This is a genomic window from Synechococcus sp. PH41509 (assembly GCF_020514285.1).
Taxonomy (GTDB): Bacteria; Cyanobacteriota; Cyanobacteriia; order PCC-6307; family Cyanobiaceae; genus Parasynechococcus.
Map to the genome: position 1 here is coordinate 1 of NZ_VTLD01000012.1, position 45,334 is coordinate 45,334.

Annotated in this window: 45 protein-coding genes and 2 tRNA genes; 34 read left to right on the forward strand and 13 right to left on the reverse strand. The window is 60.0% G+C overall.

The window, feature by feature from the left end; translation table 11 throughout:
- Positions 1 to 73 precede the first annotated feature (73 nt).
- The 13 genes from rplO (at position 74) to prfA (ending at position 8,256) form a co-directional block, all read left to right on the forward strand.
- Positions 74 to 529, forward strand: coding sequence for a 50S ribosomal protein L15 (rplO, locus tag FZZ88_RS04960; protein ID WP_166017532.1), 456 nt, complete (start codon positions 74 to 76; stop codon positions 527 to 529).
- A gap of 104 nt (positions 530 to 633) precedes the next feature.
- Complete coding sequence (gene secY / locus FZZ88_RS04965) at positions 634 to 1,953, forward strand: preprotein translocase subunit SecY (protein ID WP_166017531.1); 1,320 nt, start codon at positions 634 to 636, stop codon at positions 1,951 to 1,953.
- A gap of 52 nt (positions 1,954 to 2,005) precedes the next feature.
- Positions 2,006 to 2,557: an adenylate kinase gene (locus FZZ88_RS04970; RefSeq protein ID WP_166017530.1), complete on the forward strand. Its 552-nt coding sequence runs from the start codon at positions 2,006 to 2,008 to the stop codon at positions 2,555 to 2,557.
- Between the two features lie 46 nt (positions 2,558 to 2,603).
- Positions 2,604 to 2,717, forward strand: coding sequence for a 50S ribosomal protein L36 (rpmJ, locus tag FZZ88_RS04975; protein WP_006850859.1), 114 nt, complete (start codon positions 2,604 to 2,606; stop codon positions 2,715 to 2,717).
- A gap of 69 nt (positions 2,718 to 2,786) precedes the next feature.
- Positions 2,787 to 3,152 carry a 30S ribosomal protein S13 gene (gene rpsM, locus FZZ88_RS04980; RefSeq protein WP_115022779.1) on the forward strand — a complete coding sequence of 122 codons (366 nt, stop codon included), beginning with the start codon at positions 2,787 to 2,789 and terminating at the stop codon, positions 3,150 to 3,152.
- A 35-nt stretch (positions 3,153 to 3,187) separates the two neighbouring features.
- Positions 3,188 to 3,580, forward strand: a complete 393-nt coding sequence (gene rpsK / locus FZZ88_RS04985; protein ID WP_006850182.1) for a 30S ribosomal protein S11 — start codon at positions 3,188 to 3,190, stop codon at positions 3,578 to 3,580.
- 47 nt (positions 3,581 to 3,627) lie between these two features.
- On the forward strand, positions 3,628 to 4,566 hold the full coding sequence (locus FZZ88_RS04990; RefSeq protein WP_115022776.1) for a DNA-directed RNA polymerase subunit alpha: 939 nt from the start codon (positions 3,628 to 3,630) through the stop codon (positions 4,564 to 4,566).
- A 49-nt stretch (positions 4,567 to 4,615) separates the two neighbouring features.
- A complete protein-coding gene (gene rplQ / locus FZZ88_RS04995) occupies positions 4,616 to 4,966 on the forward strand; it encodes a 50S ribosomal protein L17 (RefSeq protein ID WP_006851925.1) in 351 nt (116 codons plus the stop codon).
- 25 nt (positions 4,967 to 4,991) lie between these two features.
- A complete protein-coding gene (gene truA / locus FZZ88_RS05000; protein WP_166017529.1) occupies positions 4,992 to 5,873 on the forward strand; it encodes a tRNA pseudouridine(38-40) synthase TruA in 882 nt (293 codons plus the stop codon).
- 157 nt (positions 5,874 to 6,030) lie between these two features.
- Positions 6,031 to 6,483: a 50S ribosomal protein L13 gene (gene rplM, locus FZZ88_RS05005; RefSeq protein ID WP_166017528.1), complete on the forward strand. Its 453-nt coding sequence runs from the start codon at positions 6,031 to 6,033 to the stop codon at positions 6,481 to 6,483.
- A complete protein-coding gene (gene rpsI, locus FZZ88_RS05010; RefSeq protein ID WP_115022771.1) occupies positions 6,480 to 6,881 on the forward strand; it encodes a 30S ribosomal protein S9 in 402 nt (133 codons plus the stop codon). Before rplM ends, rpsI begins: the two co-directional genes overlap by 4 nt.
- Positions 6,882 to 6,891: 10 nt before the next feature.
- Positions 6,892 to 7,143 carry a 50S ribosomal protein L31 gene (gene rpmE, locus FZZ88_RS05015; protein ID WP_115022769.1) on the forward strand — a complete coding sequence of 84 codons (252 nt, stop codon included), beginning with the start codon at positions 6,892 to 6,894 and terminating at the stop codon, positions 7,141 to 7,143.
- 15 nt (positions 7,144 to 7,158) lie between these two features.
- Positions 7,159 to 8,256, forward strand: a complete 1,098-nt coding sequence (gene prfA, locus FZZ88_RS05020) for a peptide chain release factor 1 (RefSeq protein WP_166017527.1) — start codon at positions 7,159 to 7,161, stop codon at positions 8,254 to 8,256.
- A 7-nt stretch (positions 8,257 to 8,263) separates the two neighbouring features.
- Here prfA and FZZ88_RS05025 read toward each other — a convergent pair whose 3' ends face one another.
- Positions 8,264 to 8,764: an HNH endonuclease gene (locus FZZ88_RS05025; protein WP_166017526.1), complete on the reverse strand. Its 501-nt coding sequence runs from the start codon at positions 8,762 to 8,764 to the stop codon at positions 8,264 to 8,266.
- A 69-nt stretch (positions 8,765 to 8,833) separates the two neighbouring features.
- Between FZZ88_RS05025 and alr the strand changes: the two genes are divergently transcribed.
- Entirely contained in the window at positions 8,834 to 9,964 is a 1,131-nt protein-coding gene (alr, locus tag FZZ88_RS05030) for an alanine racemase (RefSeq protein WP_226423709.1), read from the forward strand.
- Positions 9,965 to 10,001: 37 nt separating this feature from the next.
- A tRNA-Ser gene (locus FZZ88_RS05035) sits at positions 10,002 to 10,090 on the forward strand.
- A gap of 16 nt (positions 10,091 to 10,106) precedes the next feature.
- Here FZZ88_RS05035 and FZZ88_RS05040 read toward each other — a convergent pair.
- Complete coding sequence (locus FZZ88_RS05040; protein WP_166017525.1) at positions 10,107 to 11,021, reverse strand: serine hydrolase; 915 nt, start codon at positions 11,019 to 11,021, stop codon at positions 10,107 to 10,109.
- A 17-nt stretch (positions 11,022 to 11,038) separates the two neighbouring features.
- Between FZZ88_RS05040 and FZZ88_RS05045 the strand changes: the two genes are divergently transcribed.
- A complete protein-coding gene (locus FZZ88_RS05045) occupies positions 11,039 to 11,767 on the forward strand; it encodes a C40 family peptidase (RefSeq protein ID WP_166017524.1) in 729 nt (242 codons plus the stop codon).
- 60 nt (positions 11,768 to 11,827) lie between these two features.
- Positions 11,828 to 12,790 carry a glycosyltransferase family 2 protein gene (locus FZZ88_RS05050; protein WP_166017523.1) on the forward strand — a complete coding sequence of 321 codons (963 nt, stop codon included), beginning with the start codon at positions 11,828 to 11,830 and terminating at the stop codon, positions 12,788 to 12,790.
- Here the strand turns inward: FZZ88_RS05050 and FZZ88_RS05055 are convergent.
- Positions 12,748 to 13,215: a HEAT repeat domain-containing protein gene (locus tag FZZ88_RS05055; RefSeq protein WP_166017522.1), complete on the reverse strand. Its 468-nt coding sequence runs from the start codon at positions 13,213 to 13,215 to the stop codon at positions 12,748 to 12,750. The two genes, FZZ88_RS05050 and FZZ88_RS05055, sit on opposite strands and share 43 nt — an antisense overlap.
- Before the next feature lie 90 nt (positions 13,216 to 13,305).
- Here FZZ88_RS05055 and FZZ88_RS05060 point away from each other — a divergent pair, with 90 nt between their 5' ends.
- The 4 genes from FZZ88_RS05060 to FZZ88_RS05075 all read left to right on the forward strand — a co-directional run bounded on the left by FZZ88_RS05060 (position 13,306) and on the right by FZZ88_RS05075 (position 18,233).
- Positions 13,306 to 13,422 (forward strand): photosystem I reaction center subunit VIII, encoded by a 117-nt coding sequence (locus FZZ88_RS05060; protein ID WP_006851672.1) that lies wholly within the window; start codon positions 13,306 to 13,308, stop codon positions 13,420 to 13,422.
- A gap of 43 nt (positions 13,423 to 13,465) precedes the next feature.
- Positions 13,466 to 13,957, forward strand: a complete 492-nt coding sequence (locus tag FZZ88_RS05065) for a photosystem I reaction center protein subunit XI (RefSeq protein ID WP_115022755.1) — start codon at positions 13,466 to 13,468, stop codon at positions 13,955 to 13,957.
- A gap of 109 nt (positions 13,958 to 14,066) precedes the next feature.
- Positions 14,067 to 17,186, forward strand: a complete 3,120-nt coding sequence (locus FZZ88_RS05070) for an efflux RND transporter permease subunit (protein WP_166017521.1) — start codon at positions 14,067 to 14,069, stop codon at positions 17,184 to 17,186.
- A gap of 81 nt (positions 17,187 to 17,267) precedes the next feature.
- Positions 17,268 to 18,233 carry a cupin gene (locus FZZ88_RS05075; protein ID WP_166017665.1) on the forward strand — a complete coding sequence of 322 codons (966 nt, stop codon included), beginning with the start codon at positions 17,268 to 17,270 and terminating at the stop codon, positions 18,231 to 18,233.
- 10 nt (positions 18,234 to 18,243) lie between these two features.
- Here FZZ88_RS05075 and FZZ88_RS05080 read toward each other — a convergent pair whose 3' ends face one another.
- The 4 genes from FZZ88_RS05080 to psaA all read right to left on the reverse strand — a co-directional run bounded on the left by FZZ88_RS05080 (position 18,244) and on the right by psaA (position 24,742).
- A complete protein-coding gene (locus FZZ88_RS05080) occupies positions 18,244 to 19,008 on the reverse strand; it encodes a DUF3598 family protein (protein WP_226423707.1) in 765 nt (254 codons plus the stop codon).
- Positions 19,009 to 19,046: 38 nt separating this feature from the next.
- Positions 19,047 to 19,997 carry a helix-turn-helix domain-containing protein gene (locus tag FZZ88_RS05085; RefSeq protein ID WP_166017520.1) on the reverse strand — a complete coding sequence of 317 codons (951 nt, stop codon included), beginning with the start codon at positions 19,995 to 19,997 and terminating at the stop codon, positions 19,047 to 19,049.
- Between the two features lie 205 nt (positions 19,998 to 20,202).
- The gene (gene psaB / locus FZZ88_RS05090) at positions 20,203 to 22,416 is read right to left on the reverse strand and encodes a photosystem I core protein PsaB (protein ID WP_166017519.1); all 2,214 of its coding nucleotides are present in this window, start codon (positions 22,414 to 22,416) and stop codon (positions 20,203 to 20,205) included.
- A gap of 22 nt (positions 22,417 to 22,438) precedes the next feature.
- A complete protein-coding gene (gene psaA / locus FZZ88_RS05095) occupies positions 22,439 to 24,742 on the reverse strand; it encodes a photosystem I core protein PsaA (protein WP_166017663.1) in 2,304 nt (767 codons plus the stop codon).
- 402 nt (positions 24,743 to 25,144) lie between these two features.
- Here psaA and FZZ88_RS05100 point away from each other — a divergent pair, with 402 nt between their 5' ends.
- Positions 25,145 to 26,470, forward strand: coding sequence for a hypothetical protein (locus FZZ88_RS05100; protein ID WP_166017518.1), 1,326 nt, complete (start codon positions 25,145 to 25,147; stop codon positions 26,468 to 26,470).
- 69 nt (positions 26,471 to 26,539) lie between these two features.
- Positions 26,540 to 28,267, forward strand: a complete 1,728-nt coding sequence (gene cobJ, locus FZZ88_RS05105; RefSeq protein ID WP_166017517.1) for a precorrin-3B C(17)-methyltransferase — start codon at positions 26,540 to 26,542, stop codon at positions 28,265 to 28,267.
- A 215-nt stretch (positions 28,268 to 28,482) separates the two neighbouring features.
- Here the strand turns inward: cobJ and FZZ88_RS05110 are convergent.
- Positions 28,483 to 28,556: transfer RNA gene (locus FZZ88_RS05110), tRNA-Pro, on the reverse strand.
- An 89-nt stretch (positions 28,557 to 28,645) separates the two neighbouring features.
- Here FZZ88_RS05110 and lipA point away from each other — a divergent pair.
- Complete coding sequence (lipA, locus tag FZZ88_RS05115) at positions 28,646 to 29,515, forward strand: lipoyl synthase (protein WP_166017516.1); 870 nt, start codon at positions 28,646 to 28,648, stop codon at positions 29,513 to 29,515.
- Here the strand turns inward: lipA and FZZ88_RS05120 are convergent.
- A complete protein-coding gene (locus FZZ88_RS05120; RefSeq protein WP_166017515.1) occupies positions 29,493 to 29,801 on the reverse strand; it encodes a YciI family protein in 309 nt (102 codons plus the stop codon). The genes lipA and FZZ88_RS05120 overlap by 23 nt on opposite strands.
- Before the next feature lie 14 nt (positions 29,802 to 29,815).
- Positions 29,816 to 34,417 carry a glutamate synthase large subunit gene (gene gltB, locus FZZ88_RS05125; RefSeq protein ID WP_166017514.1) on the reverse strand — a complete coding sequence of 1,534 codons (4,602 nt, stop codon included), beginning with the start codon at positions 34,415 to 34,417 and terminating at the stop codon, positions 29,816 to 29,818.
- A gap of 102 nt (positions 34,418 to 34,519) precedes the next feature.
- Here gltB and FZZ88_RS05130 point away from each other — a divergent pair, with 102 nt between their 5' ends.
- The 9 genes from FZZ88_RS05130 to FZZ88_RS05170 all read left to right on the forward strand — a co-directional run bounded on the left by FZZ88_RS05130 (position 34,520) and on the right by FZZ88_RS05170 (position 43,001).
- On the forward strand, positions 34,520 to 36,205 hold the full coding sequence (locus FZZ88_RS05130) for a phosphodiester glycosidase family protein (RefSeq protein WP_166017513.1): 1,686 nt from the start codon (positions 34,520 to 34,522) through the stop codon (positions 36,203 to 36,205).
- A gap of 34 nt (positions 36,206 to 36,239) precedes the next feature.
- Positions 36,240 to 36,566 carry an AIR synthase gene (locus FZZ88_RS05135; protein ID WP_115022735.1) on the forward strand — a complete coding sequence of 109 codons (327 nt, stop codon included), beginning with the start codon at positions 36,240 to 36,242 and terminating at the stop codon, positions 36,564 to 36,566.
- Between the two features lie 72 nt (positions 36,567 to 36,638).
- Positions 36,639 to 37,013: a 30S ribosomal protein S12 gene (gene rpsL / locus FZZ88_RS05140; RefSeq protein WP_006850614.1), complete on the forward strand. Its 375-nt coding sequence runs from the start codon at positions 36,639 to 36,641 to the stop codon at positions 37,011 to 37,013.
- A 41-nt stretch (positions 37,014 to 37,054) separates the two neighbouring features.
- Positions 37,055 to 37,525, forward strand: coding sequence for a 30S ribosomal protein S7 (gene rpsG, locus FZZ88_RS05145; RefSeq protein ID WP_115022733.1), 471 nt, complete (start codon positions 37,055 to 37,057; stop codon positions 37,523 to 37,525).
- A gap of 89 nt (positions 37,526 to 37,614) precedes the next feature.
- A complete protein-coding gene (gene fusA, locus FZZ88_RS05150) occupies positions 37,615 to 39,690 on the forward strand; it encodes an elongation factor G (RefSeq protein ID WP_115022731.1) in 2,076 nt (691 codons plus the stop codon).
- Positions 39,691 to 39,734: 44 nt separating this feature from the next.
- On the forward strand, positions 39,735 to 40,934 hold the full coding sequence (gene tuf / locus FZZ88_RS05155; RefSeq protein WP_115022730.1) for an elongation factor Tu: 1,200 nt from the start codon (positions 39,735 to 39,737) through the stop codon (positions 40,932 to 40,934).
- Between the two features lie 122 nt (positions 40,935 to 41,056).
- Positions 41,057 to 41,377, forward strand: a complete 321-nt coding sequence (gene rpsJ / locus FZZ88_RS05160; RefSeq protein ID WP_011363346.1) for a 30S ribosomal protein S10 — start codon at positions 41,057 to 41,059, stop codon at positions 41,375 to 41,377.
- 56 nt (positions 41,378 to 41,433) lie between these two features.
- Positions 41,434 to 42,069, forward strand: coding sequence for an LON peptidase substrate-binding domain-containing protein (locus FZZ88_RS05165; protein WP_166017512.1), 636 nt, complete (start codon positions 41,434 to 41,436; stop codon positions 42,067 to 42,069).
- Complete coding sequence (locus FZZ88_RS05170; RefSeq protein ID WP_166017511.1) at positions 42,069 to 43,001, forward strand: methyltransferase domain-containing protein; 933 nt, start codon at positions 42,069 to 42,071, stop codon at positions 42,999 to 43,001. The genes FZZ88_RS05165 and FZZ88_RS05170 overlap by 1 nt, the downstream gene beginning before the upstream one ends.
- Before the next feature lie 20 nt (positions 43,002 to 43,021).
- Here the strand turns inward: FZZ88_RS05170 and pheA are convergent, their stop codons facing one another.
- A complete protein-coding gene (pheA, locus tag FZZ88_RS05175; RefSeq protein ID WP_166017510.1) occupies positions 43,022 to 43,864 on the reverse strand; it encodes a prephenate dehydratase in 843 nt (280 codons plus the stop codon).
- Between the two features lie 31 nt (positions 43,865 to 43,895).
- Here pheA and FZZ88_RS05180 point away from each other — a divergent pair, with 31 nt between their 5' ends.
- Positions 43,896 to 44,492 carry a DUF1997 domain-containing protein gene (locus tag FZZ88_RS05180; RefSeq protein WP_166017509.1) on the forward strand — a complete coding sequence of 199 codons (597 nt, stop codon included), beginning with the start codon at positions 43,896 to 43,898 and terminating at the stop codon, positions 44,490 to 44,492.
- Here FZZ88_RS05180 and FZZ88_RS05185 read toward each other — a convergent pair.
- Positions 44,439 to 45,038, reverse strand: a complete 600-nt coding sequence (locus tag FZZ88_RS05185) for a ribonuclease HII (protein ID WP_166017508.1) — start codon at positions 45,036 to 45,038, stop codon at positions 44,439 to 44,441. The genes FZZ88_RS05180 and FZZ88_RS05185 overlap by 54 nt on opposite strands.
- 5 nt (positions 45,039 to 45,043) lie before the next feature.
- The gene (locus FZZ88_RS05190; RefSeq protein WP_370629767.1) at positions 45,044 to 45,250 is read right to left on the reverse strand and encodes a hypothetical protein; all 207 of its coding nucleotides are present in this window, start codon (positions 45,248 to 45,250) and stop codon (positions 45,044 to 45,046) included.
- Between the last annotated feature and the right edge of the window lie 84 nt (positions 45,251 to 45,334).

Genomic DNA, 45,334 nt, shown 5'->3' on the forward strand with positions numbered 1-45,334 from the left:
GCTTCTCCGCACCCACAAGGAGACGGCCAAGGAACGGGGAATCTCCCTCGAGCAGATCTACTCCTGATTCCCGATGACTCTCCGACTCGATTCCCTCAAATCCAATAAGGGCGCTCGTCGCCGCAAACTGCGCAAAGGTCGCGGCATCGCCGCTGGTCAGGGTGCCAGCTGCGGCTTCGGTATGCGCGGTCAAAAGTCCCGCTCTGGCCGCCCCACTCGTCCAGGCTTCGAAGGTGGCCAGATGCCTCTGTACCGCCGGGTACCGAAGCTGAAGCACTTCCCCCTGGTGAATCCCAAGCACTTCACTGTGCTCAATGTCTCGGCATTGAACAACGTGAAAGAGGGCAGCACCATCAACCTGGATTCCCTGGTCAAGGACGGCATTGTGACCAGCCCCAAGCATCCGCTGAAGATGCTCGGTAATGGCGAACTGACAGCCAAAAAGCTGACAGTTCAGGCCTCAGCGTTCACCGCCTCCGCCCGCACCAAGATCGAAGCTGCAGGCGGCACCTGCGAAACCCTCGACTAAACGGGGGCTCGTCCCCCAGTCAGCCCTAGGGTCTGAGCCGTCCGCTGGATTTCGATCCACGGGCGGCTTCTTGGCTTTTCGCCCAACTTCACTTTCCTCCAGACATGCTCGTCAGTCGGGGTCGCAACCCCAACGCCTCCGAAGTGATCAGCCAGCTGATCACCAACCCTGGGCTACGCAGTCGCGTGCTCACCACGCTCGGGCTGCTGCTGTTGGTGCGTCTTGGGATTTACATCCCAATGCCAGGAATTGATCGAGAAGCGTTCAAGCAGTTCATCGATCAAGGCGGACAACTGATCGGCTTCCTGGACATCTTCACTGGTGGTGGCATTTCCACCCTGGGCATCTTTGCCCTAGGGATCCTGCCATTCATCAATGCTTCGATCATCCTCCAACTGCTAACCGCAGCTTTGCCTCAGTTGGAGGATCTGCAGAAGAATGAAGGTGAGGCTGGTCGGAGAAAGATCGCCCAGATCACCCGTTATGTCGCCTTGGGCTGGGGTCTCGTCCAGAGCGTGGTCTTCGCAATGATCCTGCGCCAGTACGCCGTCGAAGGCCTGAGCGAAGTGGTCTTTGTCGTGCAGACAGCGCTTGCCCTGGTCACCGGGTCAATAGTGGTGATGTGGCTTAGTGAAGTCATCACAGAGCGGGGCATTGGCCAAGGCGCTTCCCTGGTGATTTTCCTGAACATCGTCGCAACACTGCCTCGCACGCTTGGCGCGACGATCGAAGCCGCTCAGACCGGTGACCGCGACACCGTTCTTGGCATCGTTGTTCTGGTGCTGGTGTTCCTGGCCACGATCGTCGGAATCATCTTCGTGCAGGAGGGAGCGCGCCGGATCCCAATCGTGAGTGCAAAGCGGCAGGTGGGTGGTGCTGGAGTTCTACCCACCCGTCAGAGCTACCTGCCGCTCAAGCTGAACGCTGGTGGGGTTATGCCGATCATTTTCGCCTCGGCCCTGATTTTTCTTCCGGTCACCATCGCCAATCTGACCAAAAGCGAGTTATTGATCCGCGCAGCCAGCGCCCTGAATCCTGGAGCCGCTAATCCCTGGCCCTATGCGCTCACATTTTTTGCGTTGATCCTGGGTTTCTCGTATTTCTACGCATCACTCACCGTTAATCCCGCTGACATCGCCACGAACCTGAAAAGGGGGGGGGTCGCCATTCCAGGCGTCCGCCCCGGCAGCGCCACCGCCACATATCTCTCGGGCGTCCAAAACCGACTCACCTTGCTTGGTGGTCTGTTCCTCGGCGCCGTCGCGATCATTCCAGCTGGCGTCGAACGCGCCACCAATGTGCAGACCTTCCAAGGCCTTGGAGCCACGTCGCTGTTGATCTTGGTTGGTGTGGCCATCGACACGGCCAAGCAAGTCCAGACCTATGTGATTTCGCAGCGCTACGAAGGGCTCGTTCGCCAGTGAGCGCTGCTGAGCAGCGCACCTTCCGTTCTCTCAACTTCACGATTACGTCACCATGAAAAATCGCTTGCTCTTTCTTGGTCCTCCTGGAGCCGGCAAAGGCACCCAGGCTGCTCGGCTGTGCGATGCCAACAGCATGAAGCACCTGTCGACGGGTGATCTGCTGCGCTCCGAAGTCGCAGCAGGCAGCGAACTGGGCAAAGAAGCTGAAGCGGTGATGAACCGTGGCGAACTGGTCAGTGACGCCCTGGTGCTGGCCATCGTGGAAAGCCAGATGAAGGCTTTAACCACAGACGGCTGGCTTCTCGATGGGTTTCCCCGCACGGTCCCCCAAGCTGAAGCTCTGGGACCACTTCTGGCCGAACTCAAGCAACCCATCCAAGCCGTGGTTCTGCTGGAGCTCGATGACGCTGTTTTGATTGAACGGTTGCTGTCGCGGGGTCGCGCCGACGACAACGAAGCTGTGATCCGCAACCGCCTCGAGGTGTACCGGGAGAAGACAGCACCTCTGATTCGCTTCTACAGCGATAAGGAGCTGCTGGTGTCCGTCCCCGCCCAAGGCTCTGTCGAGGAGATCACCAAGCGGATCGAATTAGTGCTTGGTTGACCCGCATGGTAATGTTGCCGTTTGGAAATTTGGAGAGCCACGCCTCATGAAGGTGCGCAGCTCAGTCAAGAAAATGTGTGACAAGTGCCGGGTGATCCGTCGCCACGGCAAGGTCATGGTCATTTGCGCCAACCCCAAGCACAAACAGCGCCAGGGCTGATCGCCCGCTGTTCTGAACATCCTCGCCTCCAGGACCTCGGAGGCATCTGTCCTTTTCAATTGAACAACCGTGGCACGGATCGCCGGCGTTGACATTCCCCGCGACAAGCGGGTTGAAGTGTCCCTCACCTATATCTACGGAGTTGGTCTCACCCGCTCGCAGGCCATTCTGGCCAAAGCCGGTGTGAGCCCTGACATCCGGGTCAAAGATCTCGAGGACGGAGATCTTCAGAAGCTCCGGAATGCCATGGAGGAATACACCATTGAAGGTGACCTGCGCAGGCAGGAAGGCATGGCCTTGAAGCGCCTGCAGGACATTGGTTGCCTTCGTGGCCGTCGCCATCGCATGAGCCTTCCCGTTCGCGGACAGCGCACCCGCACCAACGCTCGGACCCGCCGCGGAGCGCGGAAAACTGTGGCCGGCAAGAAGAAGTAAGCCCTCAACGTCCTTAACCCTGACTGCATTCGGCCATGGCAAAAACCGTCAAAAAATCCGGGCCCAAGAAGGCCAAGCGCAACGTCCCCAACGGTGTTGCTCACATCCAGAGCACCTTTAACAACACCATCGTTTCGATCACCGACACGGCCGGTGAAGTGATTTCCTGGTCGTCCGCAGGTGCGAGTGGCTTCAAAGGTGCCCGCAAAGGAACCCCTTTCGCTGCTCAAACGGCTGCTGAAGCAGCGGCCCGTCGTGCCCTGGATCAAGGGATGCGCCAAATCGAAGTTCTGGTGAGAGGTCCTGGATCAGGACGCGAGACCGCCATCCGCGCTCTCCAGGTTGCTGGTCTCGAAATCACGCTCATCCGTGACGTCACCCCCCTGCCTCATAACGGTTGCCGGCGGCCTAAGCGCCGCCGCGTCTGAACCGACCTGATTTCCATCCGGTTTCTCCACTTACCCCGATTCAGACCGTGCTGCAGTACCAGATTGATCGCATTGAGCATCAGGTATCCGAGGATCGCGCCCAATCGGGTGTGTTCCTGATTGGACCGCTTGAACGTGGCCAGGCCACGACCTTGGGCAACGCGCTGCGTCGCGTGCTGATGGGTGGGCTCGAAGGCAGTGCCGTGACCGCGATTCGTATTGCAGGAGTCAATCACGAATACGCCACGGTGCCTGGTGTTCGTGAGGACGTGCTCGACATCCTCTTGAACTGCAAGGAGCTCACTGTCAACAGCCGCTCTGGCGAGCTCGAGATCGGCCGCCTCGTTGTGGCTGGTCCTGCCGAAGTCAAGGCCGGCGACCTTCAGTTTTCCTCCCAGGTCCAGGTGGTCGACACCGATCGTCCGATCGCGACTGTGGCCGATGGACACAGCCTTGAGCTGGAAGTTCATGTGGAACGCGGCGTCGGCTATCGCCCGGTTGATCGTTACAACGAAGAAACCAGTGCGATTGATCTGCTCCAGATCGATGCTGTGTTCATGCCCGTAACCCGGGTCAACTTCACCATCGACGAAACCGCCGTTGCCGAAGGCGGCTCAGCACGGGAGCGCCTTCGGATTGAGATCGTCACTGACGGTTCCATTACCCCTGACGACGCCCTGGCTCAATCAGCCAATCAACTGATCGAGCTGTTCCAGCCGCTGGCCACGGTCACTCTTGTTGAGGAAGTCCCTGCTGAGCCGGAGCCTTCGGCAGAAGCACAGATTCCGCTGGAAGAGTTGAACCTTTCGGTTCGTGCCTACAACTGCCTCAAGCGCGCTCAGGTCAACTCCGTGTCTGATCTGATGGGCTTTAGCTATGAGGATCTGCTCGAGATCAAGAACTTCGGTTCTAAATCCGCTGATGAAGTGATCGAAGCCCTCGAGCGCATCGGCATCTCCATCCCCCAGAGCCGCACCTCTGCATAACTGCAGCACGGCCTGAACGTCCTTTTTCGTCTTCGTCACCGACAGAACCATGCGTCATCAATGCCGAGTTCCTCAGCTGGGACGCCCAGCTGACCAGCGCAAGGCAATGCTGCGCGCCCTGACCACCCAGCTGATTCGGGAAGGTCGGGTCACCACCACCAAGGCACGGGCCAAGGCGCTTCGCGACGAAGCCGAGCGCATGATCACCCTGGCAAAGGACGGCAGCCTCGCCTCCCGCCGCAGGGCCATGGGATACATCTACGACAAACAGCTTGTCCACGCTTTGTTCGACAAGGCCCCCAACCGTTACAGCGATCGCAAAGGTGGTTACACCCGTATCACCCGGACTGTTCCCCGTCGTGGTGATAACGCCGAAATGGCCATCATTGAACTGGTCTGATCACATCTCACGTCAGTCCTGACGTTTGAACCTCGAACGCTCGTCTGCAGGTCCTGAGTCACCGTCCCTTCAGAGGATTGCGCTCAGTCTTCAGTACGAGGGTTCTTCGTTTTGTGGATGGCAGCGTCAACGAAATGGTCGCAGCGTTCAGGCCGTGCTGGAGGATGCCATTGCACAGCTTGATCCGCATCGGCCTGTGCAGAGCTTCGCTGCAGGCCGAACTGACGCCGGTGTTCATGCTGCAGGCCAGGTCGTGCATTTCGACTGCAGTGGTCCGATCCCGGCTCGCAAATGGGCCCCCGCCTTGAACGGACGCCTCCCGAGCACGATTCGTGTGCGCGAATCCGTCGCCCGTCCGCTCGATTGGCATGCCTGTTATTCGGCCACATACCGGCGATACAGGTACACGATTTACAACGGACGACGTCCCAACTTGTTTCTCAGTCCGTGGAGCTGGCACCGCTACCAGCACAAACTGAATGCGTCGCGCATGCGGGATGCACTGACCACGATGCTTGGCTGGCACGATTTCAGTGCCTTCATGAAGGCAGGCAGCCGTCGCGCCCATGCCCGAACAACGGTGCAGGAGGTCCTCGTGGAGCGTGAGGGCGATCTTCTCCGGGTCGAAATTCAGGCCAGTGGTTTCCTGTACGGCATGGTGCGACTGTTGATGGCCCAGTTGGTGGCGGTCGGCGAACACCGTCTCAGCGTTACCGCCTTTGAGGATCGTTGGCGAGCGCGAAGACGCCACGAGGTGAAGGAATCAGCGCCCGCATCCGGCCTCTGCCTGCTTCGGGCTGGCTATGCCGAGCCCGTCTTCACCAAAGCCGGCTGGTACGATTGTCAGCCGTGGTTTTTTCTGGCTGAGAACGATCCACCTCCGGATCCACCCTCAACGCCGGGATAAACGGGCCTCTACTCGGAGTGCTGCCCACCTCGAAGGAGCTGGAGGGCTGAAGAGTAAGCTCGATCTTTGAGCCCCGTCAGGTCCAGCTCTGGACCGACCCCCTTTGCCCAGTTCCGCTGCAACAGGCGGGACATAACCGAACCGGCATGCCGGCGCGATGAACAAGACCTCTCTCCCCCCGATTGATTCGATCGACCGCCAGTGGTACGTGGTGGACGCTGAGAATCAAACCCTTGGCCGTCTGGCCACTGAAGTGGCCGCCGTGCTTCGCGGCAAGAACAACCCCAGCTTCACCCCCCATCTGGACACCGGTGATTTTGTCGTCGTTGTGAACGCCGAGAAAATCAAGGTCAGCGGCCGTAAGCCCCAGCAGAAGCTGTACCGCCGTCACTCCGGACGTCCCGGGGGCATGAAGGTGGAAACCTTTGAGGCTCTGCAGGAACGGATTCCGGAGCGGATCGTGGAGAAGGCCATCAAAGGCATGCTTCCTCACAACGCTCTGGGCCGCCAGATGTTCCGCAAGCTCAAGGTCTACAAGGGCACCGAGCATCCCCATGCCGCTCAGAAGCCCCAGGCTCTTCAGCTCAACCCCTCCGCATCCGCCAAATGAGCAGCAACTCCGTCGTTTACTGGGGCACCGGTCGCCGTAAGACCTCAGTCGCCCGTGTACGCCTTGTTCCCGGCAATGGAACGATCACGATCAATGGTCGTCCCGGTGACAACTATCTGAACTACAACCCCTCGTACATCGCAGCGGTCAAAGCTCCCCTGGAGACCCTTGGCCTCACTAGCGAATACGACATTCTGGTGAATGTTCACGGCGGCGGACTGACAGGTCAATCAGGTGCCATCAAGCAGGGTGCAGCCCGCGCCCTCTGTGAGCTTTCCGCTGACAACCGCAAGCCTCTCAAGACGGAAGGTCACCTGAGCCGCGACCCCCGTGCCAAGGAACGTCGCAAGTACGGTCTCAAGAAAGCCCGTAAGGCTCCTCAGTTCTCCAAGCGCTGATTTTTTACCAATGCCAAAGCCCGACATCCACCCCACCTGGTATCCCGACGCCAAGGTGATCTGCAACGGCGAAGTGGTCATGACCACTGGTGCCACCCAGCCGGAGATCCATGTCGACGTCTGGAGCGGCAACCACCCCTTCTTCACCGGCACCCAGAAGATCCTCGACACCGAGGGACGCGTGGACCGCTTCATGAAGAAGTACGGCATGGGCACCAAAAAGAAAGGTGCCGAACCAGCCCAGGCCGAGTCCAAGGCCTAAGGGTGAGACCGGGGCATGGACGCCTCGACGTTGTTTTCTCGGCTGGAAACGGCCACAGCCAGCTTCCGTAACCTCGAGCGGCAGCTGGCTGATCCTGATGTGGCCGCTGACCCAAAGCGGCTCGAATCGATCGCGCGGGAGCGATCAAGGCTTGAGCCGCTTGTGCTCGATTTTGAGGAACTGCAAAAGCTCGAGAACGAGCGGGATTCAGCACGTCAGCTGCTCAAAGACAGCCGCGGTGATGCCGCGATGGAGGAACTCGCCCAGGATGAACTGGTCAGCCTCCAGGGAAAGCACACAACGCTGACGGAGCGCCTCACCCTGGCTCTGCTACCGCGGGATCCCCGCGATGAGCGCAGTGTGATGCTGGAAATCCGAGCCGGTGCAGGAGGCGATGAGGCCTGTCTCTGGGCCGGTGATCTGGCTCGGATGTACGAGCGTTACAGCCAGAAGGTGGGCTGGGCGGTGCAACCGATGAGCTGCACGGAGGCCGACCTGGGAGGGTTTCGAGAGCTGATCCTTTCGGTGCGCGGCGACAGCGTGTACAGCCAACTGAAATTTGAAGCGGGGGTCCATCGAGTTCAACGTGTCCCGGCTACGGAATCCCAGGGGCGGGTTCACACCTCCACCGCCACTGTGGCGGTGATGCCGGAAGCCGATGCGGTGGAAGTTCAGCTCGATCCAAAGGACCTGGAGATCAGCACCGCCCGCTCGGGTGGTGCAGGGGGACAGAACGTCAACAAGGTGGAAACCGCCGTGGACCTCCTCCACAAACCCACGGGCATCCGCGTGTTCTGCACCCAGGAACGCTCCCAGTTACAGAACCGGGAACGGGCCCTGGAAATCCTCCGGGCCAAATTGCTAGAGCGAGAACAAGCTGCTGCTGCGGAACGGGAAAGCAGCAACCGACGCGCCCAAGTCGGCAGTGGGGACCGCTCCGAAAAAATCCGCACGTACAACTTCAAAGACAACCGAACCACCGATCACCGGCTGGGCCGGAACTTCACGCTGGAGCCTGTGCTGGAGGGCCAATTGGAGGACCTGATCGGTGCCTGCATCGCCGAAGAACAACGTCAGAAACTCGAAGCCCTGAGCGATCAGGCCGAGGCCTGACTGACGGTTAAGAACCGATGACGTATTTCGCCCATTCCTGGTGATGACCGGAATGGATCTGGCGCCGGGCCTCAAAACTGAGGCTGCTGGCTGGTCGCCGCGGCACATGGCTCAGAGGCATGGCAGCCTCCTTTGGCGTTCGGTTGCCCTTGCGCACATTGCAACTGAGGCAGGCTGTTGTCACGTTTTCCCAGGTGTCGCCGCCTCCACGACTTCGTGGCATCACATGGTCGATCGACAACTGATCGTCACGACTGCCGCAGTACTGGCAGGTGTGGTTGTCCCGTTGAAACACGTTGCGACGCGTCAGGGGCAGCTGGCGGAAGGGCACCCGTACGTATTGACGCAATCGGATCACGGTTGGCAGGTGAGTGCCCTGACGAAGGAGCCGATAGGGGTCGTGTTCCAGGCTCTCAGCCTTGCCCTTCAACATCATCACCACAGCCCGTCTCCAGGTGGTGATATTGAGCGGCTCATAGGACGCATTGAGAACGAGAACCTGGCCCATGCCAGCTCACTCAATAAACGTCATGCTATCGGCGATGTGAAGCCGTCTCGGTAGCGCCGAGCACCGCCCGTGATTCCGGAGCCGAATCCACGTCAGCGCGCCTGGGTGGAAGTCTCACCTGCAGCGATTCGGGCCAACGCCAGGGCTCTCTGCCAGCACCTTGGCACTCGCACCCAACTGATGGCGGTAGTGAAGGCCGATGGCTATGGCCATGGGGCCGAAACCGTTGCACGGGCTGCCCTTCAGGGGGGAGCCACCAGCCTGGGGGTGGCCACGCTGCGGGAAGGCCTTGAACTGCGGCGAGCCGGTCTGGAAGCACCGGTGCTGTTGCTCAGCAACCTCAATGAACCGGACGATCTGCGCACCTGCCTGTACTGGCGGTTGATGCCCACCCTGAGCAGCCTCAGGGATGCCCAGGTCTGCAACACCCTCGCTGCCGACAGCGGTCGACGTTTCGACGTGCAGCTGAAGATCGACACCGGCATGGCACGGCTGGGCTGCTCCCTCAGCGACAGTCATCAGACCGCAGCGGGGCTTCAAAGCCTGGAACATCTGAATCTGGTGGGCATCTACAGCCATCTGGCCTGTGCAGACGAACCGGACGATGCCCTGACAAGCGTCCAGCAGGATCGCTTCGTCAGCATGCTGTCGGCCGTGCCACAAGCGGGCGACAGCATCACCCGCCATCTTGCCAACTCCGCGGGAACCTTGCTCAATCGTGAGCTGCACCACGACCTCGTCCGCGTCGGACTGGCCTTGTACGGCCATGCCCCCGCAAGCCATCTGAGCAACGTCATTCCCCTGCAACCCGCCCTGGCGGTTCGCGCCCGGGTCAGCCTGATCCGCGAGGTGCCCGCTGGCACAGGGGTCAGCTATGGCCACCGCTTCATCACCGGGCGCCCCTCCCGACTGGCGGTGGTGGGCATCGGCTATGCCGATGGCGTTCTGCGGTCTCTCAGCGGGCACATTCATGCCGCACATCGGAATTGCCTTCTCCCGCAGGTGGGGGCCATCACCATGGACCAGCTTCTGCTTGATGCCACCGATGCATCCGAACTGGAAGAAGGCGACATCGTCACCTTGCTTGGTCGAGACGGCGACCTTGAATTAAGCCCTCAACGTTGGAGCGATCACTGCGGTTCGATTCCCTGGGAAATCCTCTGCGGTTTCAAACGACGCTTGCCCCGCGTGGAAGTCTGACCAACTGCCCAGCACTTGGTACTCTGGGTGCGCCGCTGGAGAGGTGGCTGAGTGGTTGAAAGCGGCTCCCTGCTAAGGAGTTACAGGAGGCAACTTCTGTCGAGGGTTCGAATCCCTCCCTCTCCGTTCCAAGCTCATGTGCTTAATTCACCCGCTCCTCGGAGTTGGTGAACTGGCCGAGTTGCCTTGCCAACTCCGGCAAAAGGGATGCATCCCTGGCGCGATCAGGACCCGTTGTGAACACCACCAGCAAGGTCGTTGGCTGCTGATCGGAAGCCTGAAACCAAGCCGCATCATGACGGGCCTGACTCATCCAGCCGGCCTTGCTCCACAGTTGCGTTTCCTCGGGTAGGCCCTCGCCGAGGAAGCCATCCACCTGGTTCTCAGGATCAGCACGCCGCTGCTGCTGCTCCAGCGAGCGCCGCAACAGACCTTGCAGCCGACGACATGCCGGCGGCGACACCACCGCACCGGTCATGACGGCCTCCAGCATCCGGGCTGTCGCAGCGGTGGACAAGCCATTGCGGTTGCTGTTGTCGGCTCCATAAAAGATTTTCTCCCGGCCATAGGGACCATCTCCCCAGGTCTTCTGACAGCAATTCACCGCCTCCAGCTCTGGCCAAGCCAAGCTCTGCAGCCAGGTATTGATCAAACGACGCTGCTGGGCCCAGAGCTCCCAGCGTTCGCCATCGAGTTCAGGACCACTGGTGGTGCCGGTCAGCAGATCAACCACAAGCCCAGTGGCATCGTTGCTGGAGTCGGCGATCATGTCTCGCACAGCGCGCCGCAGCTCGTCGCCGTCCGGAATCAGGTCACGCTGCAACCACTGCTCCACGGCCACTGCATAAAACAGTTTGACCACGCTGGCCGGATAGAGAATCCGGTCTTGATTCCAGGAGGCACCGCTGCCCTGACCAGCCTCCGGTGCTGCCTCGTCGTAACGCACCCAGGTGATCGCCAGACTGTTGCGCAGACCTGGACGGCCGTCGGCATCGAGCGCATCGAGGGCCGCCTCAAGCCGAGCCGCCATGACGGGATCGGGACGGTAGAACGCCATAGCGATTCGATTGGGCCATGGCGACGTTAGGCACCCTGCTGGCTCCAGGCCTGATTCAGACAGGCTCCTGTTGGCAGCTTTGCGCTGACGTCAATGGTTATTCGAGACCTGACGGCGAGAGTCTGACCACCCAGGCCTGTCGTGGACGCCGCTTTCGCATCCTGGAAAAGCAGCGCAACAGGATCGCCGTTCAGCTGCTGGAGGATGGCTACCGCTGCTGGCTCGAACTCGAGGCAGTTCTCGGGCGAGCTGAGCAATGCGCACCCTGGCGACCGTCGCAGCTAAGCGCGGCGGAGATTGAACGGAGGCTGCCTGGCGTGCTCGCCTGGAGCGAAACCGCTCAGCAACATCCCAACGTCTATTTGTGGGGCGGAACCACCGAGCCGGACATGGATTGTTCCGGCCTGATGCAAATGGCCTTCGCCAGCCAGGGCATTTGGATTCCGCGAGACGCCTATCAACAGGAGCGGTTCTGCCAAAGGATTGCGGCACTCCCCCACGATCACAGCCTGCTGCGACCAGGAGATCTGCTGTTTTTCGGCACAGACCGGCGCTGCACCCATGTCGGTCTGCATCTCGGTGATGGACGCTATCGCCACAGCTCAGGCAAGGCCCATGGGCGCAATGGGATCGGCATCGACAGCCTCCACAGCCGCGACCAACATCCCGTCGCACGCCATTACCGGGCTGAATTTCGCAGCGCCGGTCGTGTGATTCGTTGCCATGACGGATCCCATCTCTCCTGACGCTGTCAGCAAAATCGGCAGGGACCCTGCTTAAGTTGAGCGACTCGCAGCGCGACCGGAATGAGTGCACCCCTGGATCTCTCGGTGGTGGTGCCGCTGTACAACGAAGAGGAAAGCCTTCCCCATCTGGTTAACCAGCTCATCTCGGCACTGCGTCCAGCCGGTGAGACATTTGAACTGGTCCTTGTCGACGATGGATCCAGCGACCGCACCGCAGAGGTGCTGGCACAAGTCAGCAGCAACGTACCTGAAGTGGTGGCCGTTCTGCTGCGCAAGAACTATGGGCAAACCGCAGCCATGGCAGCAGGGTTTGACGTAGCTGGTGGAGAGGTCATCGTCAGCCTGGATGGAGATCTTCAGAACGACCCAGCCGACATCCCAATGCTGTTGGCCAAATTGCGAGAGGGATATGACCTCGTGAGTGGCTGGCGCCATCAACGCCAGGACGCCGCGCTTCAACGCAAATTGCCCTCCCGGATGGCCAACCGTTTGATCGGACGGGTGACCGGTGTGCGACTTCATGACTACGGCTGCTCACTGAAGGCCTACCGACGGGAGGTGCTGGCAGATATGCGGCTGTATGGAGAGCTGCATCGCTTTCTTCCCGCCCTGGCCTTCATCGAGGGCGCACGGATCACCGAAGTCAAGGTGAACCACCGTGCCCGTCAGTTCGGCAGCAGCAAGTACGGGATCGACCGCACCTTCCGGGTGTTGATGGATCTGCTCACCGTCTGGTTCATGAAGCGGTTTCTGACCCGACCGATGTATGTGTTCGGCTTCGGGGGCTTGCTCGCGATTGCCGCCAGCTTGATTGCCAGCACCTACTTACTGGCGATCAAAGTGATGGGTGGCGACATCGCCAACCGCCCTCTGCTCACCCTTGCAGTGGTGCTTGGTTTGGCGGGCATTCAGCTGTTCTGCTTCGGACTTCTCGGCGAACTGCTGATCCGCACGTATCACGAAAGCCAGGGCAGGCCGATTTACCGCATCCGCGAAACGTTGCGAGGTGGCCGAGCCGGCTGACGGTTGGAAACAGCAGCTGGAGCAGAGCGAAAAGGTGCGATCGCTGCTGCTGCCTCTTCCACCACACGTGAATCACTGTCCCGCAGCGCTTGGCGCAGCATGGGGAGCGCCGAACGATGCCCCCATCGAGCAGCCAAACGGACGGCTCGCAACCGTTCCTCTGGCCCAGCCTCCATATCAGCTTTCAAACGACGCTGCAAATCAAGACGCTCCAGCTCGCTTGTTGGTGCCGTCCAAGACTCAAGCGAACCATCAGCGACATACCCCACAGATGCAGGCTCAATCACCAGTTCCAGCTGGGCACGGTTGAGCTGCGCAACACCACTGGCATCGGTGCTGGAGAGCATCGGCTTCAGCGGTTTCCTGCGCAACCAGAGCACCACCGTGAGCAGGACGACGGCACCAGGGAGGAGAACGTTCTGCATGCGGATTGAACTTTTATGTCGCCGATGCGGCCTAAAGCAGGCCGTCAGATCGGACCTCCTTACAGTAGCTGCGAAGCTTTTGGCCTCGACATGACTGGAGATTTCGCTGCTGCCTGGCTGCCTGCGATTTTTGTGCCCATCACCGGAATCGTTTTTCCCGCAGTGTTCATCGTCCTTGTTGGTCGAGTGATCACCGCTGCCGAGTGACCGCGAACTGCGGATCGTTTCAACCCCTCAGCACTCGTAACTCATGACTGTCACTCCTGCTGCTGATCCCTGCGTCGGCAATCTTGCGACCCCCGTCAACAGCGGTTATTTCATCAAGGGACTGATCAACAACCTGCCCCTGTACCGCCCTGGCATTTCCCCGAACTTCCGTGGCCTGGAAACAGGCGCCGCGTTCGGTTATCTGCTCTTCGGCCCGTTCACCATCTGTGGCCCTTTACGTGCCACTGAGTATCAGCAAACCGCCGGTCTGCTGGCCGCCATCGGTGCTGTTCACATCCTCAGCCTGCTTTTCCTGCTGTACAACCAGCCCGGCAAGCAACCCAACATCCCCCCGGCAGACGTCACGGTTGAGAATCCTCCCGCCGACCTCTTCACCCGCACAGGTTGGTCCGACTTCACCAGTGGGTTCTGGCTTGGTGGCTGCGGCGGCGCCGTTTTTGCCTGGTTCCTCTGCAACACCGTTCACGTTCAGGATCTGTTCAAGATCGCTGCTGGTGTCTGGAGCGTCGGCTGAATTCATTCACCCGAGCCCTTAACCCAAACCATTAATCCCCCGGTTGCTTGCCCCGCAGGCAACCGGGGGATTTTTCCTGCCAAGATCCACACACTTTTGAGACGTCCAGGTGCGGTCGATCTCCCAGCCGTTTCTCCGACGGCCGGTCCTTACGGTGGTCTGCAGCCTGCTGATCCTTCTGGCGGGCTGCACAGCCCTGTTCGGCCTGGGGCTAGAGGATCTTCCGCCACTCGCGCCCACCCGCGTCAGCGTTAACGCCAGCTTCCCTGCGGCTTCGCCAGAGGTGGTGGAGCAGAGCGTGACACGGGTATTGGAACAACAGCTGAATGGCCTTGAAGGGGTCGACAGCATCAGCTCAACCAGCAGGCAAGGCGGCGCCAGCATCTCGTTGCGCTTCAACGCGGGAGATCCCGAGCTGAATGCCATCAAGGTGCAGAACGAGGTCAACCTCGCCAGCCGCCGGTTGCCTCAAGCGGTGACGCGCCAGGGACTCCGGGTGCGTCGCTCCTCGGAAGACCTGTTGATGATCTTGGGGTTCAGCCACCCACCCGATCAATACGTCCCGACTTTTCTCACAGGTTGGCTGGACCAGACCCTGCGCGACGCACTGCTGACCACACCAGGCATCGGCGATGTGCAGATCTTCGGCAGCAGTGAACTCTCCTTTCGCCTGTGGCTGGATCCGCAACGCCTCGAACAAACCAACCTGACCCTCGGCGATGTCAGCCGAGCCCTGGCTGAACAGAATGTTTTGGCTGCCGTTGGCAGCATTGGCGCGGCCCCTGTTCCATCGGGCCAGCTGCTGAGCCTTCCGGTGGAAGCGGAGGGGCGCCTCCGCAGCAGGTCGGATTTCGAGAATCTCGTGTTGCGCCGGCTGGACAACGGCGGGCTGCTGCGACTGAAGGATGTGGGACGGGTTGCCCTCGGACAGCGCAACTACGGACGAGAGGCGATGAATTTGGACGGGGAGCGCTCCGTCGCCGTGGGGATCTACCAGCGTGACGGGGCCAATGCCCTGGAGGTGAGCAGGGCGATCAAGCGCAAGTTGCAGCAGTTGGGACCGAGCTTCCCGCCGGGCATCGAGCTTTCGATGATCGTTGATGTGGCCGACACGGTTGAGGCCAACCTCGATCGCACCTTCATCACTTTGCGCGATGCCGTGCTGCTGGTGCTGATCGTGCTGGTGCTGTTTTTGGGCCGATGGCGCCTCGCCCTGATCCCGGGCCTTGCCGTGCCGGTGGCGCTGGTGGGAAGCCTCAGCCTGGTGAAACTGAGCGGTTCCAACCTCAACAGCCTGATCCTGTTTGGGCTGGTGCTGGCCACCGGGATCGTTGTGGATGACGCCATCGTTGTGAGCGAAGACATCGCCGGACGCATCGAACAGGGCACCCCCCCCGAACAGGCGGCGGAAGACGCAATGGCTGAGCTGGCGACTGCTGTTGTGGCCACCTCATTGGTGTTGGCAGCCGTGTTCCTTCCCGTGCTGCTCATTCCTGGATCGATTGGACGCCTTTATCAACCCATCGCCCTGGCCATCAGCGGAGCGATTCTGTTCTCCACCTTGAATGCGCTCAGCTTCACCCCGATGGCCTGCGCCCGTGTGTTGGGTCCAGGTGGTGGCCGTCTTCCTGGGGCCATCGGCAAGCTCAGCCGCTGGCTTCGGGAGGGAATGCAAACACTGCAATGCCAATACGCGAAGCACCTCGAGCACTGGCTGCAGCGAAAGCGGCTCATCGCCTTTGTGCTGCTGAGCGGCCTTGTCATCACAGCCTCTGGGTTGGCGGTGATGCCGACAGCTTTCATTCCCGATGACGACCAAGGTCAGATCCGCGGCTACTTCACCCTTCCCGACGGCGCCAGCCTCGAGCGCAGCGTGGCCGTGATGGACGACATCCGGCGCGTCGTCAGCGAAGAACCGCTGGTGCGCACCGGCAACTTCTATGCCGGCAGTTCGTTCGGACAGAGCGGAGAAGACCGAGGGTCCTTTTACCTGCGACTGCAAGCCCTGAAGGATCGGCCCGGCGTTGAGCAGAGCAGTGGCGCCATCAAACGCCGACTCAACCGCGAGATTCAGCAACGGGTCGGCGATGCCAGGGTCGTGCTGATTACCCCTCCGGCAGTGCGGGGCTTTAGCAGTGAATCAGGACTCTCTCTTGAACTGCTGGACCGCAGCGGCGGCCAATTAAGCCTGGAGCAATTCGGCCGAGTCGCCCAAGAGTTCATCCAAACGGCTCAAGCGACAGACAGCTTTGAACGGGTGAGCACCCGCTTTGATGCCAGTTTCCCCCGCTGGCGCCTGGAGCTCGATCGCGACCAACTGGCCGCTCTCGACCTCGACTACGGCGCAACACTGCGGGAAATCGGCACAGCCTTCGGTGGCCGCTACATCGACGACACCTTCGACGGCGGTCGGATCCGCTCGATTGTTCTGCAGCTGGATGGCCGCGAGCGACGTCGCCCCGAAGATCTCACCGGCCTAATGGTGCGGAATCGCAGCGGTGAGCTGGTGTCTGTGGCAACAGTGGCCAGCTTGAGCCGGGAGGAGGGCGTCAACAACATTCGCCATTTCGGACTCAACCGAGCGATCCGCATCACCGCCATCCCCGCTCCAAGGGTCAGCAGCGGTGAAGCCATCGACGCTCTAACCCAGGCAGGAGACCGGATTGGAGGCAGCAACATCGGGTTGGCCTTCACAGGCCTGGCGTTGGAAGAACAAAGGGCTGCACAGGTGACCTGGGTGCTGTTCGCCCTTGGTGTGACTGTGGTGTATCTACTTCTGGCCGCGCTCTACGAGAGTTTCGTCGACCCGTTGATCATTCTGCTGACGGTGCCGATGGCTCTGCTCGGAGCTCTGATTGGCTTGAAATTGCGGGGCCTTCCGCTGGATGTCTACGGCCAGATGGGACTCCTGGTGCTGGTGAGCCTGGCGGCCAAGAACGGAATTCTGATCGTGGAATTCGCCAACCAACGGCTTGCAGCAGGCCTGGAACTGCGCCAAGCAGTGATCGACGCTGCCGTGAACCGGATGCGCCCAATCCTGCTGACAGCGGTCACATCCTTGGCGGGTTTCCTGCCTCTTCTGCTCGCCCAGGGCACGGGAGCCGCCAGCCGGATCAGCATCGGCACCGTGGTCTTCAGTGGACTGCTCGTGGCCTCATTGCTGTCACTTTTTGCAGTCCCTGCCGTCTACCTGCTGTTGAAGCGCGATCGGACACCAGCCCAGATCTAACGGTGCGCTCTGAACGGCTGCACCATCGGCCACCGCGTAAGGTGCGGCCTCGAACCAATGGTTCTGCGGCTGGAAGGAACGATGACCATCACCCCACGGGCGACGACGGCAACAAGTTCTCAGGCGCAGTTCTTTGACTACGCCTCAGCGGCCAATCCCCTGCAGAAGGGTCTGATCAGCACGATCCCCTACCGAAGCTTTTCGGCAAGTTTCTTCGAGGAGCCCGGGACGGCCTTGCAATCTCTTGATTTGAGTGCCGAGTTGCACTGCGAGGGGCCGGCCACCGGTCCATCGCTCTGCGGCAATTTCATTCGCCTGGATCAAGGAGTACTGCGCACCAATGCGGATGCAACCAGTCAGCTGTTCTTTGTTGCCCGAGGCCATGGGCAAACCGAAGCCTGTGGTCAGGTTTTTCACTGGAGCGCAGGAGATACGTTCGTCCTTCCGGCGGGCGGGGAAGCGATCCACAGCAGCCAGGGTCGTGCCGGCCTCTACTGGGTGCACGATGCCCCCCTGCTTCGTTATCTAGGCGTCAGCACAGTGAAGCCTGTGTTTGAGCCCTGCTTTTACAGCCATCAAGATGCTCGCGCTGAGCTGGATGCCATCGCCAAAAATCCTCGAGGAGCCAACGCCAATCGGGTGAGTGTGCTGTTAGGCAACGACGCATTTCCTCAGACACGAACCGTCACCCACACCCTGTGGGCCATGTTGGGAATTCTCCCCGCAGGTCAGATCCAACGCCCGCATCGACACCAGTCGATCGCTCTTGATTTTGCGGTGGCCTGCCAACCGGGGTGCTACACGATGATTGGCACCGAACTGGACGCGAACGGAATGATCCGCAATGGTCACCGAGAAGACTGGGTGACCGGTGCAGCCTTCGTGACACCCCCGGGCTACTGGCACTCACACCACAATGAGTCCGGCGCAGACGCCTATGTGCTGCCGATCCAGGATGCAGGACTGCACACCTACCTCCGCACGCTCGACATTGCTTTCAGCAATAAAGGGCGGGGTGAACATGAGTCATTGAGCAACACCCCCTGAGCGAAAGACGTCAACGGGTAAGTAGCTGATGATCCACCGACGTCAGCGAACCGTTGAATGCATAACGACGCGCAATTCGCTCGAGACGCGTCGGACTCGACAACCAAAGCGCTTCGATGCTGAACGTCTGGTTGGGATCAATCTGAAGCGGCGCCAGAAACGCACCTCCGTCCGGCAAGAAGACCCACTGCTCAAGATCGTCCGCTTCAAGACGAAGGCCATCTCCTGGTGAGTTGATGTCGCAACGCCAGTCCCCCAATAGTTGATTGGCCTCCAAGGGTGGACACTCGACCGCTGAACTCCCGACAAGGAACTCTCGGATCAGAACGATCCGATCCAACTGCCCTGCACTGTCCCAAAGCAGAACCAGGCGATGGCGCCGTTCGTTGTGCAGAAAACCGAATTCGGCATAGAGCGTGCTCCAGTTGGAACGCTGCAGCGTGCCTCTGGAAAAGCTGCCCGTAGCGAAGACACCCATATCGGGATCCACGCGCATGAAGCTTTGAACAATCCGCTTTTCAGGCTCGCCGGCGGGAGTTTGTAGGAGAGATCCCGACCCCTCCGGCCAGAACAGCAACGTCAGATGAAGAGCGATTCCAGAAACCGCCGGTTGCAGTGTGAGCAGAGATGGCTGACGTTTGGTTCGTTGCAATGATCGGTCCATGGTGTCGAACCAGCCGCGCCACTCACCAACGTTCTGCAGCAGAAGCTCCCATTCATCCACGATCAGCCTGGTCTTGATCCGGCTGCAAAGGCTAGGCAGAGCCAGGGCCAAGAGGACAGAAAAAGTTCAACGCAAGTTCCCTTGACCTTTCAGCGGGATGCCAACAAGGTTGTGCGCGGAGTCTCCGCGAAGAGATCTCGATAGGCACTTGCGAAGTGATTCCGACTGGCAAAGCCAAAATGCTCGGCGGTCTGCTGGACGGTGTAACAACCCAACCGTTGCTGGAGATCAGGATTGGACAGCGCTTCGTGCACTTGCTGCAACCGAATACGACGCATCAATGCCATCGGGCCATAACCAAACATTTCACGACAACTCACGGTGAGTGTTGTCTTGGTGGTGAACAGCATTTGACACACCGAGCTCAGTGAGATGGGCGTCATGCTCGATCGAAATGAAAAGCGAACCAACTCCTGCACAAGATCAGTGTGATGGTTTTTTTGCACAGGCTGTAGAAGAGCTGAAGTCTCTGGCGAAAGAGACTCGATCAGCTGCGCTTCAAGAAAATCAGCCTGGAAAGGCTGTGGCACATCAACACCCTGCCAGGCGGGAAGCACCATCAACTGACGCAACTTGCGATGAACCATTGGGGGAAGAATGGCTGTGTTGTTGTGCTCCATTCGATTGGCAATCTCGGATGCACCCATCAGTTCGACCCAGGTGTCAATGCGACGACGATCGACAAGAGCAGCTGCAATCCGATTGCCACCTGGAGACGTTCTCATCAATGTCTCCTTCATCTTGGTGTTGAATCCAGCCAGGGCATTCGGAGCAAACGACTCACCAAAATGACGGTGGTCGCTGTAATTGTCTGTATGTTCAATCGTGAATGGCAACCAGCGAGGGTGACGTGTGCCCTCCACCAACAACGCCTGATCTGCTTGCATCGAAACAAGCAGGATTCCATCCTGATGGTCGACCCTTAGACGTCCACGAAGGGGGCCTGGCGACACCTGAACGATGTTGTAATCACAGCCAAGCTGCCTCCACAACCGCGCACAGTCCTCCGCACTGCTGAATAACCGGTCGCAACAGGGCAACAGAACAGACGATGGCGAGGTTTTAGGGATCAGATGTGAACCAAAAAAGATTTCATGCAAGTTAGCCAACAATCACTAATCAGAAGATGATCAGTAACCAAATTCCTACTGAATGAGATTCCCACAAGAAAAATCCCCACCCGGATCACCGAATGGGGATAAGTGAAACGAGGAACGACTCGTCGCCGGTTGAATCAGGAAAGAATCAACCGAACTTTCCTGAAGTCGAAGCTATCAGGAAGGCTGCGTACGTCAGTACATAGCCGACCGTGAAGTGGGCGAGACCAACAACACGGGCCTGAACGATGGAGAGTGCCACAGGCTTGTCGCGGTAACCCATCATGTTGGCGATGGGGCTGCGCTGATGTGCCCAGACAATGGTCTCGATCAGTTCCTGCCAGTAACCCCGCCAGGAAATCAGGAACATGAAACCGGTAGCCCATACCAGGTGACCGAAGAGGAACATCCAGGCCCAGACGGCCAGGTTGTTGCTTCCAAACGGGTTGTAACCGTTAATCAGCTGGGAGGAGTTGAGCCACAGGTAGTCGCGGAACCAACCCATCAGGTAGGTGCTGGATTCGTTGAACTGAGCAACGTTGCCAGACCAGATGGCCAGGTGCTTCCAGTGCCAGTAGAAGGTCAGCCAACCCACGGTGTTCAGGGCCCAGAAGACTGCCAGATAGAAGGCGTCCCAGGCAGAGATGTCGCAGGTACCGCCACGGCCGGGGCCGTCGCAGGGGAAGGAGTAGCCGAAATCCTTCTTATCGGGCATCAACTTGGAGCCGCGAGCATCCAGGGCACCCTTCACGAGGATGAGGGTGGTGGTGTGCAGACCCAAAGCGATGGCATGGTGAACAAGGAAGTCACCAGGGCCGATCGGCAGGAACACATCGGTGTTGCCGTTGATGGCATCAAGCCAGTAGTGGTCGCCAGGAATGTTCTGGGACGCAAGGCTGGCGGAGCTGGAGGCATTGGAGAGCAGCACGTCCATTCCATACATGGCCTTGCCAGAGGCGGCCTGTACGAACTGGGCGAAAACGGGCTCAACCAGAATCTGCTTCTCGGGGGTACCGAAGGCAACGACCACATCGTTGTGGACGTAGAGACCCAGGGTGTGGAATCCGAGGAACAGGGAGACCCAGCTCAGGTGACTGATGATCGCTTCTTTGTGCTCGAGCATCCGAGCCAGGACATTGTCCTTGTTGGCTTCGGGGTCGTAGTCACGGATGAAGAAGATCGCACCGTGAGCAAAGGCACCACACATCAGCGCAATGGCGATGTACTGGTGATGGGTGTACAGGGCTGCCTGGGTTGTGTAGTCCTTCGCGATGAAGGCATACGACGGCATCGAGTACATGTGCTGCGCAACGAGGCTGGTGATCACGCCAAGGGAGGCGAGAGCCAAACCAAGCTGGAAGTGCAGGCTGTTGTTGATGGTGTCGTAGAGACCTTTGTGGCCCGCACCCAGATCACCAGGAGTGCCCTGGGGAGGGTTGTGGGTTTCAAGGATCTCCTTGATGGAGTGACCGATACCGAAGTTGGTCCGGTACATGTGGCCTGCGATCACGAAGATGCAACCGATGGCCAGGTGGTGATGGGCGATGTCCGTCAGCCAGAGAGCTTCTGTCTGAGGGTGGAAGCCACCAAGGAAGGTGAGGATGGCGGTGCCGGCACCTTCGGAACTACCAAAGACCTGATTCAGAGAATCGGGATTTTCGGCATACACACCCCAGTTACCGGTGAAGAAGGGTCCAAGACCGGCGGGATGAGGAAGAACGTTGAGGAAGTTGTCCCATCCAACGTGCTGACCGCGGGCTTCGGGGATCGCAACGTGAACCAGGTGACCGGTCCAGGCGATGGAACTGAAGCCGAACAGAACAGCCAGATGGTGGTTCAGACGCGATTCAGCGTTTTTGAACCAGGCCAGGGAAGGACGGAACTTGGGCTGCAGATGCAGCCAGCCGGCGAAGAGGGCCCAAGCCGACAGGATCATCATGAAGATGGAACCCTGATACAGCTCGGCATTCGTCGTCATGCCGATTGTGTAGAACCAGTGATACAGGCCTGAGTAGGCGATGTTCACCGGGGAGGAAGCACCCGCCTGGGTGAAGGCGTCAATGGCGCCTTGACCGAAGTGGGGATCCCAGATTGCGTGAGCGATGGGGCGCACGTGCAGGGGGTCGGCGACCCACTGCTCGAAGTTGCCCTGCCAGGCGATGTGGAACAGGTTTCCCGAAACCCACAGGCCGATGATCGCGAGGTGACCGAAATGGGTGGAGAAGAGCTTCTGATAGAGGCGCTCCTCCGTCATTCCGTCATGGCTCTCGAAGTCGTGAGCCGTGGCGATCCCGTACCAAATACGGCGGGTTGTCGGGTCCTGGGCCAGACCCTGGCTGAACGAAGGAAATTTCGTTGCCATTAGAGGGAGAGGTCAGGTGAGGTCAGCCGACCACAAGAATGTGGGCGTGGAAGAAGGCCCACGTGGTCGCAATTCCGCCCAAGAGGTAATGGGCAACACCCACGGCACGGCCTTGGATGATGGAAAGAGCACGGGGCTGGATGGCGGGAGCCACCTTCAGCTTGTTGTGAGCCCAAACGATGGACTCGATCAGCTCCTGCCAGTAGCCGCGGCCACTGAAGAGGAACATCAGGCTGAAGGCGAACACGAAGTGAGCGCCGAGGAACATGATTCCGTAGGCAGCCGTGTTCGAGCCATAGCTGTTGATCACCTGAACGGCCTGAGCCCACAGATAGTCACGCAGCCAGCCATTGATGGTGATGGCGCTTTGAGCAAAGTTGCCATTGGTGATGTGCGCGACGGAGCCGTCGGCATTCACCGTTCCCCAGATGTCGCTCTGCATCTTCCAGGAGAAGTGGAAGATCACGATTGACAGGGAGTTGTACATCCAGAACAGGCCCAGGAACACGTGGTCCCAAGCGGAGACCTGGCAAGTACCACCACGACCAGGACCATCGCAGGAGAAGCGGAAGCCCAGGTTGGCCTTATCAGGGATGAGACGGGAGCTGCGGGCGTACAAGACACCCTTCAGCAGGATCAGCACCGTCACGTGAATCGTGAAGGCGTGAATGTGGTGGACCATGAAGTCGGCAGTGCCGAGCGGCATGGGAGCCGCGGCGACTTTGCCGCCGACGGCGACCACCGAGCCGTTGAACACTTCACTCACACCCGCGAGGGCATTAGGAGCGGTGCTTCCGGCAGCTGCGGCGTGCACGTTCTGAATCCACTGAGCAAAGATCGGCTGAATCGAGATGGCCGAATCGCTGAACATGTCCTGGGGACGACCCAAGGCACGCATGGTGTCGTTGTGGACATACAGGCCGAAGCTGTGGGCTCCGAGCCAGATGCAGACCCAGTTGAGGTGACTAATGATCGCGTCGCGAGCCTTGAGCACCCGATCGAGCACGTTGTCGATGTGCTTCGCGGGGTCGTAGTCGCGCACCATGGCGATGGCAGCATGAGCACCGGCACCAACGATCAGGAAACCGCCGATCCAAATGTGGTGTGTGAAGAGACCAATCTGGGTCGGATAGTCGATCGCTTGGTACGGATACGGAGGCATCGCGTACATGTGCTGAGCCACGATGATGCTCACCGAGCCGCCGATCGCCAGGTTGACCGCCAGCTGGGCATGCCAGGAGGTGGTCATGAACTCATAGAGTCCATCGTGACCATTGGTGGCAGGGAACAGCAGGGGATCACCCTTCTGGCCTTCGTGGATCTCCTTGATGGAGTGACCGATGCCCCAGTTGGTCCGGTACATGTGACCGGCAACGATGAACATCACGGCGATCGCCACATGGTGATGGGCGATATCCGTCATCCAAAGGCTTCCCGTCACAGGATTCAGTCCACCTTTAAAGGTGAGGAAATCGCTGTAGGCAGCCCAGTTACCGGAGAAGAAGGCACCGACACCGGCGCTGAAGCCGGGGTACAGCTGAGCCAGCAGATCCTGGTTAAAGAATTCGTGCGGCAGAGGAATGTCTGCAGCGGAAGCGATGGTCTTGCCATTGAGAACCAGCGGCTGGCCGGCATCAATGGCATCCATCAACTTGGTGACAGGAGCCGAAACGTGGATCAGGTGGCCTGCCCAGGACAGTGAACCGAGACCCAGCAGACCTGCCAGGTGGTGGTTCAGCATCGACTCAACGTTCTGGAACCACTCCAGCTTGGGCGCTGCCTTGTGGTAGTGGAAAACACCAGCGTTGAGCATCAGGCCGGCCATCACCAGAGCACCGATGGCCAAAGCCATGAGCTGGGTTTCACTGGTGATGCCCCAGGCCCGCCACATCTGGAAGAGGCCTGAGGTGATTTGGATGCCTTGGAACCCGGCACCCATGTCTCCATTAAGGATGTCTTGGCCAAAGACCGCCCAGACCTGCTGGGCACTTGGCTTCACATGGGTGGGGTCGGCAAGCCAACCGGAATAGTTGGAGAAGCGTGCGCCGTGGAAGAAGGCACCGCTGAGCCAGATGAAGATGACGGCCAGGTGGCCGAAATGCGCGGAGAAAATCCGCCGAGAGACCTCTTGTAGGTCGCTCGTGTGAGCGTCGAAGTCGTGAGCGTTGGCGTGAAGATTCCAAACCCAGGTGGTGGTTTTGGGACCTTTCGCGAGGGCGCGGTCGAAATGTCCGGGCTTACCGAACAATTCAAAGGTTGCAGGATTGTCAACCTTCTCGACCTGGCTCTTCGCGTCACTCCCACGCTCTGGTGGGCTGATGGTCATCGAGTCGTTCCTCGAGGGACGGGATTCGAGGTGGTGGGCCACCCCTCCGGCGAATGGGAATCCACCGGGGCCCCGGACACCAATCCACAGGGAATCAGCGTCAGGGCGTCAGTGAGACAGGGAGCCGAAACCCCTTGACTGCACTGAAGCTGGGGCCCCACAGAGGGGACCGCTGGCGGAAGCATAGGTGCGGAGGTGGGGTTAAAGGGCACTGAGTTACAAAGGTTCAATCCCATGGCGGGCCAGTCAGCGACAGGCGTCTGCAGAAGGCCGAGAATCAGTCAAACAATGAAGATCCCGGCCAGTAAGCAATACAATTTCGCGCAAATATTCTCCTTAAATAACTAAAACTGTGACATTGAAGGGCTGATTGTTCAGAATGATCAGATCTGTTCATGCCCGATGCTTCGCCCTGGCCTGAAGTCGATATGGGCTGTTCTGCTGACAGCTGTGGTGCTGCTGAGCGCCGGAATGCCAGTTCATGCACGACCTGGATTCTTCAACCGCGATGTCGGCTCCGGCACGCAGCCCCTACCGAGCTCCACCCCCAGCGGGAAGCTCCAGGAAGTGGCCCCACCAGGGGCGGTGCAACAGCTGCGGCAGGAGCTGCAACGGCACCGTCCATCCCTGCGGTTGGTGGATCCAAGCAACGACACCATCGTGGCGACAGAAGAGCTTGAGCTGAGTTTCGAAATCACTGACTGGCCCCTCAGCAGCGACCCCGAACTTGGCCTTGGCCCCCACATCGCCATCCAGATCGATGATCGCTCTCCCCTACGGCTGAGCGATAGCAACGACAACCGTCTGACGGTCCGCATTGATGATCTGGAAGCGGGTAGTCACCGGTTCAGCGCCTGGGCTGCTTATCCCTGGGGGGAGGCCGTTCAGTCACCAGGGGCCTCCATCCAGGGCCGCGTCCACCTCTGGCAAAAACTTCAGGGCAGGCAACCCGAGCGGGATGCACCCTGGTTAACGCCTGTTCCACCCGCTGGAGAACAAGGCCTGCAACCACTTCTGGTGGACTGGCTCCTTTGGAATGCTCCGCTCCAAAACCTGCGTGAGGGGGATGGACGCTGGCGACTGCGCATCAGCATTGATGGGGACAGCTTTCTGGTCGATCACCAGGAGGCCCTTTGGCTCAAAGGATCGAATGGCGCAAGCAGTCACGACATTCAGATGGAACTTCTGAATGGGCTGGGCGAGCCGATCACACCCGTGTTCAACAATCAGCTGGTGCACCTGAAGGCTCCATCAGGTCCCAAGCCGGGCTGGATGCGATCGCGCCTCAATGAGAGCCAGCTCGCCCGCTTAAGCGGATCACCTGAGCCAGAGATGCCGGAAACGGTCGAACAACCGAAAGAGGCTCCACAGAAAGCAGAACAGCCACCACAACTGGCGCCAGTCGAGATCGAGGCCGAGGCCGAGACAGAGGCAGAGGCAAAGACCGATCCCATCGCCCCCGAGAACAGCGATCACGAGACGCCACAGTCGCCCCTGGCTCAGGACCAAGCCACGACAGAGGCCAGCCAACCAACACCAGCCCAGGAGGAGCCCACTGACAACGATCTGCCAATGAACACAAGCGAGAACAATCCACCGGTGACGGAAAAGCCAACCGAATCGCTCGAACAGCAGGCCCAGGCAGAAGCAAAGCTGATGCCGAGCAGCAGCCTGGGAGGATCAGCGCGTGAGCTGCTCAACAGTGATGGGCGCTTGCGCAAGCCCTGACCCGGATTCCCTGCCCTGAACCCAACACCCGACGTACCCGCTCTGGGCCTAGGACTCTCCCCCAGTGCCATGCCGCTCTTGGAGCGTCTGCTGCTGCGCGGCCAGATCGACCGGATCAAGTCGGCCGACCAAGACATCAATACTGCTCTTGATCAGCACTGGACGGCGCAGAAGGTCGTGCTGATTGTGGGTGCAGTGGGAGCGGTGACACGCCTCATCGCACCGCGGATCCAAAGCAAGGAGCAGGATCCGGCCGTTCTGGTTCTCGACCCAAAAGGGGATTTCATCATCCCGCTGCTGGGAGGCCATTCCGCAGGTGCGGAACAACGCGCGCGGGAGATCGCCATGGATCTGGGAGGGCAGGCCGTGATCACTGGCGCCTGCGCCCATGAAGGACGTCTCCCCCTGGATGCCTTTGGTGAAGACTGGGGCTGGAGACGCAGGGGATCGGTGGCGGGTTGGCGCACTCTGATGGTGCGGCAAGCCCAGGGATTCAGCATCAACATTCACCAGAGCAGTGGATGTTCCGCCTGGCTCGGCCCTGAAAGCCAGCACTTGCTCGAAACCGTGGCCGCAGAGGCCGCTGACCTTGTGATCGGAGCGCGCCTTCAGGGTGATTGCCAATGGCATCCAGCAACGCTCTGGATCGGCATCGGCTGCGAGCGCAACACAAGTTTGTCCCTGGTCGAAAAGGCCATTACTGAGGCTTTGGCAACAGCCGGGCTGGCGAAGGAGGCTGTCGCCGGCATCGCCAGCGCAGAGCGGAAATCCGATGAACCAGCCCTGCAAAAGCTGAGCCAGACCAGGGCATGGCCGTTCCGAACCTTTGCAGAGCAGACGCTGGCCTCCATTGACGTGCCGAACCCCTCCGAGGTCGTGCATAGGGAAATGGGAACAGCTTCAGTGTCAGAAGCAGCGGCGTTGCTGGCTGCAGGCGACAAAGGTGTTCTGATCCAGCCAAAGCAAATCAGCCATCCCGCTCCGGGGGAACAGGGCGCGGTCACGGTGGCCATTGCCGAAGCTCCCCTACCCCACGCACCGGGTCGGGGCGAACTGCACCTGGTCGGCAGTGGCCCCGGAGATCTATCCCTGCTCAGCGGAGACGCCAAATCGGCCCTGTCGCGATGCTGCGCCTGGGTCGGCTACAGCCTCTACCTCGATCTGCTTGAGCCCCTAAGACGTCCAGATCAAATGCGGTTCGATGGTCAGCTCACCCGGGAATGGGACCGCTGTGCCGAAGCACTGCGCTTGGCCCAACAAGGCGCCAAGGTTGCTCTCATCTCCTCTGGAGATAGCGGGATCTATGGCATGGCGGGGTTAGCTCTGGAGCTACTACTCCAGCAACCCGAGCAGGACCGACCCAGCTTCACGGTGCATCCCGGCATTTCAGCGTTCCAGCTGGCCGCCGCCAGAGCGGGAGCGCCACTCATGCATGACTTCTGCAGCGTGAGCCTCAGCGATCGCCTTACGCCCTGGAACGTGATCGAGAAGCGACTAGAGGCCGCTGCATCAGGAGATTTTGTTGTTGCGCTCTACAACCCACGCTCTAAAGGACGGGATTGGCAACTCGGGAAAGCCAGAGAGATCCTGCTGAGACACCGCCCCCCAACAACCCCGGTGATGCTGGCTCGGCAGCTGGGCCGCGAAGAAGAATCTCGTCAGCTGACGTGCCTTGAACGCTTAGAGCCTGAATCAGTGGACATGCTCACCTTGGTTCTGATCGGGAACAGCAGCAGCCGAGCAGAGGATGGCTGGATGGTGACGCCGAGGGGGTACCCCGGGGCGAGCCTCCAATGAGATCTGTGACGTGGTTTATCGCGATCAATTCACCTGCATCGCCGCCGGAGCATTGATGGTTTCGAGAGCCAAAGCAGCTCCAACACGAAAAAGGGTTGAAGCAGGTCGAAACATTTGAACCTACGCAGCCATGCTTCGTCGATCGGAACTTGGAGTTCGTCTAGGCCAACCCACATCTTCAACCAAGACCTTCTGGCGCAGCACGAAAGCCTCAATCGGGATGACAGGATTCGAACCTGCGGCCCCTTCGTCCCGAACGAAGTGCGCTACCAAACTGCGCCACATCCCGGCACTTCAATCTTAGGAGATTGGTGTTTCCGAGAGGCCAGCAGAGACATCGGCGCAAGGTCTAAGGTCATGGATTGAAGAGACTTCGCCGTGCTCAAGCCGGAGTGGTTGCGCGTTAAGGCTCCGCAGCGCGAACGGATCGGCGCCGTGGCCGACCTGCTACTGGACTTGAACCTGAACACGGTATGCCAGGAAGCGAGCTGCCCCAACATCGGGGAATGCTTCGCAGGCGGCACAGCCACGTTTCTGATCATGGGGCCTGGCTGCACCCGCGCATGCCCCTACTGCGACATCGACTTCGACAAGAGCGTGCGCGAGCTGGATCCGACGGAACCGCAACGGCTCGGCGAAGCGGTAGCCCGTCTGGGTTTGAAACACGTGGTGATCACCTCCGTGAACCGCGATGACCTCGCTGATGGCGGCGCCTCCCAGTTCGTGGCCTGCATTGAACAGGTCAAAAAGCGCTCACCGCTTACAACCATCGAGCTGCTGATTCCTGACTTCTGCGGTAACTGGGACGCTCTGGCAAGCGTGATGGGAGCTGCACCCCATGTGCTGAACCACAACATCGAGACGGTTCCGCGGATGTACCGCCGGGCTCGGCCCCAGGGCATCTACCAACGCTCCCTGGAGCTACTGCAGCGGGTGCGTGACCAATGGCCCAAGACTTACAGCAAGTCAGGCCTGATGGTGGGGCTCGGGGAAACCGATGAGGAAGTGATCCAAACGCTCCGGGATCTGCGCCAGCACAAGGTCGACATCGTCACCATCGGCCAATACCTCTCTCCCGGTCCGAAACATTTGGCCGTCGACCGCTTTGTGACCCCTGCTCAATTCGACACCTACAGAAGAGTCGGCGAAGAGGAACTGGGCTTCCTCCAGGTGGTCAGCACACCACTCACCCGCAGCAGCTACCACGCCGGTGAGGTGCAGCGGCTTATGACCAGCCATCCCCGCTGACGGGGATCCATTCATGCAACTCCCAGTCCACTAGACCGGCTCGAATCATCGGGTCGTTCTGAACCCACGCACGAGCTTCGGCGTAGGACGAAGCCTCAAACATCAGCAATCCCCCGCCACCAGGCCGCCGGTTGTCATCAACCAGGTAACCGCTCTGAAGACGTCGTCCTGCAGCGGCTTCCTGCACAACCCAGTGGCGGTGAGCCTCCAAGGTGGGCCGCCGCTGCTCGACGGGCAGGGCGGCAGCGACGGCCGTGAAGGTTTCGGTCTTGACGAACCAGGCCACGGGAGACGACAGCGCTAGGCGGCCACAGCCTGCTTAACAGCCAATCCCATCGGTTCCCTTTCGCTTGGCGGTACCAACACCTTGAAGCGATGCTTCGCCGCAGACCAGTTGGCCAAGAGATCGGCAGCCTTTTCGCTGCCCGTTAGATCCACATGCTGTTGCAGCAGGCCCTTCAGCAGCGTCTCCTGCTCATGGGTGGTGATGGTGCAGACCTCAACTATCTCCGGGTTCACCCGAGGCGCGACACGCCCCTCCTCATCAAGCAAGAAGGCCACACCACCGGTCATGCCAGCACCGATATTGCGACCGGTGCTTCCGAGGACAACCACCACACCACCGGTCATGTACTCACAGCAGTGGTCTCCAGCGCCTTCCACCACGGTGCGGGCTCCACTATTGCGAACGCCGAAGCGCTCGCCAGCCCGGCCATGAGCAAACAGCTCACCGCCGGTGGCCCCATAGAGACAGGTGTTGCCGAGGATCACCTGATCCCCTGGAGACGCAGAACCGTCAGAAGGCACCAGAGTGATGCGTCCACTGTTCATGCCCTTGCCCACGTAGTCATTGGCCTCACCCTCAAGACGAACCTGCATGCCCTGCACCAGGAAAGCCCCAAAGCTCTGGCCCGCGGCACCACGGAACGTCAGATCGAGCTGTCCATTGAATCCGCGGTTGCCATGACGCTGGGCAATTTCACCAGCCAGACGTGCACAGACACTGCGATCGGTATTGATGATCTCGATGCTGCGGCTAACAGAACCGTGGTTCTCCAGCGCTGCCAACAGGTCAACATCGGCGAGCAGCTGATCCTCAAGAATCAGACCATTGCCGTGAGCCTGATCACTGTGACGAAGCCAAGAGCGATCCGCAGCGCTACTGATCGGAGCGATCAGGCCAGATAGATCCACACACTTTGTCTTGGCAAGTTCGACGGAACGAGCCTTGAGCAGATCCGTACGGCCAATCAGCTCTTCCAGGCGGGTAACGCCGAGCAGACTCATCAGCTGCCGCACTTCCTCGGCGACATACCAGAAGAAGTTGACGACGTGCTCGGGTACACCGTTGAAGCGCTTGCGCAGGTTCTCCTTCTGCGTGGCGACCCCGACAGGGCAATTGTTGGTGTGGCAGACACGAGCCATGACGCAGCCCTCAGCAATCATGGCGATCGACCCGAACCCGTACTCTTCCGCGCCGAGCAGGGCAGCGATCATGACGTCCCAGCCGGTTTTCAGACCTCCATCAGCACGCAGCAGGACCCGATCGCGGAGACCGTTTTCCACCAGAGAGCGATGCACCTCGGTCAGGCCCAGTTCCCATGGACTGCCGGCGTGCTTGATCGAACTCAGGGGAGATGCGCCCGTGCCACCGTCGTGACCGGAGATCTGGATCACATCCGCGTTGGCCTTCGCCACGCCCGCAGCGATGGTGCCAATGCCGATCTCGGCCACCAGCTTCACACTCACAGGGGCAGCAGGATGCACCTGGTGCAGGTCATGAATCAACTGCGCCAGGTCCTCAATGGAATAGATGTCGTGGTGCGGCGGCGGCGAAATCAAGGCCACTCCCGGCTTGCTGTTGCGCAGCCAGGCGATGTACTTGTCGACCTTCGGCCCAGGCAGTTGCCCCCCTTCACCGGGCTTGGCCCCCTGGGCCACCTTGATCTCCAGTTGTTTGCCACTGCGCAGGTATTCAGCCGTCACACCGAAACGCCCTGAAGCAACCTGCTTGATCGCCGAGCAAGCGGTGTCGCCATTGCGAAGCCCGCCGATGCTGGGGAATACGGCGGACCGTCCTTCCCCATCCACATCCTTGAGGATCTGGAAGCGTGCGGGGTCTTCACCACCTTCACCGCTGTTGCTCTTGCCACCGATGCGATTCATCGCCACGGCCAGCACTTCATGGGCTTCCCGGGACAGCGCACCGAGGCTCATCCCCCCCGTACAGAAGCGGGTGCAGATGCTCTCCACACTCTCCACCTGGTCGAGGGGCACCGGGGTGGGCGCGAGCTTGAACTCCAGCAAGTCCCTCAGGGCCATCACTGGGCGGTTCTCCAGGAGCGCCTGGTAGGTGGAGAAGTGGTCATAACCAGGACCCTGGGCCACTGCCTTGTGCAGCGCCTTGGAAAGCTCAGGGTTATTGCGGTGGTATTCAGCACCACTGCGGTACTGAACAAAGCCCATGAACTCGAGCTTGCTGCGGTTGAGCTCGGGGAAGGCCTTGGCATGCATCGAGAGCGTTTCATTCGCCAACTCGGAGAGCGTCATGCCTGCAACACGGCTCGTTGTCCCGGTGAAGGCGGTCTCCACCACATCCGCACCCAGTCCGATCGCTTCAAAGATCTGGGCGCCGTGATAGCTGGCCAGCAACGAGATTCCAATTTTGGAGAGGATCTTCCGCAGACCGTTCTCCAGCGACAAACGCACATTGGCCTGCGCCTGATCGGCATCCAGGGCTGGCAACTTGCCCTGTTCGATCCGCTTCTTGGTCTTGGGATGCTCCAGCCAGTGGCGCGTTGTCTCCCAGGTGAGCCAGGGGCAGACGGCACTGGCGCCATAGCCGATCAGACACGCCAGGTGATGGGTGCTCCAGCACTGGGCGGTATCCACCACAAGAGAGCACTGCAGACGCAACTTCTGGCGCAACAGATGGTGGTGAACAGCACCCACGGCCAGCAAGGCCGGCATCGCCACCGTCGTGGGCGTCAGCTGTGCCGCCGCCCCCGTGCTGCTGAACCGATCGGAGAGCACCAGCACCTGTGCACCGTCGCGCACCGCCTGTTCCGTAACGCTGCAAAGCGCATCAATGGCCTTCTGAAGGCCTCCCGCGCAGGACTCCACTGCCACCTGGGTGGACACGGTCTGGACGGGCAAACCTTGCTGACTGATGGCCGCTAGTTCCGCCTCATTCAGAACGGGAGTCTCGAGGTGAATCACTGAAGCCGCTTCCGGCTGGGGCTTCAGGGCAGGCCGGCGTTCACCCAGATGCATCTCCAGGCTCATCACCAGCTTTTCCCTCAAGGGATCAATCGGTGGGTTCGTGACCTGGGCGAAGCGCTGCTTGAAATAGTCGTAGAGCAGGTGCGGCTTATCGGAAAGCACCGCCAGGGGAATGTCATCCCCCATGCAGTAAGTCGGCTCCTTGCCGAGGGCCGCCATGTCTTCAATGATCAAATCGAAGTCTTCAGCGGTGAAGCCCATGGCGGTCTGCAACCGCAGCAGGTCGAGTTCACCCACCTGTCGGTTTTGAGTCCAAGGCTGGGGTTCCACACCGCGGCGATGCTGCTGCAACCAATCCGCATAGGGGAATCGACATGCCGCATCTTCCTTAACCGACCAGTTGTCGAGCAACTCACCGCGTTCCAGATCAACGGCCACCATCTGGCCGGGGCCAAGACGTCCTTTCTGAACAATCGTCTTGCCGCTGAGGTCGACCACGCCGGTCTCAGACCCCATGATCACGAAGCCGTCTTCGGTGGTGCACCAACGCGCCGGGCGCAACCCATTGCGGTCGAGCGTGGCACCCACCCGCTTGCCGTCAGCAAAGACCAGCAGGGCTGGGCCATCCCATGGCTCCTGAATTCCCGCGTTGAATTCATACATCGCCGTCACATCGGGACGGCTGTCGAGGTCTGGCTGATTGCGGAAGGCTTCCGGAACGAGCGTGATCAGGCTGTCGGTGATTGACCGCCCACTGCGCACCATCAGCTCCAGGGTGGCGTCAAGGTTGGCGGAATCACTGAACGCAGGGTTTACCACTGGGATCAGGTCGTCTGCAGCCTCTCCCCAAACGTTCTCGAGGCTGGCTTCTGACGCCTTGGCCCAGTTGAGATTTCCCAGCAGCGTGTTGATCTCACCGTTATGACCCAAAAGCCGCATCGGCTGCGCCAGAGGCCAACGGGGCAAGGTGTTCGTGCTGAAGCGACGGTGATAGACCGCAAAACTCACCGCAAAACGTGGATCCTGCAGATCGGCGTAGTACTGCGCCAGAACCTCGGACCGGACCATGCCCTTGTAGACAACCGTCCGGCTGCTCAGGGAAGCGACATAAACGTCCTGGGCCACCTCGGCGCCAAGGGCAGCCCGCACACGGGCGCCAATCCGCCGCCGCAAGCGGAGAAGCTGCCCATCAAACCCTGCGTCGTCCGCATCGCCGTTGAGCACCCACTGCTCAATAACGGGAGCAGTGGCGCGGGCCAGGGGGCCAAGCACCGCAGAGTCCACAGGAACAATTCGCCAACCAAGCGGTTGCAAGCCGAGCGCCTTGGCCTCGTCATCACAGAGGCCTCTGACCTCGGCACGACGGGTGGCATCGGTCGGCATGAACATCATCCCGAGGCCCCGCGCTGCATCCGCCTCAGGCCAGACGGCTCTTAGGTACGTCCAGGGGATTTGACACAACACCCCTGCACCATCGCCGGAGTCTCCATCTCCCCCACAACCGCCTCGGTGCTCCATGCATCCCAAACCACGCAGGGCCTGCTCCAACACCCAATGGCTGGCCTGTCCCTGGAGCTGGGCCAAAAAGCCAACGCCACAAGCATCCTTCTCACCCGCAACAACCGCGGGCGCAGGGCTGTCGCAGTAAGGCCAGACAGCGGAACGGATGGCTTCAGTCATAGGGAACTCAACCGGACAGTCGCATGGGCCTGCAGCTTCGAGCTCTGCAGAAACCATCTCGAGGGACGATCCTAGGCAGGCGCCTCTCCGCCAAGGCATTTCATGCTGGCCTTTGCCCCACTTCCCGCGCCACCTCCAGAGCTGCGCTTTGTGCCGAAGCAAAGTGGTGATGAAGTCCTCATCGGCCGAGAGCGCAGCAAAGCGGTTTGGCTTTGGAGGGGCAGCAACACAGCAACAGAGGAACTCTGGCTGCCCTTGGAGCTCCTGGAATCCCGGCTGGGTTTCAGGCGCGTTGCTCGCATCGACGGAGAGGCACTGGAATGGTTCGGGCGAACCGTCCCCCTGGCTTCGCTAGAGACCCGTTCGCTCGGGGATGAAGTCGGTCTCGAAGTGAGCGACTGGCTAACCGAGATCGGTGTTACCACCCAAGTGAACGGAAACAGCCTGACGCTTCGGCTGCCTACCCCAACCGTGAACAACCTGCGCCGCGGCAAGGGTTCAACAGCAGATCGTTTGGTGCTTGATCTGAACGGACCCGCCTTGGTGCAGCAGCTGAACGGTGACCTGTTGCTGGAGCTCAAGGTCTCGCCGTCACAGAAACGTCAGCTCAAAGCGTGGGGGCTCGCTCCTCAGCAGCGTCGTGACGGCGGCCTTGTGCTGCAGGGACAAGCCACAAAGCTACGGAGCTTGAGCCTGTCGTCTCCCTGGCGATTGGTGCTGGACGGTGTGCGTGACGGCGGCCGCCGCCAACCCCCAAGCGCACGCCTGCCCCTAAGCAATCCAACTCTTGCCGCGTTGCTCAGGCGGGGCTTTGTGCTGGAGAAACGCACGATCAAGGTGGGGGTGAAACCCATCCAGGTGTTTCGTGCTGGCGGTGACCTGAGCGGCCTCGGGATCACCCTGCAGCCCCTGGCCAAGACCGAACAGCAACAGGGCCTGCGGTTTCTTCCGCAGCTCTCCCAACCCGCAGGGGCGCTGGTCGCCGTGAATGGAGGGTTTTTCAACCGGATCACTCAACTGCCCCTGGGAGCCCTGCGGCGGCAGGGGGTTTGGCTATCTGGACCGATCCTGAACCGCGGCGTCATCGCTTGGGGATCGTCAGGAGATCTGCAGTTCGGCAGGCTTCGCCTGGACCAGACGTTGCAGGTGAACAACGGTCGGCGCTGGGGCATCCAAGCGATCAACAGCGGCTACGTCCAAAAAGGACTGAGCCTTTACACGCCGGCCTGGGGCCCCCGCTATCGGGCCTTGAGCGGTGAAGAGGAAGCACTCTTGATTCGCGGTGGCCGCGTCGAGGCAACGTTCGAGCAAACCAACCTGCAGCGCGGGATTTCCATCCCACAGGACGCTGAGTTGGTGGTGGCTCGCGGGCGCACCCCACTACCGGCACGACCTGGCGATCGGATCCTGGTGAGATCACGGGCGAGCTCATCCCTTGCCCAACAGCCAAATGTGCTGGGCGGCGGTCCACTCCTGATGCAGAACGGGCGGGTGGTTCTGAATGGACGCCAAGAAGGCTTTAGTCCCGGCTTCATGAGCTTGGCGGCACCGCGGACCGTGGTGGCCCAAGGGCAGAGCGGTCAATGGCTAATGACCCTGCGTGGTGCCTCTGGCAGTGATCCCACGCTTGTGGAAACAGCACTGGCAGCCCAACAACTGGGCCTGCATGATGCGTTGAATATGGATGGCGGCAGTTCGACAACCCTCGTCGTGGCCGGTCAAACCGTGATGAATGGTCGTGGCAGCACCCCGAGAGTTCATAACGGACTGGGGCTGATCCCCCTCTGAGACCTGCAACAGTGGGGAACCCAAGAAACTGAGCATGGCTGCCAATTTGCGGCTGACCGCTGCCGCTGCTGCCGAGCTAGGGCGTCAGGCTGCCGTGGCGGGAACACCCGGGCAGATGCATCTCGACGTCACTCCAGGGGAATGCGCACAGCATGTGCTGCGCATTCGAGCAGGACATTTGGCCGGTATTGCCATTGCAAGGGCCGATGGCGTGACGCTGCACGCCCCTGCAGAGCAGCTCAAATTGCTCGAGGGTCTTTGCCTCGACTACCGCGGTGACCTCAGTGGTGGCGGATTTCTGATCCGCAGCAGCGACGGTGTTGAACCCTGTGCCTGTGGCAGTGCCTTCAGCCGCGTCTGAAAGGGGACCGTCACCCGGTATCGTGGTCGATTGTCGAATCAGGTCGGGAGTCCGACCGCTCACCGACCATCGATGCCAACCATCCAACAGCTGATCCGCACTGAGCGCTCACGCCTCAAGGCCAAGACAAAGTCCCCGGCCCTGAAATCGTGTCCGGAACGACGTGGTGTTTGCACCCGCGTCTACACCTCAACGCCGAAAAAGCCCAATTCGGCTTTGCGCAAGGTGGCTCGTGTGCGCCTTACTTCCGGCTTTGAAGTCACGGCTTATATCGGTGGCGTCGGTCACAACCTGCAGGAGCACTCGGTCGTTTTGATCCGTGGTGGTCGTGTCAAGGACCTCCCTGGCGTCCGCTATCACATCATTCGCGGAACCCTGGATACAGCTGGTGTGAAAGACCGGCGTCAGTCCCGCTCCAAGTACGGCGCCAAGGCTCCCAAGGAGTGATCACCGGTTTCTTCCTCATTCCCACAACGTTCTGATCCCTAATGTCCCGCCGCAACGCCGCTGAAAAGCGCCCGATTCTTCCCGATCCGCAGTTCAACAGCCGCCTCGCCACGATGATGGTGGTGCGCCTGATGCAGCACGGCAAGAAGTCCACAGCGCAACGGATCCTGTCCGACGCGTTCGGGCTGATCAATGAGCGCACCGGCGGAGATCCGCTCGAACTGTTCGAAACTGCCGTCAAGAACGCCACTCCATTGGTGGAAGTGCGCGCTCGCCGGGTTGGTGGCGCCACCTATCAGGTGCCCATGGAAGTGCGACAGGAGCGCGGAACGGCCATGGCCCTGCGCTGGCTGGTGAGCTTTTCCCGTGCCCGTAATGGTCGGAGCATGGCCCAGAAGTTGGCTGGCGAATTGATGGATGCTGCCAATGAGGCTGGCAGCGCCGTTCGCAAGCGCGAAGAGACGCACAAAATGGCCGAAGCCAACAAAGCCTTCGCCCACTACCGCTACTGAGCCTTTCAGGCCAGCCGTCAACACAGATGTTCATGGCTGGCCTGTAGAGTCTCTCCGCCTTTTCACGCCCCACCCCCGGAGAATTTCCTGTGGCCCGCGACTTCCCCCTGGAACGCGTCAGAAATATTGGTATCGCTGCTCACATCGATGCCGGAAAAACCACCACTACCGAACGGATCCTGTTCTATTCCGGTGTGGTGCACAAAATCGGCGAGGTGCATGACGGCGCTGCAGTCACCGACTGGATGGCCCAGGAGCGGGAACGTGGCATCACGATCACGGCAGCTGCCATTTCAACGTCTTGGCAGGACCATCGGATCAACATTATTGACACGCCTGGCCACGTGGACTTCACCATCGAGGTGGAGCGTTCCATGCGTGTGCTGGATGGTGTGATCGCCGTCTTCTGCGCCGTTGGTGGTGTTCAGCCCCAATCCGAGACCGTTTGGCGTCAGGCGGATCGCTACTCCGTCCCCCGGATGGTGTTCGTCAACAAAATGGACCGCACCGGTGCGGACTTCCTGAAGGTTCACGGCCAGATCAAGGATCGCCTCAAGGCCAATGCTGTCCCGATCCAGCTTCCGATCGGGGCTGAAGGTGAACTGAGCGGCATCATCGATCTCGTTGCCAACAAGGCGTACATCTATAAGAACGATCTCGGCACCGATATCGAAGAGGCCGAGGTGCCGGCTGCTATGGCCGACGAGGTGGCCGAATGGCGAAACACCTTGATGGAAACCGTCGCCGAAACCGACGAGTCTCTGATCGAGAAGTTCCTCGAGAGCGGCGAACTCAGCGTTGATGAGCTCAAGCAAGGCATTCGCGAAGGCGTGCTGAAGCACGGTCTTGTGCCAATGCTCTGCGGCTCTGCCTTCAAGAACAAAGGCGTGCAGCTGGTGCTTGACGCCGTGATCGACTACCTGCCAGCTCCTGTCGATGTCCCCCCCATCCAGGGTGTGCTTCCCGACGGCAGCGAAGCCGTGCGTCCTTCCGACGACAGCGCTCCTTTCAGTGCCCTCGCCTTCAAGGTGATGGCCGATCCTTACGGCAAACTCACCTTCGTCCGGATGTACTCCGGCGTGCTGGAGAAAGGCAGTTATGTGCTCAACTCCACCAAGGGAGAGAAGGAGCGCATCTCTCGTCTTGTGGTGCTGAAGGCGGATGACCGCGAAGAAGTCGATGCTCTGCGAGCCGGAGACCTCGGCGCGGTGCTGGGTCTGAAGAACACCACCACAGGTGACACGCTCTGCACCCAGGACGATCCCATCGTTCTTGAAACCCTGTTCATCCCCGAACCGGTCATCTCAGTGGCCGTGGAGCCCAAGACCAAGGGCGACATGGAAAAACTCTCCAAGGCACTTGTGTCTTTGGCAGAGGAAGACCCCACGTTCCGCGTTAATACTGACTCTGAAACCGGTCAGACCGTGATCGCCGGCATGGGCGAGCTCCACCTGGAAATCCTGGTGGACCGCATGCTGCGCGAATTCAAGGTGGAAGCCAACATCGGAGCACCTCAGGTGTCCTATCGCGAAACCATCCGTGGTTCCGCAGGTGGCGAAGGCAAGTTCTCTCGTCAGACCGGTGGTAAGGGTCAATACGGCCACGTCGTGATCGAAATGGAACCGGGTGAGCCCGGCTCCGGCTTCGAATTCGTCAACAAGATCGTGGGCGGTGTCGTTCCGAAGGAATACATCAAGCCCGCCGAGCAGGGCATGAAGGAGACCTGCGAATCCGGTGTGATCGCCGGATACCCGCTGATCGATGTGAAATGCACGATGGTGCATGGCTCGTATCACGACGTCGACTCTTCGGAGATGGCGTTCAAGATCGCCGGATCCATGGCCTTCAAGGACGGCGTCAAGAAGTGCAATCCTGTGCTTCTTGAACCGATGATGAAGGTCGAGGTCGAAGTCCCCGAGGATTTCCTCGGTTCGATCATCGGCGACCTGTCCTCCCGTCGAGGTCAGGTTGAGGGCCAGTCCGTCGATGACGGCACGTCCAAAATCTCGGCCAAGGTGCCCCTTGCCGAGATGTTCGGTTACGCCACCGAGCTCCGCTCCATGACCCAGGGCCGGGGCATTTTCTCGATGGAATTCGACAATTACGCCGAAGTTCCTCGCAATGTGGCCGAGGCCATCATCTCCAAGAATCAGGGCAATTCCTGATCTCTAAACTCCTCCAAACCCAACCCTCGATTCTTTAAACACCCATGGCACGCGAGAAGTTCGAAAGGAACAAGCCCCACGTCAACATCGGCACCATCGGCCACGTTGACCACGGCAAGACCACCCTCACCGCCGCGATCACCAACGTGCTCGCCAAGAAGGGGCAGGCTGAAGTTCAGAACTATGCCGACATCGACGGCGCCCCCGAAGAGCGTGAGCGCGGCATCACCATCAACACCGCTCACGTTGAGTACGAGACCGAGTCTCGTCACTACGCTCACGTGGACTGCCCTGGCCACGCGGACTATGTGAAGAACATGATCACCGGTGCCGCTCAGATGGACGGCGCCATCCTGGTGTGTGCTGCCACCGACGGCCCCATGGCCCAGACCAAGGAGCACATCCTTCTGGCCAAGCAGGTGGGCGTTCCCGCTCTGGTTGTTGCACTGAACAAGTGCGACATGGTCGATGACGAAGAGATCATCGAACTGGTGGAAATGGAGATCCGTGAACTGCTCTCCAGCTACGACTTCCCCGGCGATGACATCCCCGTCGTTCAGGTGTCTGGCCTGAAGGCCATCGAAGGCGAGGCTGAGTGGGAAGCCAAGATCGAGGAACTGATGGCGGCTGTTGACGCCAGCATTCCTGAGCCTGAGCGGGAAGTGGACAAGCCCTTCCTGATGGCTGTGGAAGACGTCTTCTCCATCACCGGTCGTGGCACCGTGGCCACCGGCCGTATTGAGCGCGGCATGGTCAAAGTCGGCGAAGAAATCGAAATCGTCGGTATTCGCGAGCCTCGGAAGACAACCGTCACCGGTGTGGAAATGTTCCGCAAGCTGCTCGACGAGGGCATGGCTGGCGACAACGTTGGTCTGCTGCTGCGCGGCATCCAGAAGGAAGACATCGAACGCGGCATGGTGCTGGTGAAGCCTGGCTCCATCACCCCTCACACCAAATTCGAAGGTCAGGTGTATGTGCTGAAGAAAGAAGAAGGCGGCCGCCACACTCCTTTCTTCGCTGGCTACCGCCCGCAGTTCTACATCCGTACAACTGACGTGACCGGCCAGATCACAGCGTTCACCGCTGAAGACGGCAGCAATGTCGAAATGGTGATGCCTGGTGACAACATCCAGATGACCGGTGAGCTGATCTGTCCTGTTGCGATGGAAACCGGCATGCGTTTCGCTATCCGCGAAGGCGGCCGCACCATCGGAGCTGGCGTGGTCTCCAAGATCATCGAGTGATCAGCGCGAGCTGAATCACAACGCAGGAGATGGAGGGGCTCCGCCCCCCCATCTCCTACATTTCTAAGAACCTCGACAACTGAAGTCCTGCTTCGTCTTCGGAGCTCTTTCGCCTCTCTCCTATGTCCACTGCCATCGCTCAGCAGAAGATCCGCATCCGCCTTAAGGCGTTTGACCGCCGCATGCTGGATCTGTCTTGCGAGAAAATCATTGAAACGGCCGATAACACCGCTGCAACTGCAATCGGTCCGATCCCCCTGCCCACGAAACGCAAGATCTACTGCGTTCTGCGCTCCCCCCACGTGGACAAGGACTCCCGCGAGCACTTCGAGACCCGCACGCACCGTCGGATCATCGACATCTACAGCCCTTCAGCCAAAACCATCGATGCGCTGATGAAGCTTGATCTCCCCAGTGGTGTGGACATCGAAGTGAAGCTCTGATCCAGTCGATCAGGACTTCACTTTCCTAGGATTCAGTTGCCTACAACACGGCGTTCGTGTCCGATTTTTCCGTGAGGGAGCTTCCCCTGTTCCCCCTGCCGGACGTCGTGTTGTTTCCCCAGCAGCTCCTGCCGCTGCACATTTTTGAATCGCGTTATCGGATGCTTCTCCAGACGGTTCTGGAGACCGACAAACGATTCGGCATCGTTCGCATCAATCCTGAGAACGGCGAGATGGCCGACATCGGGTGCTGCGCAGAGGTGCTCCAGCACCAAACCACTGAAGACGGTCGCAGCTACATCGTTTCGCTGGGCCAACAGCGGTTCCGCCTGTTGAACATCACCCGTGAAACGCCCTATCGAACAGCCATGGTGAGCTGGTTGGAAGATGAGCCCGTGGCCGATGCCGAGGCACTCAACAGCTTGCGGGACAAGGTCAGCGAAGCCTTGAACGACGTCGTTCAGCTGACAAGCAAGCTGCAGAACCGAGAGGTGGAGCTCCCTGATGATCTCCCTGATCTACCGCGGGAGCTGTCGTTCTGGATCAGTGCCCATCTCGACCAGGCCGCATCGGAGCAACAGAGTCTTCTGGAACTGACCGACACCCAAGAGCGTTTGAGTCAGCAGTTTGAAATGTTGGACCACACCCGACGCCAGTTGGCGGCCCGCACCGTACTGATGGATCTGAAGTGATGTTGGGATCTCTGCTTGTGGTGGCCGGAGCGGCTGGAGCAACCGGGCTTGCCCTGTGGCTTCGTCGCGACCGGCGCTACGAATCGTCGGAGAGTGTTGCCTCCGCCTACGACGCCTGGACGGAAGACCGTTTATTGGAGCAACTCTGGGGGGAACATGTCCATCTCGGCCATTACGGGACCCCGCCCAGCTCCTGCGACTTCCGCGAAGCCAAGGAAGCTTTCGTTCACGAGCTTGTGCGATGGAGCGGTCTCGACCAACTTCCCGCCGGCAGCCGGGTGCTGGATGTGGGATGCGGCATCGGTGGCAGTGCCCGAATCCTGGCGCGGGATTACGGGTTGGACGTTCTCGGCATCAGCATCAGCCCAGCCCAGGTGAAGCGGGCCACGCAACTCACCCCATCAGGCCTGACCTGCCGCTTCCAGGTGATGGACGCCTTGGATCTTCAACTGCCCGATCAGAGCTTTGATGCGGTCTGGAGTGTGGAGGCCGGTCCACACATGCCGGACAAACAGCGTTATGCCGATGAACTGCTGCGGGTGATGCGGCCGGAGGGTCTGCTTGCTGTGGCCGACTGGAACCGCCGCGACCCATCCGACGGCGGCATGACGCGACCCGAACGCTGGGTGATGCGTCAGTTGCTCAACCAGTGGGCCCATCCCGAATTCGCCAGCATCAAGGGGTTCCGCCAAAACCTCGACAACAGCGCCAACCATCGTGGTCAGATCGTCACCGATGACTGGACCCAGGCCACGCTGCCCTCATGGATTGACTCCATCGTCGAGGGCATCCGACGTCCCTGGTCTGTGCTCAGCCTGGGACCCAAAGCAGTGCTTCAAGGCCTGAGAGAAACCCCGACGTTGTTGCTCATGCACTGGGCCTTCGCCACCGGCCTGATGCAATTTGGCGTTTTTCGGATCCGTCGAGACTGATCGTCAACAACCACTGATTTTCAACAGCCACTGAGGTCGCTGCTGGGGTAGGCGCCGAAATGGGCGAGATGCTCACAGAGAGGCTGCAATTGAGCGATGAGTTCAGCCAGCGCAGTTGAAGGCGCTGAAGGAAGGTCCACATCCACAAAAAACACGTATTCCCCCAACTCCCGTTTGGACGGACGAGATTCAATTCGGCTCATGTTCAACCCCCGCTGAGCCAAACAAGCCAGCGCCTCCAGCAGGGCCCCAGGTGCATTGCGATGCAGCGAGAACGCAAGACTGGCCACATCTCCATGTTCACTGCGTTCACCACGGCGCAACAAGAGAAAACGGGTGCGATTTCCCGCCACATCATTCACGGGAAAAGCCAACTCATCCAACCCGTGTTCGCTTGCAGCCGTCTTGGAGGCAATCGCAGCACGAAAGGGACTGCCGGCCACCATGCGAGCAGCCTCAGCGGTAGACGAGGTAGGGAGCTGCAGGGCATCAGGCAAATGCTGCGCCAACCAGCCACTGCACTGGGCAAGGGCCTGCGGATGAGAGAGCACTTCCGTGACTCTGCTGAGTGGACCACTCCCCAGCAGCGCATGCTGAATCGGGAGCACCAACGCCCTTCGAATACAAAGCTCAGGATGCGACCAGAGCGCATCGAGGGTCGCTGTCACTCCCCCTTCAACTGAGTTCTCAATCGGGACAACGGCTGCATCACACTGCCCCTGAGCCAGCCGTTCCACAACCGATCGAAGACCGGTGCACGGCATCAACTGGACATCATTTAGGGCGTCCTGGTCGATCAACACCCGGGCGGCCTGCTCGCCATAGGTCCCGGCTGGACCAAGGAATGCGAGACGTGTAGGCATCGAAGCCGCACTGCATGGACTCGATAAGATCATGCCGCGTCAGGTGAAGTCCATGCCCCTGGCCTTCGAAGCCAGTCAAAAGCTTGATCTGCCTGTCAGAACCGGAGCAGAGCGGCTGCCCACCTATTTGCTTGAGGAGAAACGGGTTCTCGGAGCCCTACTAGACGCACGCCAGCTCACCCCCTTACAGCCGGGTCTTTACCGCTACGTCGTGACCAGCCTGAAGGTCTTTCAGCTCCATGTGAAACCCGTGGTGTCGCTTCAGATCCATAGGGAAGAGGACACTCTGGTGATGCGCGCCCTGGATTGCGAACTGGAAGGACTAGGGATCGTTGATGACTTTGCGCTGAATCTGGAAGCACGACTCGCCTGCACACCCGAGGGGCTTCAGGGGAACGCGCATCTCTCGGTCAGCGTGAGTCAACCCTCCCTGCTGAAGCTGATTCCAAAACGAGTGTTGGAGTCAACAGGGGAATCCATCCTGAGCGGCATCCTCATTGGCATCAAAACCCGTGTCGGCCAGCAGCTGATTGACGACTATCGGAGCTGGTGCAGTGAAACAGAGGCGCAACTCTCATCCCAGCAGCCGCTTCAGGAACGTCTGCCGATGCAAGGGCGTGGGGCCTGAAGCCATCAAGCTCTGACGATGCTGTGCCGTGCCATAGCCCGCATGGCGCTCGAGTCCATACCCGGGGAAGCGATCGGACAAACGCCGAATGAGTGCATCCCGGGCCTCCTTGGCCAGAACGCTGGCAGCAGCGATGGCAGGTGAGCGGCTGTCGCCGGAAACAACAGTGCGCTGCGGGCCCAGCCACAGCCTGAGGGGAAGGTTGCCATCCACAAGCACCAAGCCAGGGGATTGCGGCAGTCGCTGAAGAGCACGCAACATGGCGCGTTCGGTGGCGATGCGAATACCACTGGCGTCAATTTCTCGCGCTGATGCCTGGCCCATGCCGGAGGCAACACACAGCGAATGAATCAAGGGAACCAAGGCAGCCCGACGTTTGGCGGAGAGTTTCTTGCTGTCGGTCAGTCCCGCCTTCAACAGGCGTTCTGCAGCTGCGCCATCCAGCACGACAGCCGCCGCAAAAACAGGTCCGAACAAGCAACCACGACCAACTTCATCCACTCCAGCCACATCCCTCCCAATGGGGAGAGACTCCTGCGGAGTCATCCGGTTCAGACCGTGGCGACAGCAGAGGAACGGCGACGACGACGGCGGGGCTCCTCTGACTCAGCCTTATCCGCCACCGGAGCAGGCTCCGACTCAACCGGTTCCGTAACGATCGTTGGCTCTGGTTCGCTGATCGTCAGATTGGTCACGGCCTCCAAGGGGGTGATCTCCACCATCAGGGGTGCAGTCTCATCCGGGACGGAAGACGTCACGACAACTGGAGTTTCTGTGGCAGGGGTCACGGCGGGCTGACTGACGCCTGGGTCCAGTCATCGGTGACGATCTGACCACGATGG

Excerpts from the sequence above, each read along its gene's own strand:
- rplO (WP_166017532.1), top strand. The coding sequence starts at position 74 with ATGACTCTCCGACTCGATTCCCTCAAATCCAATAAGGGCGCTCGTCGC.
- secY (WP_166017531.1), top strand. The coding sequence starts at position 634 with ATGCTCGTCAGTCGGGGTCGCAACCCCAACGCCTCCGAAGTGATCAGC.
- FZZ88_RS04970 (WP_166017530.1), top strand. The coding sequence starts at position 2,006 with ATGAAAAATCGCTTGCTCTTTCTTGGTCCTCCTGGAGCCGGCAAAGGC.
- rpmJ (WP_006850859.1), top strand. The coding sequence starts at position 2,604 with ATGAAGGTGCGCAGCTCAGTCAAGAAAATGTGTGACAAGTGCCGGGTG.
- rpsK (WP_006850182.1), top strand. The coding sequence starts at position 3,188 with ATGGCAAAAACCGTCAAAAAATCCGGGCCCAAGAAGGCCAAGCGCAAC.
- rplQ (WP_006851925.1), top strand. The coding sequence starts at position 4,616 with ATGCGTCATCAATGCCGAGTTCCTCAGCTGGGACGCCCAGCTGACCAG.
- rplM (WP_166017528.1), top strand. The coding sequence starts at position 6,031 with ATGAACAAGACCTCTCTCCCCCCGATTGATTCGATCGACCGCCAGTGG.
- rpsI (WP_115022771.1), top strand. The coding sequence starts at position 6,480 with ATGAGCAGCAACTCCGTCGTTTACTGGGGCACCGGTCGCCGTAAGACC.
- rpmE (WP_115022769.1), top strand. The coding sequence starts at position 6,892 with ATGCCAAAGCCCGACATCCACCCCACCTGGTATCCCGACGCCAAGGTG.
- prfA (WP_166017527.1), top strand. The coding sequence starts at position 7,159 with ATGGACGCCTCGACGTTGTTTTCTCGGCTGGAAACGGCCACAGCCAGC.
- FZZ88_RS05025 (WP_166017526.1), bottom strand. The coding sequence starts at position 8,764 with ATGGGCCAGGTTCTCGTTCTCAATGCGTCCTATGAGCCGCTCAATATC.
- FZZ88_RS05040 (WP_166017525.1), bottom strand. The coding sequence starts at position 11,021 with ATGGCGTTCTACCGTCCCGATCCCGTCATGGCGGCTCGGCTTGAGGCG.
- FZZ88_RS05045 (WP_166017524.1), top strand. The coding sequence starts at position 11,039 with ATGGCGACGTTAGGCACCCTGCTGGCTCCAGGCCTGATTCAGACAGGC.
- FZZ88_RS05050 (WP_166017523.1), top strand. The coding sequence starts at position 11,828 with ATGAGTGCACCCCTGGATCTCTCGGTGGTGGTGCCGCTGTACAACGAA.
- FZZ88_RS05055 (WP_166017522.1), bottom strand. The coding sequence starts at position 13,215 with ATGCAGAACGTTCTCCTCCCTGGTGCCGTCGTCCTGCTCACGGTGGTG.
- FZZ88_RS05060 (WP_006851672.1), top strand. The coding sequence starts at position 13,306 with ATGACTGGAGATTTCGCTGCTGCCTGGCTGCCTGCGATTTTTGTGCCC.
- FZZ88_RS05065 (WP_115022755.1), top strand. The coding sequence starts at position 13,466 with ATGACTGTCACTCCTGCTGCTGATCCCTGCGTCGGCAATCTTGCGACC.
- FZZ88_RS05075 (WP_166017665.1), top strand. The coding sequence starts at position 17,268 with ATGACCATCACCCCACGGGCGACGACGGCAACAAGTTCTCAGGCGCAG.
- psaB (WP_166017519.1), bottom strand. The coding sequence starts at position 22,416 with ATGGCAACGAAATTTCCTTCGTTCAGCCAGGGTCTGGCCCAGGACCCG.
- psaA (WP_166017663.1), bottom strand. The coding sequence starts at position 24,742 with ATGACCATCAGCCCACCAGAGCGTGGGAGTGACGCGAAGAGCCAGGTC.
- FZZ88_RS05100 (WP_166017518.1), top strand. The coding sequence starts at position 25,145 with ATGCTTCGCCCTGGCCTGAAGTCGATATGGGCTGTTCTGCTGACAGCT.
- cobJ (WP_166017517.1), top strand. The coding sequence starts at position 26,540 with ATGCCGCTCTTGGAGCGTCTGCTGCTGCGCGGCCAGATCGACCGGATC.
- gltB (WP_166017514.1), bottom strand. The coding sequence starts at position 34,417 with ATGACTGAAGCCATCCGTTCCGCTGTCTGGCCTTACTGCGACAGCCCT.
- FZZ88_RS05130 (WP_166017513.1), top strand. The coding sequence starts at position 34,520 with ATGCTGGCCTTTGCCCCACTTCCCGCGCCACCTCCAGAGCTGCGCTTT.
- FZZ88_RS05135 (WP_115022735.1), top strand. The coding sequence starts at position 36,240 with ATGGCTGCCAATTTGCGGCTGACCGCTGCCGCTGCTGCCGAGCTAGGG.
- rpsL (WP_006850614.1), top strand. The coding sequence starts at position 36,639 with ATGCCAACCATCCAACAGCTGATCCGCACTGAGCGCTCACGCCTCAAG.
- rpsG (WP_115022733.1), top strand. The coding sequence starts at position 37,055 with ATGTCCCGCCGCAACGCCGCTGAAAAGCGCCCGATTCTTCCCGATCCG.
- tuf (WP_115022730.1), top strand. The coding sequence starts at position 39,735 with ATGGCACGCGAGAAGTTCGAAAGGAACAAGCCCCACGTCAACATCGGC.
- rpsJ (WP_011363346.1), top strand. The coding sequence starts at position 41,057 with ATGTCCACTGCCATCGCTCAGCAGAAGATCCGCATCCGCCTTAAGGCG.
- FZZ88_RS05170 (WP_166017511.1), top strand. The coding sequence starts at position 42,069 with ATGTTGGGATCTCTGCTTGTGGTGGCCGGAGCGGCTGGAGCAACCGGG.
- pheA (WP_166017510.1), bottom strand. The coding sequence starts at position 43,864 with ATGCCTACACGTCTCGCATTCCTTGGTCCAGCCGGGACCTATGGCGAG.
- FZZ88_RS05180 (WP_166017509.1), top strand. The coding sequence starts at position 43,896 with ATGCCGCGTCAGGTGAAGTCCATGCCCCTGGCCTTCGAAGCCAGTCAA.
- FZZ88_RS05185 (WP_166017508.1), bottom strand. The coding sequence starts at position 45,038 with ATGACTCCGCAGGAGTCTCTCCCCATTGGGAGGGATGTGGCTGGAGTG.